Genomic DNA, 47,201 nt, shown 5'->3' with positions numbered 1-47,201 from the left:
AAAGCCAAAAATTTATCGCTTTTAGGCAACAGGCAACAGGCAACAGGCAACAGGGAATATATAGAAAAAGAGTATTTTTGCAAATATTGAGATGTACCTATTGAGATGCATCCTCTTTAATTATGGCTTACCGATTAAATTTCAAACCATTGACTGAGATAGGCTAAAGCCTTTTTTGGGTTGAAAAAAATACCAGGTTTTCAGTCCAAAACCCTCAAAAAGTTAGCATAAAAGGCATAATAATTGCAGAAAAATCACTCTAATAATTGTTCCGACTACCTCCTAATTAAATTCTATTCTCCGCTCCTCCTAACTACTCCCCCACTCCCCTACTTCCCTACTCCTGAAAAAAACTTTTTCAGCAAACCCTAATTGAAGGCGATCGCCATTCCGATTAAGACCAAGCGGGATGAGATAATATAGAGGCAAACATTCGCACCCCACGCAGTAAATTGGATAGAGGTAGATGGCCTTTTGGCGCACTCAAATCCCAGGTAAATTCATTTGGATATCTCGTCCAAGTATTGCCATTTTTCCAGCCAATTTTGGGCAGCAACTTATCCCAATTTTTACCTACCCTTAACCACATTTCTCTCTGTACAGAATACCCAAATTTACCTTCTGAATAAACCAACCACATAGTATTAATAGTCTGGAAATCTGGAATAGGAATACTATCTACTTCTGAAAAATAAAGCCATTTTCTTTGTATAGCTGCCTCTCCTGCCAATTCACACAATTTTTGCATAGTTAATTTATCAGCTTCTAAAAAATCTTGATGAGCTAGTTTGATTTGTATATGACTATAGTCAACATTAGATTCTGATTTGATCGGTACAATTCCTAGAGGAAAGTTTTTATTTATAAATTCATCAACTTTCGATGAATCTATTTGACGTAAAACTTGGTATATTTTTCCTGAAATTATAGTAGGTGAATCTGATTTTTGTGCTTGTAAAAATTCCATTAATATTTGCCAACCATCATTCCCTGTTTGGGCCAAAATAGGAATTACTTGTAGCTGTTTTTTTTCAGAACCAGATTCTAATTGAGACTGCAGTTCAGCTATATTAGATGAAGCGTTTGTTGTAGAATTAATCCTTGATTCTGTCATAAAATTACTGTGTATTTCAGCTTTTGAAGTTATATGAAATATAAAAAAGAATGCTACGAATAATTTAGCTGGTTAAAAAACTTTACCCAGAAATGTCGATTTGACTCAAAACAGAGTTTTACTCTAATAAATGATATGTAGGTTGTTCCTACTAACTCGGCCCTCCTGTACCTCGCCCTACTGATGGCTCCCCTACCTGACTCCTGGAAACAGCCGTGCGTATTTGTAGCCAAAATCTTAGTATTTCATATTAATTGGTAATTTACAACTATTTATTATCTAAAATACGATTAATAATTGCAGTAGTGGAAGTCGAAACTTCTATTTGAACTAAAGAAATTTTACCACCATATCCCATAACTATTGATGCTTCGGGTAATGTTTCAACCGAATAGTCCCCACCTTTAACATAGATATCAGGTTTCAGCCGTTCTATCAGATGAGTAGCAGTCGTTTCATCAAACATTACTACTCCGTCCACTGGTTTCAGAGCGACTAAAACTTCTGCCCGTTGGTCTTGGGGAATAATTGGCCGCACAGGATATCCCGATTGTTGTGGCTTAATTTTTTGTACCGATCGATCACTATTTAACCCTACTATTAGCGAGCGTCCCAAAGATTTAGCTGCCCATAAATAGCGAATATGTCCTGCATGAAGTAGATCAAAGCATCCATTTGTAAATACTAAAGGTCGCCAATCAGTTGGTTGAAAATTGATTGTCTGTTCTAGTTCAATTAAATTGTACAAACCAGAAATTAGTTTTTGGGAGTCCATTCTTTAATATTTATCTTTAATGTTTGATCTTCATTGACGTTTTGTCCAGTAGGTACTTGATATCCATTTTCAAAAGCATAACGAACCAACTGGGAGCGATTTTCTAAACTTAACTTTCTCATTATTTTACTCAAATGAGTTTGTACAGTTCGAGGACTAATAAATAGGCGATCGCTGATCTGTTTATTTGTCAAACCTTGAGCTACTTCCCAAAAAACTCTTTCTTCTGCTGGAGTTAGAGGTAGTGGTTCGGGGATTTCCTGAGATTTTGTTGTTTGAGTTAGATGCTTTTCAATAAGCTTTTTTATTTCCAAATGAACTCGACGAGAACGGTCTAATTGAGCCTCAATTTTTGCTACCAATTCTCGCATTTCAACAGGCTTATTTATATAATCATCTGCTCCCATAGATAAACCCAAAATTCTGTCTTCTAACTCTCCTTTACTCGATAGAAATATAAATGGTACTAATTTACCTAAATCACTAGAGCGTAAACGTTGACAAAATTCCAAACCATCCATTTGTGGCATCATTATATCAGAAACAATTAAATCCGGATTTAATTGTTCTAATATTGATAGTGCATCTAAACCAGAATTTGTATCTTTGACCTCATATCCTTGTAATTCTAGATGTCGTTTTAATAGAATTCTTAAGCTGTCTTCATCATCTACTATTAGTATTTGTTTCTTGTTCTCAATGTTATCGTTCATTGCTGATTTAATCCTCCTCGTTTACCCATTTATACTAGAATAATATCTTTTTTTAATATGATATAGTAGATCTAGTAATTTCAAATAAGAATGAAACACTTTTTCTGCTGAAAGTCTTTCAAGGCAAGAAACCCTTGTCTCAATCTAAACTGAAATGACTATATTTGTGATTTTCATTAGTATTTTTTTTTGTCGACTGTAGTTTTTAGCATTATTTCTTGTTTTTAACAATTACTGAATCAATTAATTTTTTTGAGATTGTTATTTAACTTAATACGCAATCTTTCCTAATTTATTTGAAAATTACTATAAAAAAGTCAATATGATAGGTTTGAAGATCAAAAATAAAACTGTTAAAATAAGCTTAGTCAAGTAAAAAAATTGGGTATTGTAAAAAATGGTAGCAGTTTGGACTATTTATAGACCATTATTACACAATATATACTTCAGTACCATCAGTAGTAGAGTGCATCCTCAGAATTTAAGACCTGCTATACCCACAAATGAACGATAATTTTATAACTGAGTAAAATGCCATGAAAGCAACAAACATTCGTCAATATTCCTCCATAGCTGCTAGGACTCTTACAATAGTAGGGATAATTATGATTTTGTCTTCTCTACTTGACTTTGTAGTATTGTCAATTCCTTTCAATATAAGTAGTAGAGCATGGCAAATTGGTCTAGTGACACAGTTAGTTGATCGAGGAATTATTCCTATGGTAGGAATGGCCTTATTATTTACAGGCTATTGGGTAACCAGTAATTCTGGCCTCCAAAATAACTCCACATCCTCCATATTAGATTTGAGATTTTGGGGACTTTTACTAGCGAGCTTATTAGGACTAATATATTTGTTACTATTTCCTCTACATTTAAATAATACTCGTCTAGCTCGGGCAGAGGCCATTGAACGAATAAATCAGCAAGCAAGTACAGCTGAAACACAATTAGAAGCTCGTGTCAGTACCAGCGAATTTCAAAATCAGATACAACAAAGACAAAGTCAATTAAAAAATCAATTTAGTACTTTGTTAGGAGATGAAACTAGGCTGAATGAAGCGTTAGAAAATGAACAATTATCAGAGCAAGTGAAAAGCTTGTTAGAACAATCAAAACAAAATCCTCAAATTATAGATGAATTTCTCAATCGTCAGGCACAACAATTACCAACTCAACTTTTAACTAGAATTCGTACTCGCAAGCAAGAATTAGAAGAACAAGCTAACAGCAATTCTTTTAAATCAAGTGTTAGAACAGGTTTTAGCAGTTTACTTTTAGCAGTAGGCTACATTATGATTGGTTGGACAGGTTTAAAAAATATGGGAATTATTAAAGGTAAAGGACGTCGCCAAAATCCTGCTAGATAGTTAATTGAATGCAAAATAATATCTCACAATATTTACAGTATTTAGAGATAAGAACTTTAAATAATTAGGTAGGGCATTCAACAATTAATAATTAATAATTAACAATTAATAATTACCTCTCCTTAAAAACAAGAGGGTTGACGCAAAAGGGAAATTTTTTTTATTTTTTATCCTTTAAAGGAAAGGCTGTAAACCTTAATTATTAGGTAAGAGTTAATTGTTGACAGTAAGGATAAGGTATAAACTTCATCCTAATGATCAATGCCCTACCTTTGAATATCATAATTTCATTTCCGCATTTACGAGCTTAATAACAAAGAGCAGTTACTAAAATTTACCGAATGTTCTCAATTTATATACTGACTTACAACGAAGAGATAGATATCGCTGCTTGTATTGGGTCAGCAATGTTGTCAGATGACATTATAATAGTAGACTCCTTAAGTAGCGATCGGACTGTAGAAATAGCAAAACATTATAATGTAAGAATAGTTCCACACAAATTTGAAAGCCATGGAAAACAACGAACATGGATGCTAGAGGAAGTTCCTACAAAATACGAATGGGTCTATATCCTAGAAGCAGATGAACGAATGACCCCGGAATTATTCAACGAATGCCTAGAAGTAATAAACAGTCAAAAAGAATATATTGGGTATTATGTTGCAGAGCGGGTCATGTTTATGGGGACTTGGATTCGCTACAGCACACAATATCCCCGGTACCAGATGCGCTTATTTCGTAAAGACAAAGTATGGTTTACCGATTATGGTCACACAGAAAGAGAAGTTTGTGACGGTCCCACAAGTTTTTTGAAAGAAACTTATCCCCACTACACCTGTAGCAAAGGAATTTCTCGGTGGATAGAAAAGCACAATCGCTATTCTACAGATGAAGCAGCAGAAACAGTTAGACAACTAGAAACAGGAAACGTATCTTGGAAAAATCTATTTTTTGGAGTTTCAGAAGTAGATAGAAGACGTGCCCTCAAAGATTTTTCCTTACGCTTGCCCTTTAGGCCAATAATTCGCTTCATATATATGTATATTTTCCTGAAAGGATTTCTTGATGGCCAAGCAGGATTAGCTTGGTGTACCTTGCAAGCTTTCTACGAATATCTCATACTAATTAAAGTCTGGGAAATAAAAAATATGCCTGTACCATCATTAACTTCAGTCATCGATGCCAATTCATCAAAAGTAGAAATAGAGGCACAAGGGTGAAATATAACTTAACCATTGGAACAACTGCTAAATAGCTATACTGATTAAGTTGTTGAGTTTACTGATTATATTATGTAGCCCCACCCACAAAGGCTGATTCATAACTTGAGTATTGCAAGGTAAATCAAAATTAATCGTCAATATTCCCCAGTAAAAATCGTAAATCTACACAAAACCTAAATAAATTTAAAGTATGCATCTGAGCGAAATTTCTCATCCTAACCAGTTGCAGGGTCTTTCAATTCATCAATTAGAAGAAATTGCTAGACAAATAAGAGAAAAACATCTAGAAACTGTTGCCACCAGTGGAGGACATCTAGGTCCGGGATTAGGAGTAGTAGAACTGACCCTGGGTCTCTACCAAACTCTCGATCTAGATCGGGACAAAGTCCTATGGGATGTCGGCCACCAAGCTTATCCCCACAAAATTATCACGGGTCGATATCACAATTTCCATACCTTGCGGCAAAAAGATGGGGTGGCAGGTTATCTAAAACGTTGTGAAAGCAAATTCGACCATTTCGGTGCGGGTCATGCTTCTACAAGTATCTCTGCTGCTTTAGGAATGGCCTTAGCTAGAGATATGAAAGGAGAGAATTTTAAGGTAGCAGCAATTATCGGTGATGGCGCTCTAACTGGTGGTATGGCCTTAGAAGCTATTAACCATGCAGGTCACTTACCTAAAACTAATATGCTGGTAGTGCTAAATGATAATGAGATGTCCATCTCTCCTAATGTGGGAGCTATTTCTCGCTATCTTAACAAAATGCGCCTCTCTCCACCAATCCAGTTTCTCAAAGATAATTTAGAAGAACAATTCAAACATATTCCCTTTGTAGGTGAAACCTTTACACCAGAAATGGAAAGGCTCAAAGAAGGGATGAAGCGTTTGGCAGTATCAAAAGTGGGAGCAGTTATTGAAGAATTGGGCTTCACTTATATTGGTCCTGTTGATGGACATAACTTAGAAGAACTAATTACAACCTTCAAGCAAGCTCACGAAATTCCTGGGCCTGTATTAGTTCATGTTTCTACAACTAAGGGTAAAGGATATGCGGTGGCAGAAGAAGATCAAGTCGGCTATCATGCTCAAAATCCCTTTAATCTAGCTACTGGCAAAGCTTTACCAGCAAACAAGCCAAAGCCTCCCAAATACTCTAAAGTTTTTGCCCATACCCTGGTTAAACTTGCCGAAAATAATCCTAAAATTATCGGTATTACTGCTGCCATGGGAACTGGTACCTGTCTGGATAAACTTCATGCTAAGTTGCCAAAACAATATATTGATGTTGGTATTGCCGAACAACACGCTGTTACTCTAGCTGCGGGGTTAGCTTGTGAAGGGATGCGACCTGTGGCGGGTATTTACTCGACTTTCTTACAACGAGCTTATGACCAAATTATCCATGATGTTTGTATTCAAAAGTTACCTGTGTTCTTCTGTTTAGACCGCGCTGGAATTGTGGGATCTGATGGCCCTACTCACCAGGGAATGTATGATATTGCCTATTTACGTTGTATCCCCAATATGGTAATCATGGCACCTAAAGATGAGGGTGAGTTGCAACGGATGGTGGTTACTGGGATTAACTATACAAATGGTCCTATTGCGATGCGGTATCCTCGTGGTAATGGTTATGGTGTGCCATTAATGGAAGAGGGTTGGGAAGCTATTCCTATTGGTAAGGGTGAAATTCTCCGTAATGGCGATGATGTTTTGATATTGGGCTATGGTTCGATGGTACATCCTGCCGTGCAAACTGCCGAAATTCTCAGCGAACATGGTATTGCAGCTACAGTGGTAAATGCTCGTTTTGTCAAGCCTTTGGACACAGAATTAATTTTGCCTTTGGCACAACGTATCGGAAAAGTTGTGACTATGGAGGAAGGTTGTTTGATGGGTGGCTTTGGTTCGGCAGTTACGGAAACATTGATGGATAATAATGTGCTTGCACCTGTGTTACGTTTGGGTGTACCTGATAAGTTGGTAGATCATGCTAAACCTGATGAGTCGAAGGCAGATTTAGGTTTGACTCCTTCTCAGATGGCAGAACGTATTTTGCAGAGTTTTAAGTCGAAGTTATCCACTGTTAACGTTTAATATTTTTGTTGGAAGTTTTTAAATAGACTTCTGGTGAAAAGTTAATTTAGGGAGATTCCATGGAACCTCCCTACAAGTTTTTCTCTTAAAGGCTTATTTGCTGTCTTATTTAATTTTTATTCTTAAGTAGAAAAAGCAAAATTTATGCAAAAGGGGAAATAATGGACAACGCGGTACACCGGAACTATAGCTACATTAAAGTGCATCCGATCGCAGGTGCAATTGGGGCTGAAATCCAAGGGGTAAATCTGGCAGAACCCCTCAAAAGTGAAGTCGTTGAGGAGATTCGCCTTGCCTTTCTCGATCACTTAGCGATCTTTTTCACTAATCAAGAACTTACCCCTCACCAACAGCTTGCCTTCGCCCAGAAGTTTGGTAAGGTAATGGAGTACCCGCTGCTTCAGGGATTGCCTAAATGTCCGCAGATCACACCGGTAGTGAAGTTGGAGCATGAGCGGGCGAACTTTGGGGGTATGTGGCATTCCGATACTACCTATCTAGAGCGTCCACCGATGGGGAGTATCCTCTACGCTGTTGAGATTCCGCCATACGGTGGCGACACTCTTTTCGCCAACCAGTATATGGCTTACGAAACCCTATCGGAAGGTCTTAAGGAGACCCTGCAAGGACTTGTTGGCATCAACACCTCGTCAAAAGCTCATGCCTTTCTAAGCAATGCTAGTCTTGAGCAGGAGGTGATAGTCGGCACCCATCCAGTAGTGCGCACGCACCCAGAAACTGGGAGGAAGGCGCTTTACATAAACACTAACCATACAAAGCACTTTCAGGGGTGGACGGTGTCCGAAAGCCGACCTCTGCTAGACTATCTCTTCGAGCATCAAGTCAGACCGGAGTTCACCTGCCGCTTTCGCTGGCAGCGTGGTTCCCTTGCCTTCTGGGATAATCGCTGCACTCAGCATAATCCGGTGAATGACTATCAAGGGTTCAAACGTATCATGCATCGTGTTACATTGGCTGGGGACAAGCCGTACTGAATGCTGAGAATGTATACCGTTTTACGGAAGTCAAAAGTTAAAAGTCAAAAGTTAAAAGTAAGATTTTATAGGCTTAAAAGTTTGACACTACAGTAATTACAGGAAATTATTTCACACAATAAACAGGGTTTATTACCCTAATTTTTGTTGTTCAAATCACGAAATTTCGTTGATAAGCCCGGTTAAGGAGTTATTGTAACATGGAATATAAATATCACGGTACAGATATAGACGGACCTACTCTCAATCCAGAGGAACTGTACGTTCGGAATAGGAATCTGAACGACCTAATTGGTAATTTGACATTTACTGGGGCTATTTATCACTTATTGATGGGCAAAGAGGCAACTCCATCCCAAGAACAACTTCTCGATCGCTATCTTGCAAGTGCGCTTTCTTCTTTAACAGAGGAGGATACAGCTATAGAAGTGATTAAAACTGTAGTCGCTTCGGGTGCAACTTATTCTCAGGCAATTATTGCAGGGTTAATGGTTGACAAAACGAAGTCATTTGAACAGACGATCGCGCTCGTTGACTTGGAGGCAATAGGATTGGATCGAGACAGTCAAATTGGACTATATTATGTTGGTCTAATTCCTTCCTTAATGGTTATTGCTCTCGAAAGTATCCAGTGGATTAAAGAAAATAAGGAAAAATTTTTTGACCACCAAAAAACTTATGGGAAAAGAGTTTTGACTGAGGGGAAAGACTATATTGAATCTATATTTACGCTTTGTACTAACAGAAATTTTAGCAACTCAACTGAGAGAAAAATATTCAACGATATTATGGTTAGCTTGCATGCTGGTTGGGGGTTTCTTGCTCCCTCAGTTATGTTGCCCAGGGTTGCCACGAGTACGAGAGTTCCTATGCACCAAGCGATCGCAGCAGGTTTTACAGCGGCAGGCCCATCCCATGTTGGAGCTTGCGAAAAAGCAATGGAGTTCTTTACTGCCGTTCACAAACAATGTTCGGGAGATATAGAAGCAGTAACGATCAAGATATTGGAAGATCGCCTGGCTAAAAAGGAGAAGATCCACGGTTTTGGACACCCAATGTTTAAGGCAGATTCAAGAAACCCTCGTCTACGGTCAATTATATCGGAGATCGATATGCGATCGGACTTTCTTCAAATTTATGATATTACGGCAGAGTTTTTGAAAGAGAAACGGGGAATTTATCCAAACATTGATAGCATTAGCGCTGCTGTATTTTTGTCTCTGGGAATGAGACCCCCCTATGGAACAGGACTATTCCTATGTTCGCGGACTTCAGCAATGGTTGCTCATATTCTGGAGCAAAAAGATAAACCTCCTTTTGGTGCTACCAGTGAGGAGATTCGCAAATGGTTTGGTCCTTTTGCTGTTGGTGTGAAGTGAAAATTAATAGATTTGAGAGCATATCAATTAGTATGGAGGTGTGGGGACTAACCCCTACTGCTCCCAGGAGCAAAAGTGTAGAGGCATTGCATAGAAGAATGAATTATAGTTTTAAACTTATAAAGTAAAAGATAGGGTTTACTTTTTCTGCAAAGATTCATCCTTTGGTTTAGCAACGCCCCATTTTTCAGAAGTAAGTTATTCTAGAAATACCAGGAAAAATTTGATGAGCGAAGCAAGGTTAGAACAGTTGGTCAGTGAAGGGAAGGCGACGATACTTTACATTCATGGAACAGCTAGAAGCGGATCGACGATCACAGAAGTTATTTTTGCCCAGCTAGCGGACGGAGCAATCCATCAGCCTTTTGTGGGTCTGTACGACAAGCTAGGGGGTCTCCTGAGACAGAACAAACTTCCCTTTGATGCTGATATATACGAAGCAGGTTGTGGCTTAATTGCCGATAAGATAGAGGAGATGCTCCAGCAGAAAAGCCACGTTACAATTCTGGTGAAAGAAGTTTCTTGTTTCTTTCATCCGCAAATATGGTCCCAATGGATTCAGATTCCCAAAAAGTTTCTGTTCATAATCCGAGAACCTCATTTACAGTATCTATCATGGTTATCCTATATGGCTGACTTGATGTTTAAGGGCAATGGCTTATTAATGGGGAATCCTGCTTTAGTAATGGAGAAGGCTCAGGTTACAGAAGTGGTAAAACTCCAAAGCCTCAAGCCAGCATGGTCGGGAACAACCATTAGTTATAACTTCCAGCAATGGCAGAGGCTAATTCACGATTGGAATTTGCTGCGATCAACAATGACGGGAAGTTCAAAAAAACTGGCAGTTTTGGATTTGATTGAACTCAGGAAAAATCCAGAATATGCAATTGCTAAGACAATTGAGCAATTGGGTTTTGAAGTTGATAATGTCAAGGAGTTTGGTCGGGATTTACTGGCGCAGTCCCAGGAAAAGATTTTCGATCCCAGAGATAGCAACCGCATTCAAGTTAGGAAGGCACGTAATAGTAATGAAATCCAGCCGTTAGTGCTTGGAGAAGCTATAGAACCCCATGCTTTTCCACTTCAGTCACGAGAGCATATTTGGGAACTGATTCCCATTTACCTTGATCTGCTCTACGCACCAGAAAATATGGCTATACCATCTTGGCAGCAATTAGAGCAGACTGTGGCAGGGAGCGAAAGCTTGAAACTAGGAGATATTCATCCTTTTGTTGCTTATGCAATCGCCATTTTTCACAAGCATGAAAAGCCCGCACCAGAAATAAATTCTCTGCTAGATAGTATTGTCAATGGCAAAACGAAAACAGCTCTGGGAGAAGAAAAACTCAACTCAGAATTGTTTGGAGATTCCTTTGCTGTGGTGGATGCTTACTGGCAGCAGGCCAACTAATACTAAATCCGGAATTATTGTTGGCGATCGCCTTCCGTCTGGAAGAAACTATAAAAAACAGAAGAGTAAATCCCCAGATTCCTAAACACGAGGACAGTTAGCCAAATATTAGACATTGCCATTGTCAAGCCAGTTGCGATCGCCGCTCCAATAGAGCCGAAGATGGGAATTAATATCCCATTCAAAACTATATTGATTAAGGCGGTATAACCGTAAACAACAACAGCTTGATTTTGATGACCTGTCATTACCATCAACAAGCCGACAGAGCCACATAAAGCATTCACCATTTGTCCTAAAACCAAAATCTTTAGCTGCCAGTGAGCGACGATGAATTCCGGCCCAAACAGTCCCATCACAGGCTGAGCGAAGACAATGAGGATAGAACCGATGGCGAGAGAAAACCAGAAAATCCAGACAGTCACCTTGGAGACTAGGTTTTGTAGCCCCTGCTGATCGTTTTGGGTGTAAAGCTCAGTAAAGACAGGTGCAACTACAATATTAATGGTCTGCAAAATAAAAGCCACCCAAATGGCTGTCTTTACTGCCGCACTGTAAATACCCGCCTGCTCAGGTCCAATCAAGGAACCCACCATCACAATATCTGTTTGACTCAAAATAGTTTTAAATCCCACTTGTAATAGCAAAATTAGGGCAATGTCTATCCACTCGCGATAGCAATAAACAGGGGTTGTTACCTCAACCTCTTTGTTCAGTTTGCTCCACAACTGCCAGAACTGAAACGAGAGGGCGATCGCTAGCATCAACATTGCCAGTTCGATTGTTGTGATGCTGCCAAGGGCATGGTTTTTGTGCCAAAAAAACCATCCTCCTAACAGCAATAATATTGGCCAGATTACTTCAGAAGGTGCGTAAGCTAAAGTTACATCTTTCATCCCCCTAGCTGTTTCCAACTGCAACTGCACCAAAGCCTGTAGCGGTACCAACCAAATCCCAATCAGAAGTGGTGTCGCGTAGGCAAAGGTGTGATAATGATTCAGCAACAATATAAGACCTGTACTTGCTAGAGATAGCCCGAAACTCGTCAACACAGTCAGCAACCAGCCACCACGGACGATGCCGCGCAAGCGTCCCCAATCTTGTTTAACTTGGTATTCAGCAATTAAGCGTAACGCTGTGCGAGGCAAACCTAGTCCGGCGGGAATTGCGATTAACAATGACCAAGAGATGACATACTCATAAATGCCGTACTCAGTTTTGCCCATCCATCGTGCCAGAAATACTTGTACTAAGTATGTCAGTGTTAGCCCCGCTAATTTGAGAATTAATGCTACTTTGACATCTTTAATTATAAGGTTTAAATTGAAATTTTCTTGAGTTTGTGGTAATGAGGTTTGAGTCATAAATGCTAATTCATTAATTATTCCAAAGGGCGGTTCTATTCCTCATAGGTACTAGACCAGAAATACTCCTTTAGAAGCTATCCCACTATTTTTAACAAGTTTATTTGTTTAAGTAAAATGTGTTTGAAAAGCTTTATTTTTCGTTTTTAACTATCAACATATTTAGAGTTTTTAGCAAAAGTCTTATTAGTGGGATAGGTTCCCTTTACTAACTGATCGGATCGGGTTCTCACAGCTAACACGACATAATAAACACTATAGAGTCACCATTAGAGTTGTTGGTTTTTCTGAGCATGATCGCTCTTTTATTCCTGAGCGGGTATTATCAGTAATTGACAATTCCCAATTAATGTCAATTGGGAAATTACCAAATCCTCCCAGGCTAGAGTTTACCACATAACCCTAAAATATGTAGATAATACCAATTTGATAAATGTTTGCTACAAATTGTAAATTGCAAGTGGTTATTCCTAATTTCACAGACTCTTCATATCAAGCACCTATTTCTGCGTAAACTTACTGAGCTTTAAAGTATAACACAAATATTTGATATCTCTGTAGATCAGGACTTACGCACAGACACTAAATCCAGTGAAAGCGAATGGCATTCGCCCGTGCATATGGTGTTTTAAAGGTAAATTTGCGTAAGTCCTGTAGATATAATAGTTTGGAGTAGATTGAAACTAAATCTACAACTACCGCTGATTAATTTAGAGTAAACTGTTAAATTATTTAGGAAAAATCAAATACTTATTAAGTATTATTGGTAAATCAGAAATTATGAACAATAGAAATGATTTTAATGTAGTAGTTATTGGAGCAGGTCCAGCAGGTTGTCAATGTGCTAGAAGTTTGGCAAAATTGGGACGCAAAGTTTTATTAGTTGAACAACACGAAACATTTAATAAAAATGACTTTTCTAGTGCTGCAACTCCTCAAGAAACTCTCGATAAATTTGATTTACCAGAAACAGTAGTTGGTAGTTATTGGCAGAAAATTAGTATTGTGACAACTAATGTTAATCATACCTGGGCATCACCAAAAATATTAGGAGCAGTTTTAAATTTTGCCAAACTTAGAGAATTTTTGGCGGGAGAGGTGGAAAGTTATGGCGGTAAAGTTTGGATGGGTTGTCGCTACACAAAAAATTTTCAAGAAGAGGGAAAGACTGTTGTAGAAATGAGGCGTTTCGGAGGTGAAAAATTTACTGTTAGTACAGAAGTTTTGGTTGATGCAACAGGACCAGCAAGAGCAGTAATGTATGACAAAAAAAGTGGGCAACCTCAATTTTTAACGGCTGCGGGAATTGAATATTTAATAGAAGTTGAAGGAAGAGAATATGAGAAATACGCTAAGGATTTGATTTTTTTCTTAGGGCATAAATGGATGCCAAAGGGTTATTCTTGGATTTTTCCTATGGAACCAGAAAAGCACAGATTAAAAATAGGTGTGGCGCGGTTTAATCTAGAACATAAACAAATAGTTGAAACGAAATCTATGAGATGGTATCTAGAATTATTGATTAAAGATTATATGAAACTTGAGGAGTATGAATTAATTGATTCTCATGGTTCAACTGTTAGATATTCTGTGGGATTAAAGGATATTTATTATCAAGATAATATTATTGCTATTGGTGATGCTGTATCTACTATTAATATGTTGGGTGGGGAAGGAATTAGACATGGTATGGATAATGCAGAAATAGCTAGTAAATATATAGAAAAATATCTCGATCAACGCTTATCTAGTTTTCGTTCCTACCAAAGAGAAATGCAGAGACGATATGCCATAAAATGGAACATTTCTGAACAAATGGGGCGCAGAAGATATATGCAAGATAGTGATGAGTTGATTGATAAAGGAGTGAATTATTTAAGATCTTTGACAGTAGAGGATATGATGAATATTTTATTTGCATACAATTTTCAAAAGTTGTATAAAGGATTGGGTAAATATTTACAACGTAAAATAAAGTTAGTTTGGCAACAAGTACAAGCATTCAGCGGTCAGCTATCAGCTATCAGCTATGAGTTATTAACTCATTATTTTGGTAGGAAGAATTAGACATCTCCTCCAAAAGAGGGATTCAACAATTAATAATTAATAATTAATTATTACCTCTCCTTTAAAACGGATAGGATTGACTAATCATGAAAATTTTTCTTTATTATGCCCTTCAAAGGGGAGGCTTTAAACCACAATTTTTGGTAAGGATTAGTAGGGGGAAAGAATTGATAATTTCTGTGGGATAATTAATTTTATTTTTTATCATTTTCTTTGTGGGTTTAATACCCCACCGTCTACACGGTGTTCAAAATTACTTGGGGTGAGAATCCATAAGTAATTTTCCTCCTGTCTCCTGTCTCCTGTCTCCTGTCTCCTTCTTCAATATTGGAGATGTCTATTTAAAATTACTATAATTGTTGGATTGCGCTGTGGCTTAACCCAACCTACTATTTATTTGAATTGGATATTATCTATGATACATGGGGAAAAATTATGATGTCTAAAATTACAGAGGTTAATCCGATTATTTGGCAAAATGACCGTGTTGTATTAATCGACCAAACTTGCCTACCAGGAGAATATAAAACTGTAGAAATTAATAACTCTACGGAGATGGCAAGAGCTATTAAAACAATGATAGTTCGTGGGGCACCAGCTATTGGTGTATCAGCGGCTTATGGAATGTATTTAGGGGCAAAAGAAATTTCTATAACTGATAGAAATGAGTTCTTAAAACAGTTAGAAGAAGTGGCTGTAATGTTACGACAAACTCGCCCAACTGCTGTTAATTTATTTTGGGCAATTGAGCGAATGTTAAAAGTAGCAAATGAAACGAATAGCTCTGTAGAAGAAATTCAAACGGCTTTATTAGAAACTGCTAAAAATATTCAAGCAGACAATTTACAAACTTGTAAAAATATTGGCGATCGCGCAATAGAAGTTTTACCGACTTCTCCAGAAAAATTAAACATTTTAACTCACTGTAATGCTGGTGCTTTGGCGGGTACTGCAGTCTTAAATGTCTTTAGTTCAGCGTGGGGAGGGGGTAGACTAGGGAAAGTCTATGCGGATGAAACTCGTCCCCGTCTCCAAGGTGCAAAACTCACGACTTGGGAATGCGTGCAAGAAGGTATTCCTGTTACTTTAATAAGCGATAATATGGCTGCTCACTGTATGAAACAAGGTTTAATTCATGCTGTAGTAGTTGGAGCTGATAGAATTGCTGCTAACGGAGATACTGCTAATAAAATTGGTACTTATAGTTTAGCTATTGTTGCGAAGGCACATAATATTCCCTTTTTTGTGGCAGCACCTTTATCAACAATAGACTTCAAAATATCTGATGGTAGTCAAATACCAATTGAACAGAGAGATGCAGTGGAAATATATCAAGTAGGAGAAACACGCATTTGTCCGCAAGGAGTAGAATTTTATAATCCAGCATTTGATGTTACCCCTGCGGAATTAATTGCAGGAATTATGACAGAATACGGTACAGTTGCGCCGGGAGATTTGAAACAGTTTCAGGCTCAACTCTAAAGTATAGCAGAAGGAAAGGGGAAAAATTTGGCGTTGTCTAAGTTTTACTTTTGATATGTCCTAACTTTTCCTTCAACTACGCTCGCAGCTAGATTACACAATATTAAATTATTTTACTTGATCTTTTCCCAAAAATCCAGTTATTTTATCACTCCTAAACTTCCTAGTTGTACTATCAAATCTAGCTTCATCAAAACTTCATAATTTATTTTTGTATAAGTATGCACCTCAAAGCTTTATTTGGCAATTAATTCCACTAATTTAAACTACTAAAAACACCATCGGAAAAATTGAAGTTTCAGTAAAGAAGCCCAAAAATCCTTGCAAACAAAATTGGGTAGCGTGATAATACAGATACTGAATTTGAAAAAGCTTTATCTAAGCAGATTCACTTAAATTCACTGGCCTTTAAAAATGTTCTGTCATATCTAACTTACTTCGCAAGCTCTCTGATTGTGCTTGTGGGTAGGTTTAGTTGAACAGTCAGAAGAATTTTAAACTACCTTTTGATTACTGTAAACTTAGCTATTGCTCGATAAGACCATTTACATGATTAAACTTACAACTGTTGCCAAGTATGCTTCAACTGCCGCCCTAGGTGCTACCCTGATTGCCCTAGATACCATGGCAGCCCAAGCATTTACTTGATTTAGCGATCGTGCAGCATTTGATGCAGCAACCCCTAGTCTGACTCTAGAAGATTTTGAGGACAATGGCCTTGCTGATGATAGCGTTTTTTTATTTCCAGTCCTGAATAACGCAACTGCACCCTGGATTGAGCCTGGATTAGAATTCTCTTCTATAGGACCAGCCACCACTGGTATGGTTTTGCTCACAGAGGGTTTTTTTGGTGCACCTTCTGATCTAATTGGTCCTAACGCTTTTGTGAATGACTTAAATTTTGAATTGAGTTTTACAGATCCAATTAATGCAGTTGGCTTCGATCTATTTGGTTTGGCAAATCCTGGAGAAACCACTGTCACTATCCTGGGCACCAGTGGTGAGATAACCTCTCGAGTTGTTCCAGCAAATCTTGTAGGGACTTTCTTTGGAATTTTTGCTCCTGGCGAGTCCATCACAGCAATTCAATTCTCTAATTCAAATCCTGAAGGTTTGGGTGAGCTTATTGATAATGTTGCATTTACCATGGTGCCAGTGCCAGAACCTGCTTCTTTATTAGGTTTACTTGGAGTCAGTGCTTTAGGTGCTATTTCCCTCAAGTGCAAACAGAAGCAAAACAAATAGGTTCACAGCCTCAATTTAGTGCCAACCTAATTATCAAACGACTATTTTTTATTTTACTGGAAGACGTACCTGAAAATATTGAAAATATTAGGTAGGGTATGTCTCCTAATTTTAGCAGTTTTAATAGTTCTCTAAACCACGATCAATCAAAGTTTAAAATGTATTAAGTAAGCCTTACTTAAAGCACTGACTTACCCTTTTATTCACAACGCCAAATTTTGACGGTATTGTCACTACTTCCACTCACAATTGTATTATCATAACCGCTAATTGCCACAGAATTTACATCTTTAGTATGACCGTTCAAAGTCTTAATAACTTCTCCAGTTTTCATCTCCCAAATCTTAATAGTTTTATCTGCACTGCCACTAATTATTGTTTTTTTATCCAAACAAATTACAGACCTAACCCAATCAGAATGCCCAGTAATTGTTTTAATTAATTGGCATTTTTCTACAGACCATAATTTAATTGTTTTATCGCTACTACCACTGACTAAAACTTTACCGTCAGGACTAAAAGCAATTGTATTAATATCTCTAGTATGTCCGATTAATTTATCTATAAGATTACCTGTTTCTACTTCCCATAATTTAATCACATTATCGCTACTACCACTAGCAAGAATTTTGCCATCGGGGCTAAAAGCAACTACATTAATGCCACGAGAATTTTTGATGCTGTACAAAAGTTGACAAGTTTCTTGATGCCAAATTTTAATAGTCCGGTCGTCACTACCACTGGCAATAAAATCTCCATTTGAGCTAAATACTACTGGCATTGAAACAATAGAATCAGAATGTCTGGATAAACTGCAACTGATTGTACCTGTAGCTAAATCCCAAATATTAATAATTCCACCAACATTACCAATAGCTAGGATATTACTTTGAGGATTAAAAGCAATTGATAAAACTATATTAGAAGCCACAAAAGAGTCTAATAATTCTCCTGTAGATAATTTCCACAATTTAATTGTCCGGTCAAAACTACCACTAGCAATCATTTGATTATCTGGGCTAATAGCAACTGATGAAACTGAACTTAAATGACCGGAAATAGTTTGAGGTTTTCCCCAAGAATAAAGATGTAATCCTGGTACATAATTTGTATCTTTGAGAGAAATTTTTGGGAATGAAAATTGGAGTAAAGATTGTGTAGGTGGGGGTGGTAATTTCCCGTAATTCAAATCTTTTAAGACATCTGTAGCAGATTTATAACGTTTGTTTGTAGCTGCAGTAATTAATTTATCGAGAATATTTCCCAATTCTTTGCTAATCGGATTATCGATTAAATAATCTCGCCATACCCATTTATTTTCCCCAGTATCAAATAGTTTAAATGGAGAAATATTGGTCAGTAAATTGATGCAGGTTACGCCTAAACTGTATAGGTCACTGGCAAAATTTGCTCTACCTTTGAGTTGTTCTGGAGCTACATATTCGGGAGTACATAATATTGTGCCTGGTTTAAATATTGGAGTTCCAGTTAACTGTTTTGCTACATCAAAATCTACTAATACAAATTGACCTTTTATTCCTGCTTGATAAGCAGAATTTGATGGTAAACGACGAATTATATTTTCAGGTTTAATATCTTGATGAATAATGTTGTGGGAGTGAATAAATTCTAGCACTGGCAGCAGACTATTTAATAGTTCTCGAATTTGATATTCGGAAAATATTCCTTCTGTTTCTAAAACTTGAGCTAAGTTTTTTCCAGGTATAAATTCTTGGACTAAATATTGACAATAATCATCATGTAAATTTGCTAATAATTCAGCTATTTGGGGATGTTTTCCTAAAGTATCTAATTTTTCTGCTTCTTTTTCAAACAAAGCGATCCCTCTTTTTATATCTACTTCATTTTGTGAGATAAAATAAAATTGTTTAATTATACATGGTGGTTTAGAAGGTTTGTCTTGATCTACTGCTAAATAAGTTTTGCTGAAACCTCCTTGACCAATCATTTTAATGGCTCTATAGCGGTCTTTTAAAAGTAACATAGAACCACAAGGTAGACAAATTCTAGCTTCTGGTGGAGAATTAGGATTTTTGCAATTTTCTTTAAGGCAGTAATTCATCTTTTTTTTCTACTCTCCTAACGATAAAATTTAGTCAGCACACCATATTAACGAAGTCAGAAGTCAGAAGTCAGAAGTCAGAAGTCAGAAGTCAGAAGTTAACCCACCCCTCGCCCCTCCCCCTCCCAGGAGGGGAAGTAGGGGATTTGAGCAACTCTCCAAAAATATTGTGCCTTAAAAGGCGGGGTTTTAGACCCATGTTATTTTGATAATTTTTGAATTTTAACTTTTGACTTTTGACTTAAAAAAGGTGCTTTAGAAGAGCTTAATTGACATAATAATAATTTTTGACTTTTGACTTTTGACTGTTGACTTAAAAAAGGTGTTTTAGAAGAGCTTAATTGACATAATAATAATTTTTGACTTTATAATTTTTTGACTTTATAATTTTTTGACTTTTGACTTTTGATTTTTGACTTTGTTACTCCTGTTGCCAAATTTTAATTGTATTATCACTACTACCACTAGCTAAACTCTTTCCGTCCTGAGAAAAAGTAACAGAATTAACATATTTTAAATGACCTTCTAAATTAGCTATTTGCTGACCAGTTTCCCAATGCCAAATCTTAATAGTTTCATCCTCACTACCACTAGCAATAATATCTCCTTGAGGACTAAAAGCTATGGCACAAATATCTCTTGAATGTCCTTCCAAAGTCTTTAATATTTCACCTTGGTCTATTTGCCAAATTTTAATATTTCGATCGCGACCACCACTAACTAAAGTTTTACCATCACAGCTAAAAGCAACCGCATAAATATAATGTATCCCTTGATAATAATTGCATAGAGTCTGAACAGCATTACCTAAATTTAGATCCCATAATTTAATCGTATTATCTTCACTTCCACTCGCCAAAATTTTGCCATCAGGACTAAAAGCAACCGCACGCACTGGTCGTGAATGCCCAGTCAAAGTCATTATCACTTTCCCATAGCTAGGTTCATAAATATCGTCCCCAAGTCGCCAAATTTTAATATTATTATCCTTACTTGCGCTAGCCAAAATTTTGCCATCGGGACTGAAAGCGATCGCCGTTACTCCCTTAGAATGACCAAAATATTCTCCCAGACTCCAGTCACCAAGAATACAAAGAAGTTTCCCCGTCTTAACTTCCCAAAGTCTAATAGTTTTGTCTTCACTCCCACTAGCTAATATTTTGCCATCCCGACTAAAAGCAACAGAGTTGACATAACCCGAATGTCCAAACATAGTCAATATTTCTCTGCCACTATCTACTTGCCACAACTTAACAGTTTCATCCTCACTCCCACTCGCCACAATATTGTCATCAGGACTAAAAGCAACGGAACAAACCCATTTTTGATGACTGGTGAGAGTATGTAGACATTTCCAAGTTTGAGTTGCTAGGGGTTTAGGTGTAACCTCCGGAGTTTGGATAGCAGTTTGATCTTGAATATGAGTCAAGTTGACTTGAGTATTAGCATTTAAAGTTTTGATGACTTCGTAAACAGACTGATAGCGACGGTTAATAGCATTTTCCACTAGTTTATCTAAAACATAACCCAACTGTTCGCTCACAGAATTACTCTTTAAATAACGTCGCCACACCCAAGTACCGTCACCCACATCAAATAACTCAAAAGGGGAAACGTTGGTCAAAAGGTGTAAACAAGTCACCCCCAAACTATATAAGTCACTTGCAAATACTGCTTTGCCTCGGTTTTGTTCTGGAGCGGTGTATTCCGGAGTGCCAATAGTGGTACCTGTTTTCAAGAGTGCCGTTCCGAGAGCATATTTGGCAGCACCAAAATCTACTAATACTAACTGACTGTTACTGTTTTGACGACGAATAATATTGTCTGGTTTTATGTCACGGTGAATAACGTTGTGAGAGTGGATAAACTGCAACACTGGCAGTAAATTATTGAGTAAAGCTTTAATTTTCTCTTCATTGTAAGGTCCTTCGATTTCCAGAGCTTGGCCTAGATTTTGTCCGGCGATGAATTCTTGCACTAAGTATTGTCGCCCATCCTGGATGAAGTGGGCCATTAATTCGGGGATTTGGGAATGTCTGCCCAATTCGTCTAATCTTGTAGCTTCTTTTTCAAAGAGTTCGGCAGCTTTGCTGATATTGTTTGTGCCTTGGGATGCTGGAAAAAATTGTTTAATGACGCAATAGGGTTTGGAGGGTTTGTCTTCGTCGATAGCTAAGAATGTTCTGCCAAAACCTCCTTGTCCAATGAGGTTAAGGGGACGATAGCGGTCTTTGAGTAGTAGTTTTGAGCCACAGTTTTGACAATATATATTCCAGTCTGGGTTTTGGGGAATTTGACAGTTGGGGTTGAGGCAATGACTCATGCCGATGATTTTTAGCTAAGGATAATATGGCGCTACGCGCAAGTCAAAAGTCAGAAGTCAGAAGTCAGAAGTAATCCCTGACTACCTTTGAGCATTTATAAATGTCCTAACCTATTTGCGTAGTGCTATATTGATTATATTTTGCTTAGGAATTTTTGACTGAATTTGATTATTGGAGTTTATCAATTTATTGTCACTTTTTAAGAATAGGCAAGATAAGTTTTGAGAGTTTTTTATCAACTATATTGTTGTTTCTGTCAGAATTGGCTTAAGTTAAACATAAATTAATTTTTCTTGGTTTTTGTGTGAAGTAGCATTCGCGATCGCTTTTGTAGAAGGAAGAAGGAAGTCAGAAAACTGGTGGAGAAGCAAATTAGTGAAATTTTATCAAGGGAATGTTTTTAGTATCAGTTAAGCGTATGTTATTTACTTCATTATTATTATTGTCAAAAGATTCTGCTGGTTTCATTGTGCTTAACTTATTAATGGGTATTGAAGGGAATCTCATTATTATCTATCCATTTAAGGAAACTGTTCTACTTTGAGTATCCTAACTTCCAAAAATAAAGTTATTACTTGATGTTTATTTCTGTCAAAATCTAATTTTTCAACCTTAGTTATTGACTAAGCAAATATCTACAAATGGAGTTAATACTTGACCCGTCCACAATCCTTCAATTACTTAAGTTTGTTTGTTAAGAAAGTCATAGCATTCTTCAGTATCTTTCTAATGTTCATATATCAACCGAAGTTGATACCGTTCTGAATGGAGAGGTTGAATAAGTAATCTCTCACCTCTAAATGAGGTACTAAAACCATAGTTTTTACCACAAAGCCAACAGATTTTGGCATCAAGAAAAAAGCTGATACTTTCTCCCGGTATAGCTAAAATAAAATCAGATTTTAGTGGTGCAGCGGAGGTCAACCACCCTATATCAAATGGTACACTTGCACCATCTTTAGCCCTAATAATCTCAGGAAATAATCCAAAAGAAAAACTAAAGTAAAGAGGGCGATCGCTATTATTGGTAATCCTAATTCCTATCTCCACCGGATATCCTGGGGACGGATGTAAAGGTCGTGTTGATAGATGTTTTCCTATATCCGAAAGTTTTTGAATTAGGTCTTTTTTAGGAAGCACTAATACCTGTTATGGCACTAGAATTTTAAAGCTAATACCATTAACTTCGATACAATTACTTTCATTCATAAAATATAATTTTTTTTATTTCCTCCTCAAAAATTACATATATATTAGACATCTCCAAAAATTAAAAATTAAAGCAATTATCCTACAGAAATTATCAATTATTTTCCCCTACTCCCTACCCCCTCTTTTATAGAGATGTCTATTGTCTAAAAACATACTAATGCAGGATGGCAGAAATAACTGGTTACAAAATCCTAAAACAATTACAAATCAATACTTTTGACTTTTAACTTTTGACTTTTAACTTCCGCGTAGCGACACTAACTCAACTGCACAACAGCTTGCTCATTTAATAAAATTTCATTATTCAATAAATCTTCTACTGTTATTCTGAAAAATCTAGATTCATCGACCCAAAACAATACCTTAATTCGATCGCTTCCAGGATTTCCGGGAGGATTTAATTGAGCAATACTACGACCTCCCTCTCGGTCATTTAAAGGTTTTACTACTGTTTGTTCTCCAGATATTTTGCGAGTAATTAGGCGATCGCCATCGAAATAAACTTCTGTGCCGCCAGACTTAACCTCCAATTCTCCTAAGAGAGTTCTATAATATGCTATTATATTTGCTTCAATTTATCTTTAATCTCTTCTAACTTACATTCCCATTCTCTAAGTTTGATTAATTTGTTTTCCAATTCTTGCATTTGTAATGATTGTACTGTTTTTACTCGAGTTTTATCTTGTTCTGAACTAATCGATTGCAACTTACTCCCATACAATTTCCATGTATAACGATTATTTATAAAATGATCGTCATTGTCCTCTGGTACATGAAACTCTTTTTTTAAGATTCCTGTTTCTAAATCTAGAGTTTTTTGAAGAAAGTCACTATAAGCTAGATTATTTTTTTGACAAAAACTATTTAATATTTTATTAAACATAATACTTCTATTTGTTCTTTCATATATATCAGGTAGACAGTCGAATAAATATTTTTTTAGCTCTTTAACTTTCTCTTTATTTTGAACTGCACGAGTTATTTGTCTATGTACTTTTCTAAGTGCATTCTTCTGACTAAAAATAGATGGTAAATTAATACCCAAAATATAAATTAGCCTTTTTTCTAATCCTAAACTGTTAATAAAATCAAAATACATTGAGATTACTTTCTCAGCAAAATCAAGAAACTTTATATTTTCTTGCTTCACAACCAATCTGTAATAATATCCTAGATCGACATCTACTTAACCAAACTTTAAAATTAGTAAATCTAAATCTTGATGCTCATAAATTGTTTGTCTGATTTTATCGGCAACTTTTAAGGTAGATTCTCTCTTACCAAAACCTGTCATTGGAGCTCCCGGTATTTTATATAAATGAACTTCTATGTTTTTGTACCTTTGGTGGGGAGCAAAAAATTGAGAATAGGAGTCCCCAAAGATAACATATTTTTTCTTTCTATCTAGATTTTCTCCATAACCATATACTAAACGATAATTAAACATAATACCATCAACAAATATATTAACTCAACTGCACAACAGCTTGCTCATTTAATAAAATTTCATTAGTTAATAAATCCTCTACTGTTATTCTGAGAAATCTAGATTCATCCACCCAAAACAATACCTTAATTCGATCGCTTCCAGGATTTCCGGGAGGAATTAATTGAGCAATATTACGACCTCCTTCTTTATCATTTAAAGGCTGTACTGAAGTTTCCTCTCCTGATATTTTGCGAGTAATTAGGCGATCGCCATCGAAATAAACTTCTGTCCCACCAGACTCAGCACCTAACTCTCCCAAAATTAATTCAATACTGGGTTGACTATTCACCGAAGCACCCAAAACCAACTCCACAGGATTACTCATTGGATATGGTTGACCAGACTTAATCAAAGGATGCCAACTATGAGCATTTTTCCTTCTATCCCAATAGCGGATACCATAACTGTGATACAAAAAGTCCTTAACCTCAACTCCTTGAGTTAATTGCAATGCTCCCTGAGAAATTGCTTCAAAAGGTTTTTCACAACGAATTTTTGCAGCATCAAAATATTCTTTTACCCACCTTTGAACTGCTGGTATTTGTACTGTTCCTCCCACCAATAAAACAGCATCAATTTCTGATAATTCTATTCCTTGTCTTTTTGCCTGCTGTAAAACCTGATTCATGGAATTATCAAGACTGACAAAAAATCCCTTTTCCTTGAGAATTTCCTCAAAGCCATCTCGCCCTAATTCCAACTCATAACTTTCTAAATTTTCATCATCAAAATAAACTTCCGTTGCCTGCTGTTGTAAAGACAATTGAATCTTTAACTTTTCTGCCAAACGAGTAGTTAAAGGAGTCTTTTCAATACCTTGATTTTTGACAAAATAATCCACTAACCAATTATCAATATCCGACCCCCCTAAATTCTGTCCTGATTTTGCCAAAACTCTGGCAATTTTTGGCTTTTGATTTGAACTTTTACCAAAAGATTTTTCACCCCATTTCAGAATAAAACCCAAAGGTTGTTTTTGTATCGAATTATCCAACCGCACCAAAGATAAATCTAAAGTTCCGCCACCAAAATCAACCACCAATAAAATTTCTGCCTCTTTCATTGCATAACCTAAAGCTGCGGCAGTAGGTTCATCAATCATTCTTACTTGGTCAACCTGTAGAGACTGGCAAACCTCACCCAACCAATTACGATAAGCCTCAAAACTATCTACCGGAACAGTAAAAATTAAAGATTCTACAGGCAAAGGCACTTTCCGAATACCAGCTACAACTTCTTGTAAAAATAACTCTCCTACTTGTTCAAAAGAAACTATTTGACCATCAAGTTCAGGCAAAAACCCTTTAATATCTGAGCCAATACCCCGTTTAAAATTCCGAAAAAATCGAGAGTCTGTATTAATATCGTAACCTTTATCTCTAACTTGCTGACCTATTACTACTTTCTTTTCAGCAGCATTTTCCACATAAACTAAACTAGGAATTAGAGGTGGATTTTGTCCAGAAATAATTGACAAACCTGGTAATTTAACAATTTCAGGCTGTTGAGTTGTTTGATTCCAACGGGAGATTACCGTGTTACTTGTTCCAAAGTCTATCGCGATCGCCATTCAGCTATCCAATTTAATATGCCATATTACTCAGAATTATAATGAGGATAGCTTGATTTATCAATCACAAACAAGAATAGACATCTCCACCAAATGAGGGAATAGGGAATAGGGAATAGGGAACCCACCCCTCGCCCCTCCCCCTCCGGTGGAGGGGAATAATTGATAATTTCTGTACGATAATTGATTTTATCATTTTCTTTGTGGGTTTAATACCCCACCGTCTACACGGTGTTCAAAATTACTTGGGGTTAGAATCCCCATGTAATTTTCCTCCTGTCTCCTGTCTCCTGTCTCCTGTCTCCTTCTTCAATTTTGATTTTTGGAGATGTCTAATGAGGTAACTACTAATTACCTTCAAATCAATCTTAACCACCAGGTAATTGGGCTAAATATTCACTGACTAAAATAGCGATTCATCTTCTTTTATATATAGCAATCCTAAATTGGTTGTGGCAAAATTCCATACTGAAAAAGTTTGGGAAAATCGAATATTTGACCATAGCGCAAAAAACTTAAATAGCCACTTAACTATTTTCAAAGAACTACAAAGATGATCAAACTGTCTGATGAATTTTTTGACTTGTAACCAAATCTCTTCAACAGGGTTTTGCTCCGGGGCATTCGGGGTAAATTTTGTACAATTTATCAACCATTCCTCTTCTTGTAAATCTTGATTAATTTTTATCAAATATTCTCGAAATTCTCGATAATTATAATAAGTTGTGGCATCCCAAAATATTGCCAATCTTTTTCCCGTTCTTTGCCGTTGCAAATATTTGATAAACTCTATGGTATTTTCAGTATTTCCACTTTGATACTATTGAACTATAAATTCCTTTGTTTGGTAGTCTAAAGCTCAATAATAAGTCTGTCTTTCCTTTTAATTTTTCATCGTAATTTCTATTCTTTTATCTGTTTTTCCCCAAGCATAACCTAATACATCCCCCCATAGCAGATGACATTCGTCAATTATAAACACTGCTTGGTTTCCCGCTTCTATTTCCGGTTGCCATTTTGCCAATTTATCCTCTATTTCTTTTTTTTTGCTTTCACTTATTCATCATTTTTAGCTGGATGATTTTTTTGAATTTTTTTCCAACTTATTTCAGCCTCTTTGAGTAAGTTATAATAACTCTGATAGGACTCAAAAACGACGTTATATTGGTTCTGTAAATAGTTTTGCAACTCTGATAATCTCAGATAATCTTGTTCTCTCAACTAATCAATTGTTCTCTCTTTTTCTTCAGCCTTTAAGTAACCTTTATGCAGACAGACTCTTCCTGCGGAATGCTACGCAAACAGGCATTTTTTGACCAGAAAATGTGTAAGTACCACTAACTACAATTAGTCTAAACTGCAAAACTGTCTAGTTTGCTTCTGAAGCCAGTTTCCTTAATCCTATCCAGAAAATACAAAGGATGAAAAAAAATAAGATAGGTAGTATTAAATTGGTAGGGTAGACTAATTCTAAAGTTCCAATATACCCATATTTATCCTCAAAGTCATAAACTTTTCTTTCTCCATCAAATTCATATAAACGCCTCCATAATGAAATTTTAGCTTCATCAAGGTTTGCAACTCTTTAATTTCTGTATTTTATTTAATCCTCATTCCTTAGTTCAGCGATCGCTATCTGAAAAGTTTTAATTATCAATCTCAGCTTCTAATTTTAAAATTTTCAACTTTGTCATCAACCTCTGACAAAAAACATCAAAAAAAGCCTAAATTAGCTAACGGAGTTTCAATAGTTTCAGCCTTTCCATGATAGAATTAACAAAGAATAATCCAAGGGTGTTTATAACCTAATGAGATTTTTCAGCCCAAAACCATGATTATTTCGTTGTTTTTTAAGGAATTACCTTATATTTCTTCAACGATGATGAACTAATTTTCATCAGTTGCTCTAACAATGGTTTGACATAGTTAAAAATATATGATATAATCTAATAGCTTCCAAACTCAAACTAGAGCAACTATATATTTTTAGTCCTGTAACAGTTTTGGCAATCGTCCTCTCTGAAATTGACAGAAGAGACATTTTCTCCGCTATAAAGTGACTTTTTGGGTAGAATTCGGGCGTTGCACAGTGGCGAATGATTTGATATTTTTGATTGAATTTGATTTTGGATTTGATAATTGCTAGAATAATTAATATTAGGTTTTTTTAGTCAAAGTCTAAACCTCTTTTTGGCAGTATCATTCCATAATGTGCAACCCCAGAATTCGTTGTGAAAAGTCAATTTAGAAAAGATCAAAATATCAAAGCCCTAAAAAAGCTCTCCCTGTGCTGTATCGATTTGATGCGATTTTTTGCCTAAGTTTTGTTTAAGTCCCACTCAGGAAACTTGCTAGTAACTCTACCAATTATTTGTTGGGAACTTACAAAACCGAAAAAACGACTATCACTACTTTCTTCCCTATTTTCTCCCACCAAAAAACAGTCGCCATTTTCATCAACAAAGGCAACCCGTTTAATTATTTTCAAATCTTGGCGATGGGGATGTTTAGCCACCACCAAATCATCTATTTCAGGTAAACAGTGGCGGTAGGCTTTAGTGTCAACAAGAATATCCTCCCCTGGTTTGAGTAGAGGAAACATCGACACCCCTGTAACACAAAAGCGTTGACGCAATCTCAACAACCATAACAATAATTCTTTATTATCGCTTGTTTGTATCAACTTTTTGCCTACCACCTCAAACTAAAAAAAATTAGCTAGCCTTGTACCAAGTTACCTCACGTTCCTTAGTAGCCCAGAACATATTATGGATTTTCTCCACAGCAGCTAATAATTCATTAGCATGATCCAAATTAACTTCCACTTTACAAGCAGAGCAAAGTTTAGCAGCTTTCCAGAAAGTATCGTGGAGGTCTGGATACTTTTCTAAATGCACGGGCTTAAAATAATCAGTCCAGAGGATGAGCAAATCTTCTTTAGTCTTCTGAGCCTGCTCTTCCTTAATAGCAATATAGCGAGAAAGAGTATTAGCAGTCTTATGGTCTCCTGCTTTTGGGTCAAGGTCTAGAATTTTCTTAGTCATAGACACCACTGCCTCAGCATAAATGCGAGCAGAAGCGGGGTCATAAACACCACAAGGGCCATCGCAGTGAGCACTAACTTCTGGTGCTGGGAAGGACTTTCTAATCTGAGAAGCAATTCTGTTGAGCATAGTTTTCTAAGATATTACTATCTGTATAAAAAATGTAAAGTAATGTTACGATGAAATAGTGGTTCAGAAGGAAGAATTTTCCTAATAATTTCCACCTACCCTAGTTTAAATCAAAAGTGTGGGTATTTATAAATTTCCGATAATCCCCACCTACCCTAGTTTAAATCAAAAGTGTGGGTATTTCTGATTTTTAATTTTTGATTCCTTTATCAAGATAAACCTATGCCATTTTCAATTGATACAGCTCGCAATATCTTTCCCAACACCTTATCAGCTGACATAGTGCCAGCCACTATAGCTCGCTTCAATCAGCTAAGTGCAGAAGACCAACTAGCTCTCATTTGGTTCGCCTACCTAGAAATGGGCAAAACAATCACAATTGCTGCTCTAGGAGCTGCCAATATGCAGCTTGCAGAAATAACTATGAATGAAATTAAACAAATGAGCTTCCAGGAGCAGACCCAAGTCATGTGTGACCTGGCTAACCGCTCCGATACTCCAATGTGTCGGACATATGCCACCTGGTCTCCCAATATCAAGTTGGGTTTTTGGTATCAACTTGGAGAATGGATGAATCAGGGACTTGTTGCTCCTATACCAAAGGGTTATCAGCTTTCTGCTAATGCTTCAGCCGTATTGGGAACTATTCAAGGATTAGATTCTGGTCAGCAAATCACAGTTTTGAGAAATTCTGTGATTGATATGGGTTTTGATGTTAAAAATTTGGGCAACTATACCCGAGTTTCTGAACCTGTAGTTGCTCCAAAGAATATGGCAGAGCGAACTAAAGTTACGATTCAAGGTGTTGATAATCCTACTATCTTGAATTACATGAATAACTTGAATGCCAATGACTTTAATGCATTGATTGAGTTATTCACTCCTGACGGTGGCCTACAACCTCCTTTCCGTAGACCAATTGTGGGCAAAGATGCCGTTTTGCGATTTTTCCAAGAAGAATGTCAGAACCTCAAGTTAATCCCAGAGCAAGGAATTTCTGAACCTGCTGAGGATGGTTATACTCAGATTAAGGTTACTGGTAAATGCCAAACTCCTTGGTTTGGAGCTGGTGTAGGTATGAATATTGCTTGGAGATTTTTACTCAATCCTGAAGGTAAAATTTTCTTTGTAGCGATCGACTTATTGGCATCTGCCAAGGAGTTGTTAAATTTGGCTCGTTGACATTCTCTCCCATTAAATCAAAGATTATAATGGGAGATTCCCAAACCTCACGATTTAGGCTTACTGCTTGAGTGGCACTTATCTAGACTGTTGCCAGTCCCCGACAGTACGCCTAGACAGTCAATTTGCTCCACGATCTGCCCGACCGCAATAACACCTCGATGACAAATCACTTTTGCTGCTGCCACATCACGGTTTATTTCGTATTCGCATTGAGGGCATTTATGTTCGCGCTCAGGCAGGTCTTTTTTACCTGTATGCGCTCCACAATTTGGACAAATTTGACTGGTATATCTGTAGTCTATCTGGCCAAAATAAACCCCTCGTTTTCTGCATACCCAAGCCAAAATATTGAAAAACTGACCAAACCCAGCATCTAAAGTATGTTTACCTAACATTCCTTTGGCCTAGCATCTAAAGTCTAGGTCTTCCACAAATATCATTCCTGCTTGGTCGCATAAATGATGAGCTAATTTAAAGTGAAAGTCTTTTCGAGTATCTGATATTTTTTGATGAAGTCTTGCTATCTTTTGGTTAAGTTTATATCGATTCACTGAAGGCTTAGATTTTAACTTTAACCTACGTTGCAGTAATGTCAACTCGCTTTGTAGTTTGGTTAAAAACTTTGGACGTTCAATCAATTCACAATTCAGTTGTTGCTAAAAATTTATCAAGTCCAATATCAATCCCTAACGGGTGTCCAGAAGCAGGGGGATCCGGAATACTCACAGGACTTTGTACAGATAACATGACAAAATACCCACTTGCTCGTCTGACAACCCTAACCTGTTTCAGTTTAAATCCTTCTGGTATTGGTCTAGATAATCTCATCGGAACTAATCCAATTTGAGGTAGTTTTATATACTCGTTGGAGATGGGATTATTTTTGAACTGAGGGAAGACAAAGGACCTCATTCTGTACTTGTTCTTAAAACAAGGAAAGTCATAACCCTGCTGTTTCATGTTGTTAAATGCTCTTTGTGACATACTCCCACACTAACCTGACGGTATAGTGTGGGCTTCTCGTTTCACAGTCCCGGTATCCCGTCGGACTCCACGAGCTTTAAGAACTAGATGCCCCACCGCTCTTTTTGCACATAAAAAACTGCTCACCTAGTTCCGGAATAAGATTTTACGTTTTCCCACAGTTGACTAGGAATTCGGGCCAATAACCCCATATCCTATTAAATTTTCATGGTTCATTACTGGCGGCGATTAGCTCAAACCAGCATAGTTCAATGATAATATAAAAGTTTGTAAATTAATGGGACATCGAGTCCCATTAATTTACCGCCGATTCATCTCACGCCATAATCTGTGATTATGGCGTGAGATGAATCGGCGATTTAGCTAAATTCTTGAGAACTTGCTGTAAGACTTGAGCATTTGTTCTTTTCAGCTCTGGGTTAGTTTTTTTTGCTTTTGTTAAGTTGATCCCTTGTCTATTGTAGTTAGGGTAAGGTGTATCCGTAGGAATAACGTACTCTTGATGCAATGAACAACAGTTAACTGCACATTTCCTACTGTTAATCCAGTCTTTTCGCTCTCTTAAGGCATAATTCCAAACTTTTCTACAGACTACCAGCATATCTTCTATAATGGCCACCTGTTCTGGAGAAGGGATTAACTTAAATTCGTAGGTTAGTGTGAGCATATTTCTATTGTTTCATAGTTCTATCTCAATGGACTGCTCATTGTTTGTTTTGCAATTCATCTCCTGGTAAATGGGAGATTATACCGGGAGTCCTCAAAGCTCCATTTCAAACAGAACACTCTTTTTTTTGTTAGGATTTAATAAAATTGCCTTGTAAATTAATATAAATTTTATTTTATCTAGCTACTGAATTAGATTATATATGCTACTATTAACAACTACATAAAAAATCATAATCACACATAGATTTTTAAGAAAATAAAAAGGATGATGCAACTTACTAATACTCAGTGGTCTATAACAGAAGAAAATATTGCCCAAGCAGCTTTAGAAAAAGCTAAAGAACGAGAAATCAATGCCTTAATCACAACAGTGCGCCAGCAAGCAAGTGGAATTCAAGAATTTGATGATTTATGGTATCTACATGATTTTCTCAGTGCCAGAAGATACGATCTAGATGGCAAGTATGACTCCAGAAATGCAACTGTAATTTTTGCTCTAGCTGGCTTAGTAAAAGAGGGATGGTTAAAGCTTGGAGAGCTGGAAGGCTTGGATAAAGAAAAGATTACAAAAGTATCTGCCATGACCCGCATTATCTAATATAATCTAAATCAAGGGCGGGTTGTGAAATGAACTGCTGTTCCATCTAGACCCGCACTCTTTAAGCTTGATTGTCTGGCAGTAAATTTGGTAAGACGCGATCGCAACAAAATAAAGTCCCTGCAGCGACACATAGTGGAATACCTAAAAAGTTAACTATAGGAATGGTAATTAAACCTTGACAAATTAACCCAAAAGTGGCGCTTGCTGGTAAACTACGACGCACTACTGTTAACTTCTGTCGAAATTTTAATTTTCTTCTCTCCAAAAATCCATCAAAAAAGTCAAGACAAACAATGGAAGTTGTTAAAGTTATACCACCAATAGTTGCGATTAAAGAACCTCCAGGGAGAAAGTTGAGCAGCAATATCGGTAAACCTATTACTAAAAGTAATCCAACTTTTTTTAACTCAAAGAGTATTGCTCGCCAAATATCTCTGAGAGAGTTTAATAAACTTGGAGGAGTTTCAGGCAATGTTCCAGTTCTAATTTTTTCTAATTGTTCAGAAAGTTGACCATAAAAAGGTGAACCTAGAATAGTTCCAAATTGTACTAACAAAAATCCAATTATCAGCAATAATATTGCGAATAGAATAACTTGTACAAGTTTATATAAAATATTATCTATATAACTTAAGAAGTTTAACCATGTTGGTAATTGAGCAATTAAAGCATCAAAGCTTAAAGATAAGTTCTTAAAAATAGTATTAATTAAATCAATTCCTGGTAGGAGTAAACTAAGATAAAGAAGAATACCTACCACGATATTAATCAAAATTGGCACAACTATATAACCTATTAATTTTGGATTTTTGAGAAATATCGTTAAAGCACGAAAATGGTAAGTTGCCCCTGCGAATAATCCGATAGGAGTCTCAAATATAGATAATATTGACTTAATTTTTTTTTGTTTTACCATGAGTTAATTGAGAGTAGTTATACCAAATTGATAAATTTTTGCTACAAATAGCTTAGGATATTTCTTAGGAGTCAACCCACCCCTAACCCCTCACAGGAAGAGAACTCAGGAAGAGCAAGTCAGAATGAATGGCTTTAATGGCAGTTTTTAGGTATGAATTTATCTTTTTAGTCCAAAAAGTATCTCCTATAAAGTAGGGACGTTAGCGGCAGCTCTGCGTTAGCAAATGGCCATTCGTCCTTGCAGCCCTTATTATTCGTAACATTCTTTTTTTATCCTTGGTATTAGAAGTTATAACAGTGTGCGCTGGTATATTTACAAATTGCAGGAGGCGCCCAATAGCTAAAAGTCTTATATTATCGGCAATTTATTCCCCCTATTGCCTGTTGCCTGTTGCCTGTTGCCTGTACACAACGCTATAGTAGCTATAAGAGGTTGTTTGTGAACAAAAGATTAAGTAGAATATTTGACAGCATCCTTACCATTTTCTGGAATAATAGTTGGTTCTTCTGTGACGCACCCCATGAGTTAGTGGAGATTCAGATTTTTTGTAGAGGAAAAATCCCTACTCTATAGAAGTATTAAATTATTTGTAGAAAATCAGATTGTTATACATATTTCTATTTAGCTTCTCTATTTTTCAATTATCCCCAGAATTTTAGATTACTAACTAACTACAATAGAAAGTTATATCAAGTCTGATTAATTAGCCACAATCAAAATATTTTCTCTGATAAATTTCCTCATTTTCCCTATTACCCATTCCCTAAAATTTTTATTGTGGGTATTTAAATAAACATGATATTAGCGTTTCTCAGTCTAATGAGGTACACCTATCTTGATTTGTCTTCTATTCCCTGTTCCCTATTCCCTAAAACCAACAAATTTTGTACCTCACGCTTCTTGGGAATGACTATATATATTAGCTATATTTAACATATAAAAATTATGGGATGATAGAAGATTTATATTAGTAAATCAACTAATAATGTTTAGTTTTAATCTCATCCCAAGACCAATTATAGTAACCTATAGTTTACAGTGGATCAACCCAACCGTAAGGGTCAGTCACTTTAGCTGTTTTAATATCTTCTAATTTTTGTAATACTTGAGGAGCATATTTTCGTTCAAAAATAGGAGGTAAAATCATATCTTTACCTTGATCATTAATAGTAGAAATATGAGCAATTGTAGCAGCAGTTCCCATACCAAATGCTTCAGAAAGATTACCCTCTTCATAAGCTTTTGCCACTTCATCAATAGAAATTAATCTTTCCTCAACTTTAACACCCATATCTCTCAATAAAGTTAATACACTATCTCTAGTAATTCCAGCTAATATAGTACCAGTCAACTTAGGAGTAATCACAACATCATTAATGACAAAAGCCACATTCATTGTGCCACATTCTTCAATATATTTTTTTTCCTTCCCATCCAACCATAAAACATTATCATAACCTTGTTGTTTAGCCTCTTTATCTGCTAATAAACTACCACCATAATTACCAGCACATTTAGCCGCACCTGTTCCACCTTCAGCAGCTCGTATATATTTATCTGTAACAATTAACTTAACTGGTTCTGAATAATAAGCACCTACAGGGCAAGAAATAATCATAAATTTATAACTATTTGCTGGTTTAAGACCAACAGATTCATCTGTAGCAAAATAAATAGGTCGAATATATAATACACTACCCGATTGAGTAGGAATCCAGTCAGAATCTAGCCTAATTAATTCCTTTAAACCATCCAGAAAAATATCTTCAGGAATAGGTGGCATACATAATCGAAAAGCTGATTCATTTATCCGTTTATAATTAGCTTGTGGGCGAAATAGTAAAGGTTTTCCTGTGGGACTTCTATAAGCTTTTAAACCTTCAAAAACGGTCTGGCCATAATGGAGGGCTGACAGAGAAGGAGCCATTGAAATATGGCCATAAGGAACAATTTTTACCTCTTGCCAATTACCATCCCTGTAGTCAGCAACTAACATATGATCGCTAAATACTTTGCCAAAGGGACTATTATTGATATCCTGTTCTTTAATCCGAGAGTGGCTAGTTTTTTCTATAGATATTTGAGAATTATGAGAATTAACTATTTGCATTATTGTCTGGCTTTTAGTAAAAATGCTACTTTATATTGTTTATTTATAATATCATGCCCAATTAAATACATATAATTAAAAACAAGTCACTTTTGTAGAAGATGGTAAAAAGCAAAGACCTCAAAAAGTTGTGGGAAAAGTGAAAAGTCTTTACTCCTGACTCCCGACTTAAAAAGGATGGTTGATTAATGCAATGTTATTTAATACATTTTTATTCTTTGTCAGATATATGTAGTACCATTTGCAAAAAAAGATTGTGACAAATATCATGATAAATCAAAATCAATTAACAAAGGGGAAAAATGATAGAGAGAGATGGCTTCACCTAATTCCATCACAACTCAGTTTAGAGAAAACTTTAGACTTCTCCTTTTAATAAAATTTGTTCGTATGAAGTATTAAGTATTAGGGAGTTTAGGAAAAATAAAATAGTATCAAACAACTCTCAAATAAAGTATTATTAATAATTGGTATAGCATATATTTATTCAAGTTTTTTTGCAGACTTTCTATTATCAGTTATCTGATATCAAGTCTTATTAATTAGCCAAGGGTAAAAATGTTGCCTCTCAGCAGAAACCTATATCTTTTACCATAATCACCAAAGATTATTCCATTACCTTTCTGAATAGAAACTGCAAGTATTTTACCTCTCATAATGATGATGAAATTATTGTTGATTGGTCAGATAATTTTAGTATGACTTTGACTGAAAAATGTTCAAGTTTTTGTAAAAAATTATAAACATCTATTTTAGTGGTAATCATTTCTCACAGATGTTTAAGTCTTTGTGATAATTTAGCAGTTGCCAGTTATTGAATAATTAACAATCAAAAGTTACTCCTATGAATAGAGATGGGTTTGTGATTATTTTTAGTTAAAAATTTATCAAAAATCAGACCAAACCCACCCCTATTTTAATTGTCTAGCTTAATTATCATGCTTGGCAATAACCCAAATAGCATGAACAATACCACCAATATAAAAACCAAAAATAGTTAGGAGAAGATTAATCCAAAAAGCACCGCCTAAACCAACAGTCAAAAAAACACCTAAAGGCGGTAAGAATATAGCAGCTAGAATTCGTAGTATAGTCATTTTAGTTACTCTTGTAATTTTTAAACTATTGTTGTCTTAGTTATAGCTTCAACTATTAGTAGAACCTTTACCGAAAAATTTTGGAGGTTTTGCTAAAGTATATACCTCAGTCTCAGTAGCGATCGCTTCCCGCAAATGTTTAGGTACTTGTAACATCCCCAATAAGGTAGTCCCATCCAACATCCGAAACCCACCAGTAGTTTTTTCTCTCAGAAGTTGATTAACTGTTTCTGGGTCAGGACGACTATTAATCATTTCTGTTGAACCTATTACAAAACCCCAAGGTTGTCCATAAGTAGGAACATAACTACTATAAGATTGGACATAAGGAAAAACTTCTTTCATTGTATTCACAATTCGAATATGAAGTTTCATTTCTCCTAGGGAAACAGGACCAGCTTGCACAACAAAAAACCCTCCAGGGGTAAGCACCTGTAGAATCTTTTCAAAGTATTCCTTTGTAAACAACTGAAATGAAGGTCCCTCTTCAATAGGGTCAGAAAGGTCAGAGATAACTACATCCCAAATTTCACCAGAAGTCTCCAAAAATTCTAAAGCATCACCAATGACCAACTTGAGGCGAGGGTCATCAAAAGAATTAGCGTGCATCTCAGGCAAATATTGACGACAAGCTTCAACCACTTCTCCATCAATATCAATCATGGCCACTTTTTCTACTGTTTGCCAACGTAAGACCTCTCGAATAGTTGCTCCTTCACCACCACCAAGAACAAGAACTTTACTAGGAGATCCATGAAAAATCATGGCAGGATGTACCAGGGGTTCATGGTACAAAAATTCGTCTCCTGTAGAAGATTGCCATTTACCATCAAGAACCAGTGCTTTACCATAAATACCTGTGTTTATGATGTACATATCCTGATAGGCAGTTTTTTTGTAGGCAAGTACCTCGGTAATGCCATGAACATAAATATCCCAAGGTGTGATATACTCGCTAATCCATAAATCTGCACCAACTTCACTACTTGCCATAAGCTATATTCCTCAATGACATACTTCGTATCAATACTCAATATTGAGATAGGATATATTTCTTAGCACAAAATTGTTTTAGATTCCAACTATACTGAATACAAACCTGAAGTTTTACAGGTATTATTTTATTTAAATCATCTCAATTTTATCCTTATGATTAGAGTAATTTTACTCAATCGCTTCAAGAGCAAAAACAACTTTTCCTAATTAAAACTATCTAAATTAATCTGTTAAGTCTTACTTTTGACTATCTTGTCGATCGTCCTTTCTATTAATTTATTTGATATTTTGATATGGAGAAAAAATCTCTGCATCCCTTGACTCGTGACACAGGGTATCCACATTTTTAACTTTTGACTTGATAGGTGAGATTTGTTGAATTCAAGTATAATTTATTGAACAAGTTACTCTTCATAGTGCTATGGAAAATAATACAACTAACAACTTCTCAAATATATCTTTCAATCAGTGGAATGCAGAACTGTATGAAAGTAAACATTCTTTTGTTTCTAATTTGGCAATAGATTTATTAGAATTGCTCAGTCCTCAGAGTGGAGAAAAAATTCTTGACCTTGGTTGTGGTACAGGTCATCTGACCTATAAAATCACTACAAAAGGGGCAAAAGTGGTAGGAATTGATAATGCTCCGACCATGATTGAACAAGCACATCGTTGTTATCCAGATATTAAATTTTTAGTAGGAGATGGAGTTAATATAGGTTTAAAAGAAACATTTGATGCGGTGTTTTCTAATGCAGTACTTCATTGGATTAAAGAACAGAAAAAAGTTATCCGTAATATTTGGCGCGTCCTGAAACCTGGAGGTCGTTTCGTTAGTGAATTTGGTGGTAAAGGTAATATTAAAACAATTGTTAAAAGTATTTATGAAGCCTTAGATGCTGCTGGTTATAGTAGTAATAAACAACTTAATCCTTGGTATTTTCCTAGTATTGGAGAATATGCTACTCTCTTAGAATCACAAGGGTTTGTGTTGACTTTTGCTACTTTATTAGAAAGACCAACTAAACTTGAGGATGGAGAAAATGGTTTGCGTAATTGGCTGAAGATGTTTGCAACTTGTTTCTTTGAAGGAATTCCTGAGAAAAAGCAAAGTATTATTATTGATGATATTGAAAATAGATTGCGTCCTCATTTATATAAAAAGGGTAAATGGACGGCTGATTATAAGCGAATTAGGATTATGGCTTTTAAGGAAGGTAATTTAGAATAAATAATGACTAAATTACTGATTATTTAAGTTATTGTTGTTTTAGACAATAATTTATATGTGTTACTAATTTATATTTCATTTCACCTATACCATTTCTCAAATATCAATACTTTAATCATGTTCGGTTGAATAGTTATAATTGATAGGCAAAAGGCGATATGTAGTAGAAGTTTGACGGAACGGTGATACATAGAGAATTATATTTATCAGGCTTTCATCCGAACATGATATTATTTAATAACTGCTTGAGATATCAAAAATAAGGAATAAATGAAGTTAAAGTAAAGGTATGTTCAACAATTAATAATTAATAATTAACAATTACTTCTCGTTGAAAAAGAGAGGATTGACTCAAAGGAAAAATTTTTCTTGTTTCTCCTTTAAAGGAGAAGCTTTAAACCTTAATTATTCGGTAATTTAAGTTATTTTCCTATTATTTCGATCATCAATCCATTGCTTGGCACGTTTAACTGCCTCTTGTCGAGAAGAAGCATAAGGTACTGCTACAACACAACCTAATTTGTAATTAGCCCAAACTGCATAAGTAGGATATCCATTCATTTCACCTTGGTCTATTTCAACTTTCCAACCTTTATATTCAAAGGCAAGCATAATATGAGGAAAATCAGGTTCAATCATTATAGTGTAAATAAATTAGCTATGGTTATATCAAAATAGTTCCAAATTAAAAATCAGAAATTATGATATTTTTTAGTCTATATGATACCAAATATCAAAATTCTTGCTACATTTTATTGAGAATAGGGAGTAGTGAAATGAATAAAATATCTTCGCTCTTTGTAAACGGATCGTTAAAAATATTGCTCTTACTTACTTATTAATTAATAACTGAAGTCTTGAGCAAATATAGCGTTATTTTGGGAAGTTACTATGAAATATTCAATTAACTTTTGAGTAATATAATTTTATAGCACTACGAATTTAGGTGTTTGACACTACTAAATTTTGTTTCGTTTCGGAGCATTGACCTAGGAAATAGGTTTTATAAACAGGTACACAAAATTAACTATAAAGATTGACATCTAAATGTCTATGTGCTATAAATAATGACTGTGTGATCATCAACATAAAACTAACAAAGTGAATAACATTATTTCAGCGTGGGCAATAACATTTGTCCCAGGCTTGATCCTTTGGACTTGGGAAAAAAAAGATCCCTTAAAGGAAATTAACTATTCAGAGGAAATCCTGGAAGATATCAAGAATGCTGCAATAATGATGCTTTATATTGTCGTTGTTGTCTATGCTTACTATCCGATACAGAATTTTATTACTTCTGCACCCTTCGTCGAGGCAATTGGTTGGACTAACATTTTGTCTGCTCCTCTATACTCTAGGGTTATTCTAGCCATTTTCTTAAGGGAATTCAGTCTTTATGTCATTCATTGGCATATGCACTATATCGAACAGATTTGGCAAACTCATAAGTGGCATCATTCAGAACAGAAACTATGGTGGCTGAGTGGTGTAAAATCAAGCTTAACAAGTAAACTAATGTTTGCAAGCATTGGCTTATGGTTTCCTGCACTAGCTATTCCTGCTCACATTGCTATTGTGTATGGCGCGATTGCATCATTTCACAACACGATTAGCCATCTCAACATTAAGTGGCGACCTTGGATGCGAGTAGTAGAGTATGTGATTGTCACCCCTCGATACCACCACGTCCATCACCTTGCTGAAGAGAGGTTCCACAATAAGAACCTGGCAAGTATGCTTGTCATCTTTGACCACATTTTTGGTACTTATTTCAATACAGATTTAGTTGATTCCCAGACAGAAGAGTATGGCATTGGTGAAGAACCGGTGACAGCTAGAATGATTGTGGGACTTTAGTATTAATGGGGTGGGAAAGATATCAGGAGTGCATCTTTTCTTAACGAGGGCATAAATTTCAATTAAATTCCTGCCACTAAACAAGCGTTGGTACTCACTCAAATCTCCCTGTAATCAGTAAAGAAACTGGATATAGCTGATTATCCCAAAGCGAAGTAAAATTCAGTTGGATACTCAGTAGAAAATATGCATTGCATAAACTTACTAGCTATCTAGCTCAAAACCACAGCCTACCTCCATCCCCTCCCGGGAGGGGAGCTAGAGGGGTGGGTGCAGATATGGGTTTTTATGAATTCCGCAGACAGCTAGAGTACAAATTTCAACTTTACGGATCATCCTTAACCATTCTTGATAGATGGTTTCCTAGTTCTAAAACTTGCTCTAGGTGTGGAACTGTTAAAGAGTCTCTGTCTTGATCGGAGCGTGTTTTCAAATTGCGAACACTGCAATTTTAGCTGCGTGTAAGATGAGAAAACACTCACATTTTTGTTAATAATAGTTAAACTCAAAAGCATGGAATGAGTGTGTGGAGAATGTAGAAAATGACAGAAAAACTTAGAGAGAATCAATTTAGTCTAGGTTTGAAAGGCTTTTTCAATTCTATCCCCACAGATGCCTGGGGTGCATTGCTGGGAAGTATTTTCTGTATTTCCCTAACCCCAGTTTTTTTTCGTCTTGGGGAAAATGAAATGAGCTTTAGTACCACAGCATTTAATCGCTATTGGGTTGCAAGTCTTGCATTTTTGTGCATCAAACCTTTTTTTTCAACGAATCAGGACTGGGCGACTCCTTCTTTACTTTCGACAAGAAGAATTGCTCTTCTGATTGCAGACGGAATTATTTTGGCAGTGGGATTAATATTATGGGCTTGGTCTCTAGAACAAACTAGCATTGCCAATTCAACACTTATGCACAATTTAGTTCCCCTATTCACAGTGCTGGGAGGGTGGCTTGCTTTCGGACAGACCTTCGATCGCCGTTTCCTAGTGGGGATGTTTGTAGCGGTCGTCGGCGCGGCTATTTTAGAATCAGAGAGCCTGCTTTCCTTCGAGTTTGGCATCGAATTTTGGGGAGATGCTGCAGCTTTACTGTCTGCAGTATTTTTTGGGATTCATCCCCTCATTATCGAGCGCTTGCGACAACAGTTAGACCCTTTAACAATTATGACCTGGTCTTCAATCACGAGTTCTTTTGTGCTGCTAATTCTGTTAGTGATTACTGGGGAATCTTTTTTCCCAACCACCGCTGTCGGCTGGTTCGCTGTCGTTGAACTGGCTTTGGTGGGACAAATGTTAGGGATTGGACTTTGGGCTTATTGCCTGAAGAAAATTTCCGCTGCTTTTGCCAGTTTGCTGGCTTTAGTCATTCCTTCTTTGAGTGCGATCGAGGGCTGGATCGTTTTTTCTGAGCAGCTAAGTCCACTCACATTGCTCAGTTTTGTCATTGTCGTCTCAGGAATGTATTTAGCCGTTTCAAGCCGAGGGAGGGTGAATTTCACGGAGGAAGCAAAGAGAAGTTAATCTCAAGGGAGGCAGCGATCGCGACTCCTGTCTCCCCTTAATTCCCAGTCATTTATACCCTACATTCCGCACGACAAAACGTAGCATAAAAGTCAAAAGTCAAAAGTCAGAAGAAAATTATAGTGCTCAATAGGAGACAAGGATTCAGCAAGTATTTATGCTTAATATTTAACTGAGAATTTGACTCCTGATCAAGGTAGCTGAGTGCTATGCATAAAAACATAAGTCAAAAGCGAGTGCTAATTGGCGAGGTTTCCTCAGAATGCAAGACGCACTCAAGACAGTCAAAAGTCAAAAGCCAGAAAAAAATTATAGTGTCCAATCAGCAAGCCCTAAGTAGTTTTTCCTATCTACTATGATTCTTTCCTCCCTTCTCCCCTGCTCCTCTGCTTCCCATCTGAACTATTAAGTATAATTCTCAATATTTCTATAAGCAGTATAAACAGCTTGTACATTATACCAATTCAAAAATATACGAGAAATTTCTAAAGCCAACTGTGACTTACCTCGGTCAATTAACCATTGCAAAAAACCAGCCATTGTCTTTTCATTTAATCTTCCACCTAATGATAAAACTCCCCATAATAATTTGTGTAGCCAAGTCATTTGAATCATCATTTTAACTTCCCAAGTCGGATGTTTTTGATAAAACAAAACTCCCATTTTTCCCCTTTGAATTTCTCGCTCAATCATTCCTGGTAATTGCTCCAAAGAAAAAGGTGGATGCCAATGATAACCAACAGCATCAGGACACTTAATCAATTTTAAACCCAATTTTTTTAACCTAACTCCTAACTCCAAATCTTCCCAACCATACTGTTCAAAACGAGTATCAAATAATCCAGCTTCAATTAACCAACTACGAGCGATCGCTACATTTCCTGTAGCAAAAAAAGCTGCCGAAAAATCAGTCAACTTATAAGGTTCTGAAGTGGGAAAATCAAAATTACAAGTATTAATGACTCTGCCATAAGTAAATACATTATCTGACTTTTGAGCAATCAAACTATTTGCGTGTGACTGTAGAAAAGAATCTGTTACCACCAGGTCACTATCAATAAAAATAATAAAATCTCCTTTGGCCTGTTCAACACCAAAATTCCGAGCTGCTGCTGGCCCTTGGTGGGACTGAGAAAATAGTTGGACATGGGGAAATTCTTTGGCCTCTGTTTCTAACCAGGGGATAGTATCATCCGTCGAGCCATCATCGACAACTATTACTTCATAATCTATAATTGGGTAGTCATAATCCTGATTTTCCAGAGCGCGAAGACACTTTTCTAAAATCGGTTTGCGATTATAAGTGGGGATAACTACACTGAAAAACATTTTGTCTCCTGAGTGGGATAACTCGATAGTAGGTAGTACATTATGGGTCTTAGCTGTTATAGCATGGATAAAAAAGGGTCTTGCTGAATTCAGGTATGATGATTCTACAGGGCGATCATTAACACCAGAAAATCAGAATAATTCAATAGACAGAAAATAGTTTTATACTTGAAAAGTACTCTTCAAACTCTATTAGAAACAATGAAAAATATTTTTCAAAAGATATTTTTTGCGGGGGGGGGTGGTAGTAGGACTATTAACTCCTTGTATTGCTATCGCTCATTCAGGCCGAACCGATAGCAGTGGATGCCACACAAACCGATCAACAGGAAGATATCACTGTCATGGAGGAACTTCATCAGGAGGATCGGGGAGTTATGGGACTTCTGGAAATTCTGGCAACAGCACAGGGTTAAGAACTTTAGGCGATACTGGAAACGTAGTTATTCTCTGCTCAACTAATCAACTTTGTCATAGTTTAGGATATTCTTCTTGGGAAACAGGCGATCTTTTAAGAGCTTATCTTTACTATGAAAAAGCATTAAGTTTTCAATCTAATGACCTCCAAGCATTCACTAATTTTAATATATTACAGCCTCATGTTTATCGGATAAATGGTTCTTGCTTTAACTACGAGCAATGTATGAATATTGGTTATAGATCAACAGAAAACAAAGACTATCAGACAGCTTTGATAAATTTCAAAAGAGCGTTAAACTTCCGTCCTAATGATAGTTATGCAATGAAAGCGATTAAGAATGTTAGTCAGTTGATTATTTATGTACAATAAGCCATTACTCCCTAGAGATGCTAGGGAGTACTTATTTTTATCCATCATTTATATAGTATATAGACAAAATCTTCTTTTTCAATAATTAATAATTACCTCTTCTTAAAAGTAATCCGAATATTTATTATAGATAATGAGATGGTATTGCTGATTTTAAATATGAAATAACTCATTCATCTAAATCTTAAAATTATATCTTTTCTTTACTTAGTTTAAGGAAAGACTTAGAAGTAGTGGTTTAGCAACCAAACCCCTAGAATAAAAGTTGATAATTCTTCTGCAATAGTATAGTTGGGTATTAGATATTAACTTTAATAACTGGAAAAAGCACTCCACATCCACTCATTTCCAAAAGCTGATTCTATAGCCCACTTTTAATTTCTCCCACAATTAAGATAAACTCTAGAATCTGTACTTTGCCTGACAATAAATTTAAAGGCTTAGTCCCATAATAAAAACCCAGTTGTAATTCTAGAGAAAAATCTATGAGTCGTGCCACTAAAGTTGTATTAGCTTATTCTGGTGGAGTGGATACCTCCGTTTGCATTCCTTACTTAAAAAATGAGTGGGGTGTCAAGGAAGTAATTACTCTTGCTGCAGATCTAGGACAAGGGGATGAGTTAGAAGGAGTCCGCAAAAAAGCATTAGATTCGGGTGCGGTAGAATCTTTGGTTATAGATGTTATCGAACCTTTGATTCAAGAATATGCTTTTCCTGCTATTCAAGCAAATGCTCTATATGAAAATCGCTATCCTTTAGCGACAGCATTAGCTAGACCTTTAATTGCTAAAATCTTAGTAGATGCAGCAGAAAAATATGGTGCTGATGCGATCGCCCATGGTTGTACTGGAAAGGGTAATGACCAAGTAAGGTTTGATGTTGCTATTGCTGCACTTAACCCGAAAATCAAAATTCTTGCTCCAGCGCGGGAGTGGGGAATGAGTCGTGAGGAGACTATTGCCTACGGTGAAAAATATGGCATTCCAGCACCAGTGAAAAAATCTTCCCCTTACAGCATTGATAAAAATTTATTGGGGATGGCGATCGAAGCAGGGGAGTTGGAAGATCCTTGGGTGGAGGCGCCGGAGGAAGTTTATAATATGACTAAAGCGATCGTTGATACTCCCAATGAACCAGAATATGTTGAAATTGGTTTTGAGGGAGGAATTCCTATTAGTCTCAACGGTCAAGGAATGGGTGGTATTGAGTTAATTACTAAACTTAATCAGATAGTGGGAAATCATGGTATTGGTCGAATTGACATGATTGAAAACCGTCTAGTGGGAATTAAATCACGAGAAATTTATGAGTCTCCGGCAATGTGGGTACTTATTCAAGCGCACCGCGACTTGGAAAGTTTAACTTTGACTGCTGACGTGACTCGTTATAAGCGTGGTATTGAGGAAACTTACAGTCAGTTGGTTTATAACGGTTTGTGGTTTAGTCCGTTGAAGGGTGCGTTGGATGCTTTTATTCAGCAGACTCAGGAAAGGGTGACTGGTGTTGTGCGAGTGAAGTTGTTTAAGGGTAATGCGATGGTTGTCGGTCGTCAGTCTGGCAATTCTTTATATAGTTTTGATTTGGCGACTTATGGTGCTGAGGATGAGTTCGACCATAAAGCGGCGGAAGGGTTTATTTATGTTTGGGGTTTGCCGACTCGTGTTTGGTCGGAGAAAGTTAGAGGTGAATAAATTGGCGATTTTTTAACTTTAATTAGTTGTTCCTGTAGGGATATTTTTTCATTTCTACAGGAATAATTTTTTTTGTGTAGTTTGGGTTAAGCGATCGCGCAGCGGAATGGATGTTCTATTGCGCAACCCAACAAATATCGAAATGATTAGGACTTAAGGATTACAAGGTATTGTGGTCATTGCAACCCAGAGGGTTTGCGGAGCAGTCCGGAACGGAAAGCAATCTCAAATCCTATTTTTTCGTACCTCATGCGTAAGTCCTGATCATTTTGGGTTTCATGCCTCAACCCAACCTACATTAACTGAATAAATATTTTTCTAATCTTGATTTTTTAATTTATCATTTTGCTCTGATTTTTCTTCAATTTCTAATTTTTTTATATGTTTTCGTTGATATTTAATATTTAGAGAAATTGGTTGAGACATTTCTCTAAATATTAAATCTTGTTCTTGTTTCCTCAACTTTTTTTCTTGTTGATTCAACTCACTCATTTTTAGCATTCGTTCAAGAAGAAAAATTGCAAGGATATCGTAGATTATAAGTTAACTATACCAATTTCATAAAATATTGCAAAGCGTGAGGACACAGGGAACAGGGAACACCGGAGCTGGGAACAGAGAAAGAAAAACATAAATATTAAAGAGGAAAAAAGGTGGAAATTTTAGAATTTATGGAATTTATAATTTTTTCTTTTAAGAAGAAATCACAAATTAAGATGTAACTGCCTTTGCGTGAATTTGGTATTACAGATGGTCGGAGCGAACCTTTAGGATTACAATTAGAAGTTGAGGATAAATTGATCAGATTTTATCGGTAAGATACGGGAGCAAAATTGGTAATTTATGATGAATTACGAGAAGTTTTGAATCAGGAAATTGGGGCACGGCAAGAAGCAGAAAAACGAGCCGAAGAATTAGAATTTTGATTAGCTCGTTATCGCGATCGCTTTGGAGAATTACCTGAAAATTAACAGTATAATTAATTGGTTTTATTGAATAAGTTATGAGCAAATGATATGATTCCCAATTTTGGATTTATTTGTAGGGAAGAAAGCAAAGTATCTAAGGATATTAATTTATTTAGGGGAACAGTTTGGAAACTTTTCCAAAAATATTTTTGTTTGGTTTCCTT

Annotated in this window: 43 protein-coding genes and 2 pseudogenes; 18 read left to right on the top strand and 27 right to left on the bottom strand. The window is 36.3% G+C overall.

Annotated features, from left to right (window positions below; all coding sequences use genetic code 11):
• Positions 1–394: 394 nt before the first annotated feature.
• The 3 genes from D5R40_RS09115 to D5R40_RS09105 form a co-directional block, all read right to left on the bottom strand.
• Positions 395–1,114, bottom strand: coding sequence for a GUN4 domain-containing protein (locus D5R40_RS09115; RefSeq protein ID WP_124147524.1), 720 nt, complete (start codon positions 1,112–1,114; stop codon positions 395–397).
• A gap of 268 nt (positions 1,115–1,382) precedes the next feature.
• A complete protein-coding gene (gene rfaE2 / locus D5R40_RS09110) occupies positions 1,383–1,889 on the bottom strand; it encodes a D-glycero-beta-D-manno-heptose 1-phosphate adenylyltransferase (RefSeq protein ID WP_124147523.1) in 507 nt (168 codons plus the stop codon).
• On the bottom strand, positions 1,871–2,602 hold the full coding sequence (locus D5R40_RS09105; protein ID WP_124147522.1) for a response regulator transcription factor: 732 nt from the start codon (positions 2,600–2,602) through the stop codon (positions 1,871–1,873). Before D5R40_RS09105 ends, rfaE2 begins: the two co-directional genes overlap by 19 nt.
• Positions 2,603–3,138: 536 nt before the next feature.
• Here D5R40_RS09105 and hpsJ-B point away from each other — a divergent pair.
• From hpsJ-B to D5R40_RS09075, 6 genes are all read left to right on the top strand, one after another.
• Complete coding sequence (hpsJ-B, locus tag D5R40_RS09100; protein ID WP_124147521.1) at positions 3,139–3,972, top strand: hormogonium polysaccharide biosynthesis protein HpsJ; 834 nt, start codon at positions 3,139–3,141, stop codon at positions 3,970–3,972.
• Between the two features lie 341 nt (positions 3,973–4,313).
• Positions 4,314–5,195, top strand: a complete 882-nt coding sequence (locus D5R40_RS09095) for a glycosyltransferase family 2 protein (protein ID WP_124154531.1) — start codon at positions 4,314–4,316, stop codon at positions 5,193–5,195.
• A 193-nt stretch (positions 5,196–5,388) separates the two neighbouring features.
• Entirely contained in the window at positions 5,389–7,296 is a 1,908-nt protein-coding gene (gene dxs / locus D5R40_RS09090) for a 1-deoxy-D-xylulose-5-phosphate synthase (protein ID WP_124154530.1), read from the top strand.
• Positions 7,297–7,457: 161 nt separating this feature from the next.
• Positions 7,458–8,291, top strand: a complete 834-nt coding sequence (locus tag D5R40_RS09085; RefSeq protein WP_124146051.1) for a TauD/TfdA dioxygenase family protein — start codon at positions 7,458–7,460, stop codon at positions 8,289–8,291.
• A gap of 200 nt (positions 8,292–8,491) precedes the next feature.
• Positions 8,492–9,670, top strand: coding sequence for a citrate/2-methylcitrate synthase (locus tag D5R40_RS09080; protein WP_124146052.1), 1,179 nt, complete (start codon positions 8,492–8,494; stop codon positions 9,668–9,670).
• Positions 9,671–9,896: 226 nt separating this feature from the next.
• Positions 9,897–11,081, top strand: coding sequence for a hypothetical protein (locus D5R40_RS09075; RefSeq protein ID WP_124146053.1), 1,185 nt, complete (start codon positions 9,897–9,899; stop codon positions 11,079–11,081).
• 14 nt (positions 11,082–11,095) lie between these two features.
• Here the strand turns inward: D5R40_RS09075 and D5R40_RS09070 are convergent, their stop codons facing one another.
• Positions 11,096–12,445 (bottom strand): flippase, encoded by a 1,350-nt coding sequence (locus D5R40_RS09070; RefSeq protein ID WP_124154529.1) that lies wholly within the window; start codon positions 12,443–12,445, stop codon positions 11,096–11,098.
• Between the two features lie 780 nt (positions 12,446–13,225).
• Here D5R40_RS09070 and D5R40_RS09065 point away from each other — a divergent pair.
• Positions 13,226–14,512, top strand: a complete 1,287-nt coding sequence (locus tag D5R40_RS09065) for an NAD(P)/FAD-dependent oxidoreductase (RefSeq protein WP_124154528.1) — start codon at positions 13,226–13,228, stop codon at positions 14,510–14,512.
• 435 nt (positions 14,513–14,947) lie between these two features.
• Positions 14,948–15,994, top strand: a complete 1,047-nt coding sequence (mtnA, locus tag D5R40_RS09060; RefSeq protein WP_124154527.1) for an S-methyl-5-thioribose-1-phosphate isomerase — start codon at positions 14,948–14,950, stop codon at positions 15,992–15,994.
• Between the two features lie 545 nt (positions 15,995–16,539).
• Here the strand turns inward: mtnA and D5R40_RS34900 are convergent.
• Positions 16,540–16,707 (bottom strand): hypothetical protein, encoded by a 168-nt coding sequence (locus D5R40_RS34900; protein WP_161564959.1) that lies wholly within the window; start codon positions 16,705–16,707, stop codon positions 16,540–16,542.
• 109 nt (positions 16,708–16,816) lie between these two features.
• Between D5R40_RS34900 and D5R40_RS09055 the strand changes: the two genes are divergently transcribed.
• A complete protein-coding gene (locus tag D5R40_RS09055) occupies positions 16,817–17,239 on the top strand; it encodes a PEP-CTERM sorting domain-containing protein (protein WP_124146057.1) in 423 nt (140 codons plus the stop codon).
• A 199-nt stretch (positions 17,240–17,438) separates the two neighbouring features.
• On the opposite strand, the gene D5R40_RS09050 is transcribed toward D5R40_RS09055, so the two are convergent.
• The 11 genes and pseudogenes from D5R40_RS09050 to sodN form a co-directional block, all read right to left on the bottom strand.
• On the bottom strand, positions 17,439–19,322 hold the full coding sequence (locus D5R40_RS09050; RefSeq protein ID WP_124154526.1) for a serine/threonine-protein kinase: 1,884 nt from the start codon (positions 19,320–19,322) through the stop codon (positions 17,439–17,441).
• A 421-nt stretch (positions 19,323–19,743) separates the two neighbouring features.
• The gene (locus tag D5R40_RS09045) at positions 19,744–21,645 is read right to left on the bottom strand and encodes a serine/threonine-protein kinase (protein ID WP_124154525.1); all 1,902 of its coding nucleotides are present in this window, start codon (positions 21,643–21,645) and stop codon (positions 19,744–19,746) included.
• A gap of 727 nt (positions 21,646–22,372) precedes the next feature.
• Positions 22,373–22,786, bottom strand: a complete 414-nt coding sequence (locus tag D5R40_RS09040) for a hypothetical protein (protein WP_124146060.1) — start codon at positions 22,784–22,786, stop codon at positions 22,373–22,375.
• A gap of 329 nt (positions 22,787–23,115) precedes the next feature.
• Positions 23,116–23,400: pseudogene (locus D5R40_RS09035) on the bottom strand (Hsp70 family protein); the annotation flags it as partial.
• Between the two features lie 17 nt (positions 23,401–23,417).
• Positions 23,418–24,008 carry a hypothetical protein gene (locus tag D5R40_RS09030; protein ID WP_124146061.1) on the bottom strand — a complete coding sequence of 197 codons (591 nt, stop codon included), beginning with the start codon at positions 24,006–24,008 and terminating at the stop codon, positions 23,418–23,420.
• A 36-nt stretch (positions 24,009–24,044) separates the two neighbouring features.
• A complete protein-coding gene (locus tag D5R40_RS09025) occupies positions 24,045–24,305 on the bottom strand; it encodes a hypothetical protein (protein ID WP_124146062.1) in 261 nt (86 codons plus the stop codon).
• 19 nt (positions 24,306–24,324) lie between these two features.
• Positions 24,325–25,917, bottom strand: coding sequence for an Hsp70 family protein (locus D5R40_RS09020; protein WP_124154524.1), 1,593 nt, complete (start codon positions 25,915–25,917; stop codon positions 24,325–24,327).
• A gap of 241 nt (positions 25,918–26,158) precedes the next feature.
• Positions 26,159–26,293 (bottom strand): hypothetical protein, encoded by a 135-nt coding sequence (locus tag D5R40_RS40885; RefSeq protein ID WP_275670408.1) that lies wholly within the window; start codon positions 26,291–26,293, stop codon positions 26,159–26,161.
• A gap of 65 nt (positions 26,294–26,358) precedes the next feature.
• Positions 26,359–27,183 (bottom strand): annotated as a pseudogene (locus D5R40_RS09015) (IS630 family transposase); the annotation flags it as partial.
• Between the two features lie 1,051 nt (positions 27,184–28,234).
• Positions 28,235–28,600, bottom strand: coding sequence for a nickel-type superoxide dismutase maturation protease (gene sodX, locus D5R40_RS09010; RefSeq protein ID WP_205127624.1), 366 nt, complete (start codon positions 28,598–28,600; stop codon positions 28,235–28,237).
• 31 nt (positions 28,601–28,631) lie between these two features.
• Positions 28,632–29,090 (bottom strand): superoxide dismutase, Ni, encoded by a 459-nt coding sequence (gene sodN / locus D5R40_RS09005; RefSeq protein WP_124146064.1) that lies wholly within the window; start codon positions 29,088–29,090, stop codon positions 28,632–28,634.
• Positions 29,091–29,312: 222 nt separating this feature from the next.
• Here sodN and D5R40_RS09000 point away from each other — a divergent pair, with 222 nt between their 5' ends.
• Positions 29,313–30,272, top strand: coding sequence for an orange carotenoid protein N-terminal domain-containing protein (locus D5R40_RS09000; RefSeq protein ID WP_124146065.1), 960 nt, complete (start codon positions 29,313–29,315; stop codon positions 30,270–30,272).
• Between the two features lie 47 nt (positions 30,273–30,319).
• On the opposite strand, the gene D5R40_RS43485 is transcribed toward D5R40_RS09000, so the two are convergent.
• From D5R40_RS43485 to D5R40_RS08985, 4 genes are all read right to left on the bottom strand, one after another.
• Positions 30,320–30,670, bottom strand: coding sequence for a zinc ribbon domain-containing protein (locus D5R40_RS43485; protein ID WP_124154523.1), 351 nt, complete (start codon positions 30,668–30,670; stop codon positions 30,320–30,322).
• Between the two features lie 9 nt (positions 30,671–30,679).
• Entirely contained in the window at positions 30,680–30,913 is a 234-nt protein-coding gene (locus tag D5R40_RS43480) for a transposase (RefSeq protein ID WP_445974429.1), read from the bottom strand.
• A 1-nt stretch (position 30,914) separates the two neighbouring features.
• Positions 30,915–31,103, bottom strand: coding sequence for a hypothetical protein (locus D5R40_RS43475; protein ID WP_445974430.1), 189 nt, complete (start codon positions 31,101–31,103; stop codon positions 30,915–30,917).
• Between the two features lie 490 nt (positions 31,104–31,593).
• Positions 31,594–31,926: a helix-turn-helix domain-containing protein gene (locus D5R40_RS08985; RefSeq protein WP_240039071.1), complete on the bottom strand. Its 333-nt coding sequence runs from the start codon at positions 31,924–31,926 to the stop codon at positions 31,594–31,596.
• 267 nt (positions 31,927–32,193) lie between these two features.
• Between D5R40_RS08985 and frp the strand changes: the two genes are divergently transcribed.
• Positions 32,194–32,526, top strand: a complete 333-nt coding sequence (gene frp, locus D5R40_RS08980; protein ID WP_124146066.1) for a fluorescence recovery protein — start codon at positions 32,194–32,196, stop codon at positions 32,524–32,526.
• 61 nt (positions 32,527–32,587) lie between these two features.
• Here frp and D5R40_RS08975 read toward each other — a convergent pair whose 3' ends face one another.
• The 4 genes from D5R40_RS08975 to D5R40_RS08960 form a co-directional block, all read right to left on the bottom strand.
• Positions 32,588–33,445, bottom strand: coding sequence for an EI24 domain-containing protein (locus D5R40_RS08975; protein WP_124146067.1), 858 nt, complete (start codon positions 33,443–33,445; stop codon positions 32,588–32,590).
• 1,036 nt (positions 33,446–34,481) lie between these two features.
• Positions 34,482–35,558 (bottom strand): branched-chain amino acid aminotransferase, encoded by a 1,077-nt coding sequence (locus D5R40_RS08970; protein ID WP_124146068.1) that lies wholly within the window; start codon positions 35,556–35,558, stop codon positions 34,482–34,484.
• 929 nt (positions 35,559–36,487) lie between these two features.
• Positions 36,488–36,655, bottom strand: coding sequence for a YqaE/Pmp3 family membrane protein (locus D5R40_RS08965; protein WP_124146069.1), 168 nt, complete (start codon positions 36,653–36,655; stop codon positions 36,488–36,490).
• A gap of 48 nt (positions 36,656–36,703) precedes the next feature.
• Entirely contained in the window at positions 36,704–37,648 is a 945-nt protein-coding gene (locus D5R40_RS08960) for a spermine/spermidine synthase domain-containing protein (RefSeq protein WP_124146070.1), read from the bottom strand.
• 424 nt (positions 37,649–38,072) lie between these two features.
• Between D5R40_RS08960 and D5R40_RS08955 the strand changes: the two genes are divergently transcribed.
• Positions 38,073–38,882 carry a class I SAM-dependent methyltransferase gene (locus tag D5R40_RS08955; RefSeq protein WP_124146071.1) on the top strand — a complete coding sequence of 270 codons (810 nt, stop codon included), beginning with the start codon at positions 38,073–38,075 and terminating at the stop codon, positions 38,880–38,882.
• A gap of 417 nt (positions 38,883–39,299) precedes the next feature.
• Here the strand turns inward: D5R40_RS08955 and D5R40_RS08950 are convergent, their stop codons facing one another.
• On the bottom strand, positions 39,300–39,521 hold the full coding sequence (locus D5R40_RS08950; RefSeq protein ID WP_124146072.1) for a hypothetical protein: 222 nt from the start codon (positions 39,519–39,521) through the stop codon (positions 39,300–39,302).
• A 507-nt stretch (positions 39,522–40,028) separates the two neighbouring features.
• Between D5R40_RS08950 and D5R40_RS08945 the strand changes: the two genes are divergently transcribed.
• The 3 genes from D5R40_RS08945 to D5R40_RS08935 all read left to right on the top strand — a co-directional run bounded on the left by D5R40_RS08945 (position 40,029) and on the right by D5R40_RS08935 (position 42,259).
• A complete protein-coding gene (locus D5R40_RS08945) occupies positions 40,029–40,739 on the top strand; it encodes a sterol desaturase family protein (RefSeq protein WP_124154522.1) in 711 nt (236 codons plus the stop codon).
• 278 nt (positions 40,740–41,017) lie between these two features.
• Positions 41,018–41,155, top strand: coding sequence for a zinc ribbon domain-containing protein (locus tag D5R40_RS39335; protein WP_240039073.1), 138 nt, complete (start codon positions 41,018–41,020; stop codon positions 41,153–41,155).
• Between the two features lie 126 nt (positions 41,156–41,281).
• Positions 41,282–42,259 (top strand): DMT family transporter, encoded by a 978-nt coding sequence (locus tag D5R40_RS08935; RefSeq protein WP_124146074.1) that lies wholly within the window; start codon positions 41,282–41,284, stop codon positions 42,257–42,259.
• A 405-nt stretch (positions 42,260–42,664) separates the two neighbouring features.
• On the opposite strand, the gene D5R40_RS08930 is transcribed toward D5R40_RS08935, so the two are convergent.
• Complete coding sequence (locus D5R40_RS08930; RefSeq protein WP_124146075.1) at positions 42,665–43,588, bottom strand: glycosyltransferase family 2 protein; 924 nt, start codon at positions 43,586–43,588, stop codon at positions 42,665–42,667.
• Position 43,589: 1 nt separating this feature from the next.
• On the opposite strand from D5R40_RS08930, the gene D5R40_RS37615 reads away from it, so the two are divergent.
• The 3 genes from D5R40_RS37615 (at position 43,590) to D5R40_RS08920 (ending at position 46,069) form a co-directional block, all read left to right on the top strand.
• A complete protein-coding gene (locus D5R40_RS37615; protein WP_161564623.1) occupies positions 43,590–43,748 on the top strand; it encodes a hypothetical protein in 159 nt (52 codons plus the stop codon).
• An 81-nt stretch (positions 43,749–43,829) separates the two neighbouring features.
• A complete protein-coding gene (locus D5R40_RS37610; RefSeq protein ID WP_240039072.1) occupies positions 43,830–44,378 on the top strand; it encodes a YHYH domain-containing protein in 549 nt (182 codons plus the stop codon).
• Between the two features lie 485 nt (positions 44,379–44,863).
• Positions 44,864–46,069, top strand: a complete 1,206-nt coding sequence (locus D5R40_RS08920) for an argininosuccinate synthase (RefSeq protein WP_124146076.1) — start codon at positions 44,864–44,866, stop codon at positions 46,067–46,069.
• 318 nt (positions 46,070–46,387) lie between these two features.
• Here the strand turns inward: D5R40_RS08920 and D5R40_RS34895 are convergent, their stop codons facing one another.
• Entirely contained in the window at positions 46,388–46,561 is a 174-nt protein-coding gene (locus tag D5R40_RS34895; protein ID WP_161564624.1) for a hypothetical protein, read from the bottom strand.
• Positions 46,562–47,201 lie beyond the last annotated feature (640 nt).

The organism is Okeania hirsuta, from assembly GCF_003838195.1.
Taxonomy (GTDB): Bacteria; Cyanobacteriota; Cyanobacteriia; order Cyanobacteriales; family Microcoleaceae; genus Okeania; species Okeania hirsuta.
The sequence above is the reverse complement of the archived record's forward strand: the minus strand, read 5'-3'. Positions and strand labels throughout refer to the sequence as shown.

What these genes read in the sequence shown, in the direction of transcription:
- D5R40_RS09115 (WP_124147524.1), bottom strand. Translation starts at nt 1,114, where the DNA reads ATGACAGAATCAAGGATTAATTCTACAACAAACGCTTCATCTAATATA.
- rfaE2 (WP_124147523.1), bottom strand. Translation starts at nt 1,889, where the DNA reads ATGGACTCCCAAAAACTAATTTCTGGTTTGTACAATTTAATTGAACTA.
- D5R40_RS09105 (WP_124147522.1), bottom strand. Translation starts at nt 2,602, where the DNA reads ATGAACGATAACATTGAGAACAAGAAACAAATACTAATAGTAGATGAT.
- hpsJ-B (WP_124147521.1), top strand. Translation starts at nt 3,139, where the DNA reads ATGAAAGCAACAAACATTCGTCAATATTCCTCCATAGCTGCTAGGACT.
- D5R40_RS09095 (WP_124154531.1), top strand. Translation starts at nt 4,314, where the DNA reads ATGTTCTCAATTTATATACTGACTTACAACGAAGAGATAGATATCGCT.
- dxs (WP_124154530.1), top strand. Translation starts at nt 5,389, where the DNA reads ATGCATCTGAGCGAAATTTCTCATCCTAACCAGTTGCAGGGTCTTTCA.
- D5R40_RS09085 (WP_124146051.1), top strand. Translation starts at nt 7,458, where the DNA reads ATGGACAACGCGGTACACCGGAACTATAGCTACATTAAAGTGCATCCG.
- D5R40_RS09080 (WP_124146052.1), top strand. Translation starts at nt 8,492, where the DNA reads ATGGAATATAAATATCACGGTACAGATATAGACGGACCTACTCTCAAT.
- D5R40_RS09075 (WP_124146053.1), top strand. Translation starts at nt 9,897, where the DNA reads ATGAGCGAAGCAAGGTTAGAACAGTTGGTCAGTGAAGGGAAGGCGACG.
- D5R40_RS09070 (WP_124154529.1), bottom strand. Translation starts at nt 12,445, where the DNA reads ATGACTCAAACCTCATTACCACAAACTCAAGAAAATTTCAATTTAAAC.
- D5R40_RS09065 (WP_124154528.1), top strand. Translation starts at nt 13,226, where the DNA reads ATGAACAATAGAAATGATTTTAATGTAGTAGTTATTGGAGCAGGTCCA.
- mtnA (WP_124154527.1), top strand. Translation starts at nt 14,948, where the DNA reads ATGATGTCTAAAATTACAGAGGTTAATCCGATTATTTGGCAAAATGAC.
- D5R40_RS09055 (WP_124146057.1), top strand. Translation starts at nt 16,817, where the DNA reads ATGGTTTTGCTCACAGAGGGTTTTTTTGGTGCACCTTCTGATCTAATT.
- D5R40_RS09050 (WP_124154526.1), bottom strand. Translation starts at nt 19,322, where the DNA reads ATGAATTACTGCCTTAAAGAAAATTGCAAAAATCCTAATTCTCCACCA.
- D5R40_RS09045 (WP_124154525.1), bottom strand. Translation starts at nt 21,645, where the DNA reads ATGAGTCATTGCCTCAACCCCAACTGTCAAATTCCCCAAAACCCAGAC.
- D5R40_RS09025 (WP_124146062.1), bottom strand. Translation starts at nt 24,305, where the DNA reads ATGTTTAATTATCGTTTAGTATATGGTTATGGAGAAAATCTAGATAGA.
- D5R40_RS09020 (WP_124154524.1), bottom strand. Translation starts at nt 25,917, where the DNA reads ATGGCGATCGCGATAGACTTTGGAACAAGTAACACGGTAATCTCCCGT.
- sodN (WP_124146064.1), bottom strand. Translation starts at nt 29,090, where the DNA reads ATGCTCAACAGAATTGCTTCTCAGATTAGAAAGTCCTTCCCAGCACCA.
- D5R40_RS09000 (WP_124146065.1), top strand. Translation starts at nt 29,313, where the DNA reads ATGCCATTTTCAATTGATACAGCTCGCAATATCTTTCCCAACACCTTA.
- D5R40_RS43485 (WP_124154523.1), bottom strand. Translation starts at nt 30,670, where the DNA reads ATGTTAGGTAAACATACTTTAGATGCTGGGTTTGGTCAGTTTTTCAAT.
- D5R40_RS43475 (WP_445974430.1), bottom strand. Translation starts at nt 31,103, where the DNA reads ATGAGATTATCTAGACCAATACCAGAAGGATTTAAACTGAAACAGGTT.
- D5R40_RS08985 (WP_240039071.1), bottom strand. Translation starts at nt 31,926, where the DNA reads ATGCTCACACTAACCTACGAATTTAAGTTAATCCCTTCTCCAGAACAG.
- frp (WP_124146066.1), top strand. Translation starts at nt 32,194, where the DNA reads ATGATGCAACTTACTAATACTCAGTGGTCTATAACAGAAGAAAATATT.
- D5R40_RS08975 (WP_124146067.1), bottom strand. Translation starts at nt 33,445, where the DNA reads ATGGTAAAACAAAAAAAAATTAAGTCAATATTATCTATATTTGAGACT.
- D5R40_RS08970 (WP_124146068.1), bottom strand. Translation starts at nt 35,558, where the DNA reads ATGCAAATAGTTAATTCTCATAATTCTCAAATATCTATAGAAAAAACT.
- D5R40_RS08965 (WP_124146069.1), bottom strand. Translation starts at nt 36,655, where the DNA reads ATGACTATACTACGAATTCTAGCTGCTATATTCTTACCGCCTTTAGGT.
- D5R40_RS08960 (WP_124146070.1), bottom strand. Translation starts at nt 37,648, where the DNA reads ATGGCAAGTAGTGAAGTTGGTGCAGATTTATGGATTAGCGAGTATATC.
- D5R40_RS08955 (WP_124146071.1), top strand. Translation starts at nt 38,073, where the DNA reads ATGGAAAATAATACAACTAACAACTTCTCAAATATATCTTTCAATCAG.
- D5R40_RS08950 (WP_124146072.1), bottom strand. Translation starts at nt 39,521, where the DNA reads ATGATTGAACCTGATTTTCCTCATATTATGCTTGCCTTTGAATATAAA.
- D5R40_RS39335 (WP_240039073.1), top strand. Translation starts at nt 41,018, where the DNA reads ATGGGTTTTTATGAATTCCGCAGACAGCTAGAGTACAAATTTCAACTT.
- D5R40_RS08935 (WP_124146074.1), top strand. Translation starts at nt 41,282, where the DNA reads ATGACAGAAAAACTTAGAGAGAATCAATTTAGTCTAGGTTTGAAAGGC.
- D5R40_RS08930 (WP_124146075.1), bottom strand. Translation starts at nt 43,588, where the DNA reads ATGTTTTTCAGTGTAGTTATCCCCACTTATAATCGCAAACCGATTTTA.
- D5R40_RS08920 (WP_124146076.1), top strand. Translation starts at nt 44,864, where the DNA reads ATGAGTCGTGCCACTAAAGTTGTATTAGCTTATTCTGGTGGAGTGGAT.
- D5R40_RS34895 (WP_161564624.1), bottom strand. Translation starts at nt 46,561, where the DNA reads ATGAGTGAGTTGAATCAACAAGAAAAAAAGTTGAGGAAACAAGAACAA.